39 protein-coding genes and 1 tRNA gene (2 of these 40 running past the window's edge) are annotated in these 57,671 nt (G+C 43.5%); 23 read left to right on the plus strand and 17 right to left on the minus strand.

Annotation, left to right across the window (positions count from 1 at the left end; translation table 11 throughout):
* The 5 genes from DW182_RS00435 to DW182_RS00455 form a co-directional block, all read right to left on the minus strand.
* Positions 1–955 carry the start of an efflux RND transporter permease subunit gene (locus DW182_RS00435; protein WP_007664422.1) on the minus strand. Its footprint begins 2,078 nt before the window's first position, so 955 of the gene's 3,033 nt are visible here — the first part of the coding sequence; it begins with the start codon at positions 953–955; the stop codon falls past the left edge of the window.
* Positions 956–999: 44 nt separating this feature from the next.
* Positions 1,000–2,052 carry an efflux RND transporter periplasmic adaptor subunit gene (locus tag DW182_RS00440; RefSeq protein ID WP_021968255.1) on the minus strand — a complete coding sequence of 351 codons (1,053 nt, stop codon included), beginning with the start codon at positions 2,050–2,052 and terminating at the stop codon, positions 1,000–1,002.
* Between the two features lie 103 nt (positions 2,053–2,155).
* Entirely contained in the window at positions 2,156–4,468 is a 2,313-nt protein-coding gene (locus tag DW182_RS00445) for a family 65 glycosyl hydrolase domain-containing protein (protein ID WP_021968256.1), read from the minus strand.
* A 218-nt stretch (positions 4,469–4,686) separates the two neighbouring features.
* On the minus strand, positions 4,687–6,063 hold the full coding sequence (locus DW182_RS00450) for an MFS transporter (RefSeq protein ID WP_007664419.1): 1,377 nt from the start codon (positions 6,061–6,063) through the stop codon (positions 4,687–4,689).
* Positions 6,064–6,176: 113 nt separating this feature from the next.
* Positions 6,177–7,184 carry a LacI family DNA-binding transcriptional regulator gene (locus DW182_RS00455; protein WP_021968257.1) on the minus strand — a complete coding sequence of 336 codons (1,008 nt, stop codon included), beginning with the start codon at positions 7,182–7,184 and terminating at the stop codon, positions 6,177–6,179.
* A 558-nt stretch (positions 7,185–7,742) separates the two neighbouring features.
* Here DW182_RS00455 and DW182_RS00460 point away from each other — a divergent pair.
* Both DW182_RS00460 and DW182_RS00465 read left to right on the plus strand, forming a co-directional pair.
* Complete coding sequence (locus DW182_RS00460) at positions 7,743–9,503, plus strand: AAA family ATPase (RefSeq protein WP_021968259.1); 1,761 nt, start codon at positions 7,743–7,745, stop codon at positions 9,501–9,503.
* A 26-nt stretch (positions 9,504–9,529) separates the two neighbouring features.
* Positions 9,530–13,510 carry a two-component regulator propeller domain-containing protein gene (locus DW182_RS00465; RefSeq protein ID WP_118294308.1) on the plus strand — a complete coding sequence of 1,327 codons (3,981 nt, stop codon included), beginning with the start codon at positions 9,530–9,532 and terminating at the stop codon, positions 13,508–13,510.
* A gap of 92 nt (positions 13,511–13,602) precedes the next feature.
* Here DW182_RS00465 and DW182_RS00470 read toward each other — a convergent pair whose 3' ends face one another.
* Together DW182_RS00470 and DW182_RS00475 are read right to left on the minus strand one after the other, a co-directional pair.
* Complete coding sequence (locus tag DW182_RS00470; RefSeq protein WP_118294309.1) at positions 13,603–14,091, minus strand: PepSY-like domain-containing protein; 489 nt, start codon at positions 14,089–14,091, stop codon at positions 13,603–13,605.
* Positions 14,092–14,147: 56 nt separating this feature from the next.
* Positions 14,148–16,262, minus strand: coding sequence for a HAMP domain-containing sensor histidine kinase (locus DW182_RS00475; protein ID WP_118294310.1), 2,115 nt, complete (start codon positions 16,260–16,262; stop codon positions 14,148–14,150).
* Positions 16,263–16,502: 240 nt separating this feature from the next.
* On the opposite strand from DW182_RS00475, the gene DW182_RS00480 reads away from it, so the two are divergent.
* The 9 genes from DW182_RS00480 (at position 16,503) to DW182_RS00525 (ending at position 36,829) form a co-directional block, all read left to right on the plus strand.
* A complete protein-coding gene (locus DW182_RS00480) occupies positions 16,503–19,070 on the plus strand; it encodes a hypothetical protein (protein WP_118294311.1) in 2,568 nt (855 codons plus the stop codon).
* A 47-nt stretch (positions 19,071–19,117) separates the two neighbouring features.
* Positions 19,118–20,302, plus strand: a complete 1,185-nt coding sequence (locus DW182_RS00485; RefSeq protein WP_115501891.1) for a glycosyl hydrolase 53 family protein — start codon at positions 19,118–19,120, stop codon at positions 20,300–20,302.
* A gap of 25 nt (positions 20,303–20,327) precedes the next feature.
* Positions 20,328–22,805 (plus strand): glycoside hydrolase family 2 TIM barrel-domain containing protein, encoded by a 2,478-nt coding sequence (locus tag DW182_RS00490; protein WP_118294312.1) that lies wholly within the window; start codon positions 20,328–20,330, stop codon positions 22,803–22,805.
* Between the two features lie 873 nt (positions 22,806–23,678).
* A complete protein-coding gene (locus DW182_RS00495) occupies positions 23,679–26,774 on the plus strand; it encodes a TonB-dependent receptor (RefSeq protein WP_118216443.1) in 3,096 nt (1,031 codons plus the stop codon).
* Between the two features lie 21 nt (positions 26,775–26,795).
* Positions 26,796–28,421 (plus strand): RagB/SusD family nutrient uptake outer membrane protein, encoded by a 1,626-nt coding sequence (locus tag DW182_RS00500; protein WP_118216444.1) that lies wholly within the window; start codon positions 26,796–26,798, stop codon positions 28,419–28,421.
* 22 nt (positions 28,422–28,443) lie between these two features.
* Positions 28,444–29,628, plus strand: coding sequence for a SusE domain-containing protein (locus DW182_RS00505; protein WP_115501892.1), 1,185 nt, complete (start codon positions 28,444–28,446; stop codon positions 29,626–29,628).
* 28 nt (positions 29,629–29,656) lie between these two features.
* A complete protein-coding gene (locus DW182_RS00510; protein ID WP_118294313.1) occupies positions 29,657–31,072 on the plus strand; it encodes a DUF5115 domain-containing protein in 1,416 nt (471 codons plus the stop codon).
* Positions 31,073–31,601: 529 nt separating this feature from the next.
* Positions 31,602–34,436 (plus strand): alpha-amylase family glycosyl hydrolase, encoded by a 2,835-nt coding sequence (locus tag DW182_RS00520; protein WP_118294315.1) that lies wholly within the window; start codon positions 31,602–31,604, stop codon positions 34,434–34,436.
* Positions 34,437–34,471: 35 nt separating this feature from the next.
* The gene (locus DW182_RS00525; protein ID WP_118294316.1) at positions 34,472–36,829 is read left to right on the plus strand and encodes an amylo-alpha-1,6-glucosidase; all 2,358 of its coding nucleotides are present in this window, start codon (positions 34,472–34,474) and stop codon (positions 36,827–36,829) included.
* A 2-nt stretch (positions 36,830–36,831) separates the two neighbouring features.
* Here the strand turns inward: DW182_RS00525 and DW182_RS00530 are convergent, their stop codons facing one another.
* Positions 36,832–37,815: a GNAT family N-acetyltransferase gene (locus DW182_RS00530; protein ID WP_118294317.1), complete on the minus strand. Its 984-nt coding sequence runs from the start codon at positions 37,813–37,815 to the stop codon at positions 36,832–36,834.
* 183 nt (positions 37,816–37,998) lie between these two features.
* Here DW182_RS00530 and DW182_RS00535 point away from each other — a divergent pair, with 183 nt between their 5' ends.
* From DW182_RS00535 to DW182_RS00555, 5 genes are all read left to right on the plus strand, one after another.
* Positions 37,999–38,535 carry a nitroreductase family protein gene (locus DW182_RS00535; RefSeq protein WP_118294318.1) on the plus strand — a complete coding sequence of 179 codons (537 nt, stop codon included), beginning with the start codon at positions 37,999–38,001 and terminating at the stop codon, positions 38,533–38,535.
* A 2-nt stretch (positions 38,536–38,537) separates the two neighbouring features.
* Positions 38,538–38,873, plus strand: coding sequence for a hypothetical protein (locus DW182_RS00540; RefSeq protein WP_044263311.1), 336 nt, complete (start codon positions 38,538–38,540; stop codon positions 38,871–38,873).
* A complete protein-coding gene (locus DW182_RS00545) occupies positions 38,870–39,664 on the plus strand; it encodes a Rossmann-like and DUF2520 domain-containing protein (protein ID WP_115501577.1) in 795 nt (264 codons plus the stop codon). Before DW182_RS00540 ends, DW182_RS00545 begins: the two co-directional genes overlap by 4 nt.
* A 106-nt stretch (positions 39,665–39,770) precedes the next feature.
* Positions 39,771–40,298 (plus strand): HAD family hydrolase, encoded by a 528-nt coding sequence (locus DW182_RS00550; RefSeq protein WP_118294319.1) that lies wholly within the window; start codon positions 39,771–39,773, stop codon positions 40,296–40,298.
* Between the two features lie 45 nt (positions 40,299–40,343).
* Positions 40,344–40,925 carry a Maf-like protein gene (locus DW182_RS00555; protein WP_007664386.1) on the plus strand — a complete coding sequence of 194 codons (582 nt, stop codon included), beginning with the start codon at positions 40,344–40,346 and terminating at the stop codon, positions 40,923–40,925.
* Between the two features lie 24 nt (positions 40,926–40,949).
* Here DW182_RS00555 and DW182_RS00560 read toward each other — a convergent pair whose 3' ends face one another.
* From DW182_RS00560 to DW182_RS00595, 8 genes are all read right to left on the minus strand, one after another.
* Entirely contained in the window at positions 40,950–43,139 is a 2,190-nt protein-coding gene (locus tag DW182_RS00560; RefSeq protein WP_117691464.1) for a tetratricopeptide repeat protein, read from the minus strand.
* Positions 43,140–43,205: 66 nt separating this feature from the next.
* Positions 43,206–44,120, minus strand: coding sequence for a glutaminase (locus DW182_RS00565; protein ID WP_118294320.1), 915 nt, complete (start codon positions 44,118–44,120; stop codon positions 43,206–43,208).
* Between the two features lie 18 nt (positions 44,121–44,138).
* A complete protein-coding gene (locus DW182_RS00570) occupies positions 44,139–45,161 on the minus strand; it encodes a porin (RefSeq protein ID WP_007664382.1) in 1,023 nt (340 codons plus the stop codon).
* A gap of 114 nt (positions 45,162–45,275) precedes the next feature.
* A complete protein-coding gene (pgk, locus tag DW182_RS00575) occupies positions 45,276–46,535 on the minus strand; it encodes a phosphoglycerate kinase (RefSeq protein ID WP_085930026.1) in 1,260 nt (419 codons plus the stop codon).
* 87 nt (positions 46,536–46,622) lie between these two features.
* Positions 46,623–47,297 carry an endonuclease III gene (gene nth, locus DW182_RS00580; protein ID WP_007664380.1) on the minus strand — a complete coding sequence of 225 codons (675 nt, stop codon included), beginning with the start codon at positions 47,295–47,297 and terminating at the stop codon, positions 46,623–46,625.
* Positions 47,294–48,490 carry an MFS transporter gene (locus DW182_RS00585; protein WP_118294321.1) on the minus strand — a complete coding sequence of 399 codons (1,197 nt, stop codon included), beginning with the start codon at positions 48,488–48,490 and terminating at the stop codon, positions 47,294–47,296. Before DW182_RS00585 ends, nth begins: the two co-directional genes overlap by 4 nt.
* Before the next feature lie 133 nt (positions 48,491–48,623).
* Positions 48,624–49,643 carry a phenylalanine--tRNA ligase subunit alpha gene (pheS, locus tag DW182_RS00590; RefSeq protein ID WP_117691491.1) on the minus strand — a complete coding sequence of 340 codons (1,020 nt, stop codon included), beginning with the start codon at positions 49,641–49,643 and terminating at the stop codon, positions 48,624–48,626.
* Positions 49,644–49,953: 310 nt separating this feature from the next.
* Positions 49,954–50,184, minus strand: coding sequence for a hypothetical protein (locus DW182_RS00595; protein ID WP_007664376.1), 231 nt, complete (start codon positions 50,182–50,184; stop codon positions 49,954–49,956).
* Positions 50,185–50,448: 264 nt separating this feature from the next.
* Between DW182_RS00595 and DW182_RS00600 the strand changes: the two genes are divergently transcribed.
* Entirely contained in the window at positions 50,449–51,135 is a 687-nt protein-coding gene (locus tag DW182_RS00600; protein ID WP_117691466.1) for an energy transducer TonB, read from the plus strand.
* A 56-nt stretch (positions 51,136–51,191) separates the two neighbouring features.
* On the opposite strand, the gene DW182_RS00605 is transcribed toward DW182_RS00600, so the two are convergent.
* A tRNA-Ala gene (locus DW182_RS00605) sits at positions 51,192–51,265 on the minus strand.
* Between the two features lie 113 nt (positions 51,266–51,378).
* On the opposite strand from DW182_RS00605, the gene DW182_RS00610 reads away from it, so the two are divergent.
* The 6 genes from DW182_RS00610 to DW182_RS00635 form a co-directional block, all read left to right on the plus strand.
* Entirely contained in the window at positions 51,379–51,684 is a 306-nt protein-coding gene (locus DW182_RS00610; RefSeq protein ID WP_115501584.1) for a DUF4286 family protein, read from the plus strand.
* Positions 51,681–52,250: a crossover junction endodeoxyribonuclease RuvC gene (gene ruvC / locus DW182_RS00615; RefSeq protein WP_115501585.1), complete on the plus strand. Its 570-nt coding sequence runs from the start codon at positions 51,681–51,683 to the stop codon at positions 52,248–52,250. Before DW182_RS00610 ends, ruvC begins: the two co-directional genes overlap by 4 nt.
* A 36-nt stretch (positions 52,251–52,286) precedes the next feature.
* Positions 52,287–54,284 (plus strand): type I pullulanase, encoded by a 1,998-nt coding sequence (gene pulA / locus DW182_RS00620; protein WP_118294322.1) that lies wholly within the window; start codon positions 52,287–52,289, stop codon positions 54,282–54,284.
* Between the two features lie 24 nt (positions 54,285–54,308).
* Positions 54,309–55,760: an ATP-binding cassette domain-containing protein gene (locus tag DW182_RS00625; protein WP_167507434.1), complete on the plus strand. Its 1,452-nt coding sequence runs from the start codon at positions 54,309–54,311 to the stop codon at positions 55,758–55,760.
* Positions 55,761–55,772: 12 nt separating this feature from the next.
* Positions 55,773–57,098, plus strand: coding sequence for a lipopolysaccharide assembly protein LapB (locus tag DW182_RS00630; RefSeq protein ID WP_021968281.1), 1,326 nt, complete (start codon positions 55,773–55,775; stop codon positions 57,096–57,098).
* A gap of 158 nt (positions 57,099–57,256) precedes the next feature.
* A protein-coding gene (locus DW182_RS00635) for a 6-bladed beta-propeller (RefSeq protein ID WP_118294323.1) crosses the window boundary here: on the plus strand, positions 57,257–57,671 show its 5' end (the start). 794 nt of this gene lie beyond the right edge of the window; the window shows 415 of its 1,209 coding nt (coding positions 1–415); the start codon lies at positions 57,257–57,259; its stop codon lies off the right edge, out of view.

Below are 57,671 nucleotides of genomic sequence, written 5' to 3' on the forward strand. Positions count from 1 at the left end.
CCAGCTCCAACCCTACCGGAATAAGGGGAAGAAGTTCAGCCAGTTTCTGATCTACCAGTTCTCCGGTCTTTACTACATCCTTTGTCGGGTCGGTGGAAACGCCGATACCTATGGCACGCTTCCCATTGACATGCATGATGTTGCCGGGTGGGTCCATATATCCTTTTTCGATAATGGCTATATCACCCAATTTTACTTGCCCTCCCGAAGTTGTAATCACTTGGTTCCGGATGTCATTGACGGTGGTGTAAGTTCCGTTGGCTACAATACGCAATTGTTGTTCACCGGCGTTGATTTCACCCGTGTTGATAATCTGGTTTTGCGATTGCAACAGGCTTGCCACTTGCTTCGGGTCTATCCCCATACCGGCCAGTTTATTGACGGATATAAAGATATTCACCACTTCGGTTTGCGTGCCGAACAGGGCTACTTTCATTACCCCGTCAGCAGTGATAACCTGAGTTTTGATACGCTCTGCCCAGTTGCGCATTTCTTCGTAAGAGAAACCGTCATCGCCTACCAGACCGTAATAGATGCCGAATACATCACCGAAATCGTCCGATACCGTGGGAACGGAAGCACCGGCGGGTAGTTGCGGTTGTATGTTGAGCACCTTGCGGCGAAGTTCATCCCATTTCTGCGGAATAGACTCTGCGGAAAGGGAAGGTTGAAGCTCGAATGTTATCTTGGATAGTCCGTACATGGACTCCGATTTAATTTTATATGCACCACTCATCGACTGTATCTCGCGGGAGATCGGTTCGGTGATCAGTCGTTCTACTTCTGCCGGTTCTGCCCCCGGATAGCGAGTCATAATGACCGCTGACTTGATGACGAAGGGTGCATCCTCTTTCTTTCCCAACCGGCCGAATGATAGTATACCGCCGATTAGCAACACAGCCAGGAAGAAATAAACAATCTTGGTGTTGTCTAATGCATATTTAGCTAAATTCATATGATTTATATTTGGGCGACCTCAAGGTCGCAGTAGTTGGTAGTCTAATTGATAACTTTCACCGTTTGTCCGTCCACCAGTTGGTGCACTCCGGCAATTACAATAGTTTCTCCCGGTTGTATACCAGCAGAGATAAGAGCATTGGCTTCTCCAGTGGGAGAGTATACGGTTACTTCCCGCTTGCTTACCTTATTATCTTTTACTACCCACACATAAGTTTTCTGGTTTTCGCTTTCACCGAATATGGCACTGAGCGGAATATTCACAAGCTTTTCTTCCAGGAAGGGAGCTACGTCCGATGCCAGCTTGATTTTACACGTAAATCCCGGTTTCACATCGTATAAGGAACGATTAAAAGCAGGATCTTCAATCGTAATAGTTACCGGGATACCTGTTCCGGCTGTAGAAATGTCCAGATATTCTTCCAATTGTGCGTTGAACACCATGTCCGGATAGGTGTCGAAAACCACTTTGAATGTTACATCTTTTGCACGAAGCAGATACAGATAATCATCCGGCACGGTGAATTTGATGCGGAGCTTTTGTGTATTCACCAATTGTACAATGCCTTCTCCGGAATTCACGCGCTGATAGTTTTCCACCAGACGCTTTTCGATGGAACCGTCGAAGGGAGCAGTCAGTTTGGTATCCCGCATATTATTGCTGGACAATTCATAAGCGGACTTTGCCTTTTGGTAATTGGCAACGCTGATTTCATATTCCTGCACGGAGATAGCCTGGCGTCCCAACAGGCGCTTGTTACGTTCCACCTGTGCTGCGGCAGTCTCATAAGCGGCTTTGTCGGCGGCGTATTGCAGGGAAATGTCGCGTGGATCAATGGCGGCGATCAATTGTCCTTTCTTTACCCGCTGACCTTCTACCACAGGCAGATTTATAACCTGTCCGCTGACACGGAAGGCTAGTTTCACGTATTCTACGGCTTCTACAATACCGGAGAAGTCTTTCCGGATGACCGATTGGGAGCTGGCACTAGCTGTCTTAACAGGTCGAATCAGGGTGGCATCGCCCTCTTTCTTGTGTCCGCATGATGTGACAAGCAGCATCACGCCGATGGTGAACAAATAGATTCTTTTCATACTAATATATAGTTGTTCGTTTAGATATAGAAACATAAAACCGGAAAAACAGATAATTGTTCTCCCGGTTTATTTTGTTACGCGTTGTTAATGATAAAGGCTTCTACTCCTCTATTCTGAGCAACAAATCGGTGCCCAGTTTGAGCTTATAAACGTTTTTATATACTTGTATGTTCAGTTCTTCTCCGGTAATAAGTGAAATATTTATTTCTTTGCCTACGCGCATCTGAAGTGTACGTCCCTGATAATTTATCTGGAAGGAATAACTGCTCCATTTTTCGGGAATGACTGGGAAGAAAGAGAGTATGCCCTCCAGGATCTGCATTCCGGCGAAGCCTCGTACAATGGCAAGCCAGCTGCCCGGCATACTGGTGATATGCAGTCCTTGGTGAGTTTCGTTGTTGTAGTCATCCAGGTCAAGACGGGTGGCATGCAGAAAGAGTTGGTAAGCCTTTTCCACTTCGCCAATGCGGGCGGCAAGAATGGAGTGGATGTGCGGGGAAAGTGAAGATTCATGTACCGTCATTGTTTCATAGAAATCAAAGTTACGGCGGACAGTTTCCTTGTCGAAATTGAAGTAATACAGATATAATCCCAGTAACACATCACTTTGTTTGATGTAGCACGAACGAAGAATACGATCCCAGGACCAATGCTGATTGATGGGGCGTTCTTCGGGTGGAATGGCATCGGTACTGTTCAGTTCCTTATCCAGGAAACCGTCATTTTGTACAAAGATCCCCAGTTCTTTGTCTTCCGGTAGATACATACGGTTGATGATGTCGCGCCAGCGTTCAGCCTCTTCTTGTTGGCGGAGGTTGGTGACACGGCGTACACGCGCATATTCGTCGGGGTATTCTCCGGCAATGATTTCAAGATAGTTAAGTGTCATCTGCAGGCACTGCACACACGAGTAATTGGTGTACCAGTTATTATCCACATTGTTTTCGTACTCATCCGGTCCGGTTACCCCCAGTATGACATATTTCTGTTTTGGTTTTGAGAAAGATACACGTTGGCTCCAGAAGCGGGAGACGGCAATCATTACTTCCAGTCCGTATTTGGCTATATAATCTTTGCTGCCTGTGATTGCGGCATGTTGTGCAATGGCATAGACGATGATATTGTTGCGGTGTATTTCTTCAAAAGTAATTTCCCATTCGCTGTGGCATTCCTCACCACTGTAAGTGACTTGCGGAAAGAGAGCAGCCCCCTCTTTGAATCCCAGTTTACGGGCATTCTCTATAGCTTTCGGTAGTTGGTTATAACGGTATATCAACAGATTTTTTACAATCTCCCTCGGAGTAGAAAGCAGGAAGAACGGTACACAACAAAGTTCCGTGTTCCAGTATGTGTTTCCACCGTATTTTTCACCAGTGAATCCTTTCGGGCCGATATTCAGACGCGGATCATCACCGCGGTACGTCTGGCATAGTTGGAAGATGTTGTACCGGATACCCTGTTGTGCTTCCGGGTCCCCTTCGATAACCACATCCATTTCCTTCCATATATTAGCCCAGGCTTGTTGATGATTGTTTTCCAACTTATCCCAGCCGTCTATTTTAGTCTGACGGGCTTTGGTGATGGAATGTTCTATCAATTCCTGGCGTTCATCATAGAGCGACGAACTTATAACGGTATATTTGATGAGCATTACATTGTCTCCCGGTTTCACATCTGCCCCGATGCTGAATCCGGTTTGTTTCTCTTTTTCAATGCGTATCGGGTTCGAGGAGGCTTCTTTGCCGTTCTTGAAGAACTGATAGGTCATGGCGTAGCACACTTGCGCATCTTCCCGCCGGGTTTGCGTCCATAGATAAGCACAATCCTTTGTGACGCCGGAACGGAGGATATTCCATATCTTCTCGTTCGGATCATCATCCTTATTGACTATGATTGCATCCAGAGAGGGAATCAGTGATATTCTTCCTGTATAATTGATGGAGGTGACGCTGTATTTTATTAGGCATAAATCGGGGTGGGCCATATTGTTGATATGCTCCACATGTACCCGTATTTGATGTCCTCTGGGAGATGTGATTTCGAAATCCCGGTAGGAGATACCTGCTTTCATATCAAGTCTGCGGCTGAAGCTGTTTACGTCCCATTGTGCCAGGTCCAGTTCTTCATCGATGAGACGCAGGCTGACACGACTCCAGTCCGCTGCATTGGGAATACGCGTGTAAAAAGCAGGAAAGCCGTTCTTCCACCAACCTACACGCGTTTTATCCAGAAAAGTGATACCGGCTACAAATGAACCGCGATAGGAATCGCTTGAATAAGGCTCTTCAAAATTTCCCCGTTGTCCAAAGCGTCCGTTCCCCAAGCTGAATATACTTTCGGACATTCTCAGGTTGTCGGCGTGAAAGTTATCTTCAATAATATTCCATTCATCGGTTCTAAGGTATCTTTTCATGGCGTGTATCTCAATGGTGATTATGGCGGTAAAGATAAACAAATAAACGGATAAACGGCAAGAAAGTATGACAAAAGTAGATGAAAGAGGAGTGATAAGGTGATAAAGTGGTAAGGTGATAGAGTGATAAAGTAGCTGCGTTATATATCACAGAGTGTTGTTCCACTATCACTTTGCCACTTCATCACTTTATCACTTTATCACTCTTTTTATAAGGATTATGCTTTTGTTTGTTCTCCTTTGGTCTCTTTGATTAAATATACACAAACTGCGCCGATAATCAGCATGACACCTGCCATGACCAGCATATTGATTTCGGGAGGCAACATACCTTTGGGAGTGAACAGGGCAAGAATGCTCCCGCCGAGTGAAGCCGCCACAATCTGCGGAATACAGATTGTTCCGTTGAACAAGCCCAGATAAGTTCCCATGTGTCCGCCGCTCAGTGCGTTGGTCAGGATGGTGAAAGGCAACGCCAGCATAGCAGCCCATGCGCAACCTATCAGTAGGAAGGAGATGAACAATACATATTGATTATGAACAAAATAAGTAGAGATGAAACCCAATCCACCCAGCACCAGACTGAGAGAATAGATCAGTTTGCGATCCTTGAACAACGGGATGCAGACAGCCCATAGTACAGAACCGATAGCCTGTACGGCAAACAACACGCCTACCCAGTCGGCAGCATCCTGATATTGAATACTCTTGGTGTCCAGCATAACTTTGCTGACTCCGTTCACTGCGGTTTCCACTGTAGGAGCATCGAATACATTGGCGGCTACACTACCATTGGTATACGTCCACATAAACATGAAAGCAAACCAGCAGAAGAACTGAACCAAACCTACCGTCCAGAAAGCTTTCGGCGCTTTTATCAGCAGTTTCACCATATTGATTTTTTCTTTTTCTTCCTCTTCGGTGATGCCGTGGTATTCAGCGTATTCGGCGGGTGGCATCTCCTTTACTTTCACTGTGGTATAGATTACACAAAGTATCAGGATGGCGGCTCCGATATAGAAAGAATAAATCACCGAGTCGGGTACTACGCCTTGCGGGGCTATGTTGCTGATACCGATCCATGTAAAGATGAACGGGAACAGGAAACCTACGAGGCTGCCCGCATTACACAGGAAACTCTGGATGGAGTAGGCGAGGCCTTTTTGCTTTTCGTTCACCATGTCGCCTACCATCATCTTGAATGGCTGCATCGCCATATTGATGGAGGTATCCAGGAACATCAATGATACTAATCCGAATATCATTGCCGTGCTGACTGCCATACCGAAACTACCGGCATTCGGCAGCAGGCACATTACCAATACGGCTACCAGTGAACCGACAAACAGATAAGGAATACGGCGTCCGAAGCGCGTCCACGTCTTGTCGCTTGCAGCGCCCACGATGGGTTGCACGATGATGCCTGCCAATGGTGGTAATATCCAGAAATAACTTAAACTATGCGGGTCTGCACCCAGTGTTGCAAAAATACGACTGATGTTTGCACTCTGCAAGGCGTAGGCAATCTGTACGCCAAAAAATCCGAAGCTGATGTTCCACAACTTCCAAAAGCTCAAATCGGGTTTTACTTTCATTCTTAATAAATTATTAGTTACGAGCTACGAGCTACAAGCTACGAGTTCCTTTCGGCATACTGGCAATTCCGCGTAGCCTACTCGTCACTCGTAGCTCGTAGCTTGTCACTCATTTATTTCGTTGTTCCCCTCACTACAAGATTCGTTCTCACAATCTTGTTACTACTCTTGTCATCGCCCCCTTCCAGCTTGCCTATCAGAATGCTGAAAGCACTTCTTCCGACTTCTTCTCCATGTTGTTCCACGGTGGTCAGTTTGGGATCTGTGCTTTGGGCAATGGCTCCGTCGGTAAATCCACAGATCGATACTTCATCGGGCACTTTCTTTCCAACCAGTTTACAGGCATACAGAATGCCCGAAGCTGTTTCGTCATTGATGGCGAAGAAACCATCGGGATGACCGGGACCTTCCAGTATGTCAGGGGTGATGGATATGGCGCGTTCCCTTGTATCACACAGCATAATCATGCTGTCGTCCACGGGAATTTTGTATTTCTTCATGGCATCCAGATAGCCATTCCGACGATTCTTGGTGATTTCCAGATGCGGGGCTGCTCCATAAAACAGGATACGCTTGCAACCTGTCTGTATCATATACTCCACGGCGGCAAAAGAACCGGCATAGTCGTCCACTACCACCCGTTCTGTTTTCAATCCGGTGCAGATGCGATCGTAGAACACAATGGGGATATTATTATTCAGCAGGTCCTGATAATGATCGTATTGAGAGGTATCCTTTGCCAGAGAGGCAATCACACCACAGACGCGGGCGGCAAGGAATGAGTGTACGATTTTCACTTCCTGTTCATAAGATTCATTGCTCTGGGCTACCAAAATATTGTATCCTGCTTCGGCAGCAGCCTTTTCAATGCCACTCAGCACGCACGAGAAAAAATGATGTACCAGTTGCGGGACAATTACACCGATTGTATTCGAACGGCTGGCACGAAGGTTCACTGCAAGTACGTTAGGCTTGTAATTATGCTCCCGGGCATACGCATGTATAAGGTCACGGGTCTCCTGGCTGATATCCGGATTGTCTTTCAGCGCCCTCGACACAGTGGATGGTGAGACGTTCAACGCCCGGGCAATATCCTTGATGGTTATCTGCGGTTTATTCATGGTATTTTCTAAATATTCCCAAAGATAATGCAAACCGAAAGCAGTACAAAATAAGCTTGCTTATTTTTATTGCTGAGGTGCAGCTTATCTTAATCAAAGGTTATTCAAATGAGGATAGCTGCCAAACTAAAAAAATGTAAGCCAACTATTCCGATTGCAAAAATAGCGGAATAGATGAGAATAAGCTTCTTCGTTGAGAATTATCGGATTATAGAATAGCGCAAACGTTTGCAGACATCCATTGACTTTGCATCTGAATGGGCGTTGCACGTTGCTTTCTTGCGAGACGCTTTGTTTCCAGATGAAACTGTCGGGACTGCATGGATTCTCGGAAGTAAATATAAAACGGTTGACTAAGCTTTCAGTCATTATAAATAATAACTGCGATATACCCCTTCTATAAGAACTTTTGTTGTCTTTAGATAAGATAAGCTGCATTTCGGCATAACTTTTTCATGCAAGCATGAAAGTTCTGCACTCAATTTGCATTATCTTTGTGTCGTTATCCCGTCATAAAGCGACGGATTAAATATCCCAAAAACAGCAGGAGGACATTATATGGACCCATTAGAATACTTAGTACCCGGCAGAAAGAGACTTCCCTACGGCATGATGAACTTCGCGGTCATCCGCCGTGAAGACTATTATTACGTGGACAAAACCCGCTTCATCCCCATGATAGAGCAGGCGGACCGCTTTTTCTTCTTCATCCGTCCGCGCCGTTTCGGGAAGAGCCTGACGCTGAACGTGCTGCAACATTACTACGATGTGCGTACCCGCGACAAGTTCGACGACCTCTTTGGCGACCTCTACATCGGGCAGCATCCCACACCGAGTCGTAACACTTATCTTGTGCTCTATCTCAATTTCTCCGGCATCACCGGTGCACTGAACGACTATCGCAAAGGGCTGGATGAGCACTGCCAAATCCGCTTCGACTTTTTCTGCGAAGTCTATGCCGACCTTCTGCCGGAAGGCATCAGGGATCGGCTGGACGAGAAGGACGGAGCCGTCAACCAATTAGACTATCTGATTTCGGAATGCGAACGTGCCGGACAGAAGGTGTACCTCTTTATCGACGAGTACGACCACTTCACCAACGCCATTCTCTCCGACCCCGAAAGCCTGCACCGCTATACCAACGAAACGCATGGCGAAGGTTATCTGCGCGCCTTCTTCAACAAAGTGAAAGCAGGAACCTATTCCAGCATCGAGCGCTGTTTCATTACCGGTGTAAGCCCCGTGACGATGGATGACCTCACCAGCGGCTTCAACATCGGAACCAACTATTCCCTCTCACCGGACTTCAACCAAATGATGGGTTTCACAGAAGAAGAAGTGCGCGAAATGCTGACCTACTATTCTACCACCAGCCCCTTCAATCATACCATTGACGAACTGATAGAGATAATGAAGCCGTGGTATGATAACTATTGCTTCGCGCAGGAATGTTACGGCGAAACCACGATGTATAACTCCAACATGGTGCTTTATTTCGTCAAGAACTACATCTCGCGTGGCAAAGCACCGCTAAGCATGGTGGAAGAGAACATCCGCATCGACTACGAGAAACTACGCATGCTCATCCGTAAGGACAAGGAGTTTGCCCACGACGCCTCAGTCATTCAAACCCTCGTGAGCCAGGGCTTCATCACCGGCGAACTGAAGAGTGGCTTCCCTGCCTCCGGTATCACTAATCCCGATAATTTCGTGAGCTTGCTCTACTATTTCGGCATGCTCACCATCAACGGCATGCACGAAGGAAAAACTAAACTGACCATCCCTAACCTGGTGGTTCAGGAACAACTTTATACCTATCTGCTGAGTACGTACAACGATGCAGACCTCAGTTTCAGTAGTTACGAAAAGAGCGAACTCTCCAGTCGCCTTGCTTACCGAGGCGATTGGAAAGCCTACTTCGACTACATTGCCGACTGCCTGAAGACCTACGCCTCGCAGCGCGACAAGCAGAAGGGCGAGTTCTTCGTGCATGGCTTCACCCTTGCCATGACCGCACAGAACCGTTTCTACCGCCCCATCTCCGAACAGGACACGCAGGCGGGCTATGTCGATATTTTCCTATGTCCGATGCTGGACATCTACTCCGACATGACGCACAGCTACATTGTAGAGTTGAAGTATGCCAAGTACAAAGACCCCGAAACCCGTGTGGAGGAACTGCGTCAGGAGGCTATCGCACAAGCCAACCGCTACGCTGATACCGATACGGTGAAGCGTGCCATCGGCAGCACCCAGCTACATAAGATTGTGGTGGTGTATAAAGGCATGGAAATGCGGGTGTGCGAAGAAATACAGTAGTCCGGACCTTTAACGTAACCCGGCGTATGCACAGACCAGTTCTTTTTCTTTTCATTCTGTTACAGATATGGCTTCCTTGCACTCTGGTGGGGCAGAAGTCCGATTACAGGCTGTTTGATAATATCAGTCTGGGGACGGAAGCATCCGTCATCAGTTGCTTCCTGCAAGACACGCAAGGACTGATATGGATAGGTTCCAACAAAGGACTGTTCAGTTACGACGGCTATTCCTCACAACCGCATTTCACTTTCGGCGAGCGCAGCAATACGCGCATTTATTGCGGTACGGTGGTGGACAGCACCTATCTTTATATAGGTGCGGACAATGGCTTACTGATTTATAACTACCGAACAGACACTTACCAAGAACCGGAAGCGGACTTCCCGACCGACATCCGCACACTGGCATTGCGTGACGGCGTGCTGTGGCTGGGGACACTAAACGGCCTCTATACCTACTCACCGGAAACCCGGCAACTCTCCGCCATCACCGAAGGACTTCCGCACCAGACCATTTATTCCATTATCCGCGCCTCGGACGATAACCTCTACATTGGTACGTACAACGGCTGTTGCCGCTACATCCCCGCCACCGGACGCTTTGAAACCATAGACCTGCCCGTCACCCGTGGCCGAAGCAATCAGTTTGTCAATTCACTCCTGGAAGATACCGCGCGTGGTTGCATCTGGATAGGCACAGAAGGATGTCTTTTCAAATACACCCCTGCCGACGGGCATACGCAGCGGATAGATGCTTTCCATGATAACTCCGTCAAGTCTCTGGCACTGGACGGGAACGGTCAATTGCTGGTAGGCACCGATAATGGTCTGTACGTCTATCAGGAGGACGAGCCCCTGTTGCACGTTGTTCATGACTCCCGAAACCTCCAGTCCCTTTCTAACAATATCATCTGGACCATCTTTGCCGACCGCGAGCATAACGTCTGGCTGGGTACGGATTACGGTATCTCCATGTTCCGCCATAACAGTGTGTTGCGTCATATCCCTATCTCGCAGATTACCGGAACAGGGGAGGGCAACCAGTTCTATTCCATGCTGCGCGATACGCACGGAACTTATTGGTTTGGCGGCACCAACGGCCTCATTCGCTTCACCGCTCTTATGGATGGGGAACAGGACGTTGCCTGGTACAAGATGGGAGACCGGAAATATCCTTTGTCCCACAACCGGGTACGCCATCTTTACGAAGACCGTGAACAACAACTTTGGGTGGCTACGGATGGCAGCATCAGTCGTTACGACCCGGCGAAACGCCAGTTTATACATTATAACATAGTGGACAGCACCCGCCGCTACAACGCCAATTGGACGTATAGCCTTTTTGAAGACCGTGACGGACAACTTTGGATAGCCACCTGTCTCGGCGGTATTTTCGTTGTAGATAAGGAAAACCTCATACGTTCTTCCGGCGGACTCTACATGGCGGAGAAGACTTATTCCATCCACAACGGCCTGTCCGGCATGTTCATCAATCAGATGATTCCCGACCGGGAAGGGAATGTATGGGCATTGCTCTATAACAGTCACAACAGCATCGAAAAGATAAATCCCCGTACCGGCGAAGTCACCCATATTGCCGCCGATGAACTGAAAGGCGAGCGTACTCCCAACTTTATCCTTTGTGCCGAAGACGGCTACATCTGGATAGGTTTCCCCGGCGGAGTGATGCGCGTGACTCCCGAAAACGACAGTATCCGCATGTTGCCCTTTGATGCCTATAATCATTACGAAGTGCTTTCCATGGCCGAAGCCGACGGCCGCATCTGGATCTCTACCACAGATGGTTTCTGGGTAGCCGACCAACAGACTCTGGAAGTCCGCCGACTGAATATCACCGACAAGCGTTTCACCAGCATGTTCTTTGATAAGACAAGCGGAGAACTCTATCTGGGCACCGCAGACGGTTTTGCCATCTCCTCACCCGAGGCCTTGCTGGCGGAACACCTTGAACAGCCTTTGATATTGACCGCCCTTTATGTCAACAACCAACTTTACCAGTCTGGGGCGGGGCAGGCGCTTGATGCAGTGCAATCCGCACAAAGCATCCGTTACTCACAGCGTATAAATCTGGACTACGACCAGAACAATCTTGCTTTTGAACTTTCCGACCTGCCTTATTCCCTTGAAGAGAAAAGCAAACTGTTGTATCGCCTGGAAGGTGTGGACCGTGAATGGAACTTGTTGAAACCGAATACGAACCGGATTACTTACAACAATCTGAACTACGGTGACTACCGCCTGATAGTGAGTAAGCTGGATGCGCATGGCAAGCCGTCCGAAAAGACGTATGCATTGGACATCCACATCATTCCGCCCTGGTACTACACCCCGTGGGCAAAGGTCGTTTATGTCTTGCTGTGCCTTGTCCTGATACTCTGGACTATCAACTTCTTCCGCGTGAAGAACCGTCTGAAACTGGAGCGTCTGGAGAAAGAGAAAATCCTGGAGCAGTCTCAGGCTAAGATGGAGTTCTTTACGAATCTCTCCCACGACTTGAAAACTCCGTTGAGCATGATTATCGCGCCTATCAGCAAGTTGCTGCCCGGCATCAAGGATCAGCAGGAGAAGAAACAACTGGAACAGGTGCATCGCAATGCCATGAAGTTGAATTCGCTTATCCATCAGGGGCTGGACTTCAACCGGGTGGATAGTGGAAACAATACATTACTGATACTTTCTCAAATCGAACTGGTGTCTTTTGCGCGTGGCTTATTCACCTTGTATGCAGAGGAGAAGGCGAAAGAGAAGAAGCTGACTTTCCATTTCCATGCCGACCGTGAAAAGATATACATACAGATGGATGCCATAAAACTGGAATCTATCTTGGATAACCTTTTATCCAATGCCGTGAAGTATACTCCGGAAGAGGGTGAGATAACGCTTTGTTTGCAGGCTTCTGATAAAGAAGTGCATATCTCTGTATCCGATACTGGTATCGGTGTTCCCCGTCAGGATCAACCGTATGTTTTTCAGCGCTTCTTCCAGTCTCCCAAGACGGCAGGCACGAAGGAGGGAACGGGTATCGGCCTGTATTTGGTAAAGACTTATACGGAACTGCATGGTGGTAAAGTTCAGCTTTCTTCAGAAGAGAATAAAGGTACTGCCATTACGCTGACCCTTCCGGTGATTGCTATGGAACAGCCTGTCGTAGAGGTTTCTCCGGAAATTGTATCTTCTGATATCGAACCTGTCGCTGCCGGAGTTACAGTTGTGGTTCCAGATACAGATACGCCCGCTCCGGATGCTCCATTGCTTCTGATTGTGGATGATACTCCGGAGGTTTCAGAGTTTATTTATCAGATACTGCATACTAAATATCGTTGCTGTTTGGCGGAAAATGGTAAGATAGGTATGGAACTTACCCTGGAATTAATGCCCGATCTGATTATTGCTGATGTCATGATGCCCGTGATGGATGGTCTTGAAATGGTGCGTCATATCAAGAAGCATACTCCCACATCCACTATTCCCATTATCTTGCTGACGGCGAAAAGTGATAAGGAAACGGAGCTTGAAAGTATTCAGCTGCATATAGATGCTTTCATTCCAAAACCCTTTGAACCGGATATTTTGCTTTCGCGTGTGGAGCAATTATTACATAGCCGGGAGACGCATGAGGCGAAAGCCCGTATGGAAGTTCTTTCCACCCCGAAAGAGATAGAGGCGGTTTCTTATGATGAGAAGTTCCTGGCAAATGTAATTCATCTGATTGAAGAACACATCTCAGACTCCGAACTGAATGTGAATGCCCTTTGCGAATGGACCGATATCAATAACAAGCAGATGTATCGCAAGATAAAGCAACTGACGGGCATGACACCTGTGGAATACATTAAGTCTATCCGCATGAAAAAGGCGGCTATGCTGCTGAAACAGCAGAAGTTTACTGTGGCCGAAGTGATGTATATGGTTGGTTTCTCCAATCATTCCTATTTTTCTAAATGCTTTCAGGCTGAGTTTGGGATGACGCCGAAGCAATACGTTTAGTTCAGCCTTATAATTCTTTGCCACCTTATTGGCAAAACCTTGCCAATAAGATGACAACAGTTTGCCAGTAAGGTGGCAAGGAATTGGCACAATTAAGTGTTCAGGAATACTTCTGCTCCTAATAGATTATTAAAGTAAGTGGCATTCCGTTCATCCTCAAGTCCTCCGTCGAGGGTGAACAGTAGTTGGTATCTGGTTTGTGTATTCGCCATTCCCACAACTACGGAAATTACTGATTGTTTTTCGGGAAATTGAACCAATGTGACTCCCTGCACCATTCCATCGGAATATTCGCTTGCTGCAAAAGCATTGTACACGGCATTGGGCACTTCGTCCATTGTTCCCCAATCAATCTGTCTCATTTCCCATTGTGCTTCAGAGTTGAACCAGACTTTTGTGTCGAACCCATTCTGTATAAAGTCCGCTACATAGTAAGTCTCATCCCGTGACCAGGCAACATCCTTGGCGGCGGGATACATTTTTTTTAGTGCTGTCTGTACATTGACAGGCGCATAATCGGCCAGAGCCGGAACTGATGTCAGGAGCATCAGAAGCAGGAAAGAATACGTCAACTTTTTCATTGTTCCTTCATTAGATTGTTATCGTTCCGAAGAGAACAACGGGTAGGGAGTTTTGTTTAGTTATCAGGGACACTATCCAGTGGAAGTATAAACAGGAAACGTGCTCCTTTGGTGTAACTCTTATCCAGTTTCACTTCACCTTTCAGGCGCGCGGCAATGATGGAACAGATATTCAGTCCGAGTCCTGTGCCCTGTTTAAATTCATCCAGTTTGCTGAACCGGTCGAAAACATAATCTGCCTGGTCTGCCGGAACTCCCGGACCGGTATCTGTAACGGAGAAGGTTATCTTTCCCGGATTCTCTGTGAGAGAGCAGTGGAGGTGAATTTCCCCCCGTACCGTGTGTTTCTCCGCATTGGTCAGGAAATTGATAAGTACCTGTTGCAGCCGTTCTTTATCCGTCACAAACAAGAAGTCATTCGGTGCATCGGAAGTGAAATAGGACTTCACTTCTTTCGGATTACGATGCACAACAGAAGCCATTGCTATCTGGCATAACTCATTACAACGATGAGGCGCCAGATGCATGGTGTATTTACCACTTTCCAAACTGGCAAGGTCGAGGACATCATTAATTAGCGTAGTCAGTAACTCGGAATTCTGCTGGATAAGCATGCTGAACTCTGCTTTCTCTTCCTCGTCCACCTCCATATCCGGAGTGGATAAAACTTGTGAGAATCCGACTATGGCATTGAGCGGTGTACGTATCTCGTGGCTCATATTCTGTATAAAGAAGCTTTTCATCCGGTCCGATTCCTCAGCATGGTCGCGTGCAACGGTGAGCTCTTCATTTTTCTCCTGTAGGATAGCCATTGTTCTACGGCGTCTATACAGGTAGAATATCAAGAAGCAGGTGAAAAGAAACAAGAACGAGAGTACGAGACTGAGAGTTACGATGTAATGTTGAGAAGCACTTTGCTGCTCTTTTAAGATGGCTTTCTGTTTTTCCGCTTCTACATTGAGACGTGCCAGTTCCAGGTTCCGGTTCTTCAATACCAATTTGCTGTTCTCAGCATTTATCTTTTCCAGTTCAGATTGTGACTTAGTCCGCTCCAGTTCCAATTGGGTATTCCTTAAGTTGAGTGCTGCATTCTTATATTCCAAGGCCTTGGCATCCAATTTTATGCGTTCGTTGCCTATCTGTGCATTCAGTTCAGCGATGTCTGTAGATTGTACCAGACGGTTGATTGAATCTTGGTGCTTGTGAATCAACTTATTATATGTATAAGCCTTTTCATAGTCTCCTGATTTCAGATATAATACATGGAGTATCTGGTAAACCTGCAACGGGCTTCCTATCGAATCAGCTGCTATATACGCCTGATCATATTTTTTATCCAGAATAAGCTTACAGATACGTAAACGCAACAAAGCTGATTTGCGGATAACACCATATTGTTCGACTAGTTGCAGGCATTCTTCATAGCAAGTGTTAAAGTCATCGATCAGGTCCATGCTATACAGAGTCTGGCATTTATCCATTAGGGAAGCTACACGACTCTCATTGGTTTTAGCTGTTTTCACGGCTTTCTCATTGTATTCCAATGCAATTTCACCTTCGTCTTTCTTTCGGTAATACTCAGCAAGGTTCATATAAAGGTATGACGGATCTTGTTCGGGCAAATGCTTCAGCATGTATTCCAAAGCATTTTTGTAGTACTCGACTGCTACCTCACTATTCTGACGCATATAGTAGATGTGTCCCAAGGTACGAATACACGAAAAGATTCCGTAGTTGTGCTGGTCTTTGAAAGCCTGTTCTTTCATTTCTTCTGCTTTGTGCAGGGCACGCAGTGAATGTCCGTTGTTAAGGAGCCAATTTATTTCGCTCGTGCATGCGGAATAATAATATTGCAAATAATTGTTTTTGCGTGCTTCTTCTTTTAATCTGCTTGCTGACTGTTCCAGTTTCTCATAATTACCGGAACTATAGTAGAAACTTACCGGAATGGTAAGTGCTAAACATTGTGCTTTTTTGTCTTTCTTTTTGGTTGCTTCTGCGTAAAGAGTGTCAGCGATAAGCAATCCTTGGGGAGAAGTACGCAATTTGGTGGCACGTTGAAAAAAAGGGTATAATGAGTCGTCTATCTTATAGGGGTTGTTTTGTGCTCCGGCAGGAATAAAAAGTCCTGTGAGAAGTAGTAAAACTAGTATGTTAGTGTATCTTTTCATCTTATCTTTTACAAGGGAATGTGACAAAGATACTTTTTATGCTTAATAATTACAAGAAAATGGAGAAAAAGTAGTAGTCTTTTGATTGAGAATTCCTAATTATTATTTATAACTACTATACATATATTGCTGATAATCAGTTAATGTCCTTTTTGTTTCCTTTTATGTCCGATATCTGCTTTGATGAATAACTCCACTCCGTTACTTTTGTCAACAGAAAAACAACTTGAATTTGATGACATGCAGAGACACATTTTTATCTTGATTACTTGTTTGCTGGCAGTAGTTGCTCCGGCACAGAACAAAGTACCCAAAAGCGTTCCTACTATTTATGTAGATGCCGGCGGCGTCATGCGTTGGTCGGATACGAAGAAAGAAGCTTCTTTCTTTGGTGTGAACTATACCTTACCCTTTGCACATGCTTACCGGGCGATGGGTTATCTGGGAGTGGATCGTAAAGCTGCCATCGACCGTGATGTCTATCACATGGCACGCTTGGGATTGAATGCTTACCGTATTCACATCTGGGACGTAGAGATTTCTGATGCAGAAGGTAACTTGCTGGAAAATGAACACCTGGAATTATTGGACTACCTTATCCATAAATTACAGGAACGCGGTATCCGTACCATTATCACGGCACAGACAAATTTTGGTAACGGTTATCCGGAACGTAATCAGCCTACCAGTGGTTTCTCTTTAAATTATGATAAATGTGCCGTTCATAGTGATGCAGATGCTATTGTTGCACAGGAAAAGTATATTGCTGCTCTTGTACGCCACGTGAATCCTTATACAGGTTATGCTTACAAAGACGATCCTTATATCGTAGGCTTTGAAATAAACAACGAGCCTTGCCATCCCGGCACTGTTGCTGAGACGCGTAATTATATAAATAAGATGCTGTCCGCCCTGAAGCGTGCAGGCAACCGCAAACCGGTGTTTTACAATGTCAGTCATAACCAGCATGTGGTAGAGGCTTACTATTCTACAGCCATACAAGGTACTACCTATCAATGGTATCCTATTGGTCTTGTATCCGGACATACCCGCAAGGGAAACTTCCTGCCTTCCGTAGACCGCTACGATATTCCTTTCTCCAATCTGAAAGGTTTCAATAAGAAGGCTCGTATGGTTTATGAATTTGATCCCGCTGATATTCTTTATTCCTATATGTATCCGGCAACTGTACGCACTTTCCGCACAGCCGGTTTCCAGTGGATTACTCAGTTTGCCTATGATCCTATCGACATGGCGGCTTACAATACCGAGTACCAGACTCATTACCTGAATGTAGCATACACTCCGAATAAAGCTATCGGATTGATGATTGCCGCAGAAGTGGCACAGAAAGTGGGCAGGGGAGAGAGCTTTGGCAGTTATCCGGCAGATACATTATTCAATGATTTCCGTGTCAGCTACGTGCAGGATTTAAGCGAACTGAATGACGGAGAGAAATTCTACTATTCCAATACGACCCAAACTCGTCCGAAAGATATTTCTCAGCTTCGCGCAATAGCCGGTTGTGGCAAATCTCCGGTGGTGAATTATGAAGGTACGGGAGTTTATTGGCTGGATCGTCTGGAAGAGGGTGTTTGGCGCTTGGAAGTAATGCCCGATGCCGTACAGGTTAGTGACCCGTTTACAAGGCCTTCTTTGGATAAAGAAGTAATGCGCATTGTTTCCGGTGCATGGGATATGACTCTGAATTTACCTGATTTAGGTAAGCAATTCCGGGTGAACGGTTTGAATAATGGAAATACGTTCAGTTCACAGGCTGCGAATGGCAAGATTTCTACCCTTCGTCCGGGTGTTTATCTGTTACAGCGTGAAGGTATATCGGCTTCCGGTAAATGGACTACTGATGCTCATTGGCAGAATATTACTCTTGGTGAATATGTATGTCCATCCATTTCTGATGATAAAGGTTTTACTGTTACTCATTCTCCTGCCAAGACAGTAGATGCCGGTAAAGATTTACAGATAGAGGCCATTGTAGCGGGTAATGAAATGCCCGATTCCGTTATTATCTACACAGATAAGATATCTTTCTGGAATGAAAAGAATCCTTATCTGAAAATGAATCATACAGGTGGTTACGTTTATCGTGCTACCGTACCTGCTACAGAAATAAAAGAGGGTTGTTTTAGGTATAACATCGTCGTTTGTCAAGGCGATAAGCGACAAACGTTTCCTTCGGGAGTAGCCAGGAGTCCGTTGGATTGGGACTATACTTCGGCTACCCTGTGGGAAACCAACGTAGTTGCTCCTGAAAAACCATTGTCTCTGCTGGAAATAGTGGATGCTGATAGTAAATTGGAAACATATACTATGCCCGGATGGAGCCGCACGAACCGCCAGTTGATGCAAAATGCACCGACAGAGAAGCCGACCTTGCGCATCACCTTTGAGTCTAAAGATAAGGCGCCTGTCTTCGTTCTTCGTCGTTACATTAAGGAGGATATCGATGGACGCCCTGAGCGACTCGCTTCCTGCCGCACTTTGTGTATCCATGCAAAGAAGATTCCCGAAGGACTAAAAGCCGGCTTCATTACTTCTGACGGATATACCTATCTTGCTTCGTGTGCCGCTGCAACTGATGGTATCATTCGTGTACCCTTGCAGGATTTGAAGCAAACAAATACAGCTTTACTTCCCCACGTCTATCCGGTCTTCCTTGATAATTATTTCCGTCCGCAGACTGAAATACCTTTCAAGGTAGAGGGGAGTGAAACTCTCGAACTCTCTTTTGATGGAGTTGCTGAAAAGGCTATGGAAATAGAGATAGGGAGTATCTGGCTTGAATGATTACGCTTTTATTACTTATATTTGTATCATTGATAACTATATTTGCCATGAAACACATGAAATTTTTGTCTTTCTTTTTGGGTATTGCTTTTGCTATAATAGCGTGTAGCAGTAATAACGAAACAATTCCTGCGCCGGAGGTCGATCCCGACGGTGACGATGGAACTACAGAGGTGGAATTTGCCAAAGGTGCTGACATAGGGTGGGTCACCGAATACGAATCCAAAGGCTACAACTTCTATAATGCCAAAGGTGAGCAGCGTGAGTGTACGGCTCTGATGAAGGAACTGGGGCTTGATGCCATTCGTATTCGCGTATGGGTAGATCCGAGTAAACATGGCAATTGGTGTAACACTGCCGATGTGGTGGAGAAGGCCAAAAGAGCCAAAGAGTTGGGGATGGATGTAATGATAGACTTTCATTACAGTGATTGGTGGGCCGATCCCGCCCAGCAAAACAAACCCGCGTCATGGGTAGGAAAGAATCTGGCAAACTTGAAAAGTGCCATTAAAGACCATACGGTGAGTGTGCTTCAGGCCTTGAAGGGGATAGGGGTCATTCCTAAATGGGTGCAAGTGGGGAATGAAATTCGTCCGGGCATGTTGTGGGATGAAGACGTGGCTTTGAGCGGCGCATCTTATAATGTGACGGAGAAGGATTTGAAAGATGCACCGGCAAGTGCTACCGACAAAGTGGTATATCCCATGAATTGGGCCAATCTTGGTGCTTTCGTCACTACCGGATACGATGCTGTGAAGTCGGTTTTTCCCGATGCTATTGTGATTGTTCACTTGGACAATGGATGGGACAGCGGTTTGTTCACTTGGTTCTTCGATGAATTGAAGAAGAACGGCGGCAAGTGGGATATGATAGGTATGTCGCTTTATCCTTATTGGTCGCGTGATGCCAAAGAAGGCTATTCATCTGCCGATGCTGTCATTACGGATTGCATCAGCAACATCAAAGCTTTGAGTACCAAGTACAATTGTGATGTAATGGTGGTAGAAACCGGTATGGAGTGCGCTGATGACAATGGTAAGTTGGCAAGTACCTCTGTTTTGAACGAGGGAAAGAGGCAACTTGCCCGTATCTTGAAAGAGTGCAAGGAAAATACCAACGGTCGTTGTAAAGGAGTGTTCTATTGGGAACCGGAGTGCAGGCCGAGTCAATATAGGTTGGGAGCATTTACAGAAGGCGGTTATCCTACTGTTATAATGGATGCTTTTAAATAACATTAATTAAATACTTTGATTGAAAATGAAGAAGATACTATTCATCTCTTTCTCCTGCTGTATTCTTTTCTCTTTGATAGCAAAAGCTCAGCGTATAGAAACACTGTTGGAGAAGAACTGGAAGTTTACGAAAGGTGAAGTAGCGGAAGCCATGAAGCCTGAATTTGATGATCGTAAATGGGAAACCGTAACCGTACCTCATGACTGGGCCATCTTCGGTCCTTTCGATCGCAGCAATGACTTGCAGGAAGTAGCAGTAACGCAGAACTTCGAAAAGAAGGCTTCTGTCAAGACCGGACGTACAGGTGGACTCCCTTACGTAGGAATAGGTTGGTATCGTACTACGTTCGATGCTCCTGCTAATCAGCAGACGACACTTGTCTTTGATGGTGCAATGAGTGAAGCCCGTGTATACGTCAATGGGCAAGAAGCATGTTTCTGGCCATTCGGATATAATTCTTTCCATTGCGATGTCACCGGATTTTTGAATAAAGACGGTAAGAACAATACCCTTGCCGTGCGTTTGGAGAATAAACCGCAATCTTCCCGTTGGTATCCCGGTGCAGGGCTTTATCGTAATGTGCGTGTAGTGAGCACTGATAAAGTGCATGTTCCAGTATGGGGTACTCAGCTGACTACTCCTCATGTTGCTGATGAGTATGCCTCAGTACGTCTGCTGACGACTATTGCTAATGATGAAGGAAAAGATATCCGTATCGTAACAGAGATTATCTCTCCCGATGGGAAAGTTGTTGCGACGAAGGATAATACCCGTAAGATTAATCATGGTCAACCTTTTGAACAAAACTTCCTGGTGAATGCTCCTTGCTTGTGGTCGCCGGAGACACCTTATCTATATAAGGCTGTTTCCAAAGTTTATGCCGATGGCAAGCAAACGGACGAATATACTACTCGTTTCGGTATCCGTAGTATAGAAATCATTGCTGACAAAGGATTCTTCCTGAATGGCAAGCACCGTAAGTTCCAGGGAGTATGTAATCATCACGATCTCGGTCCGTTGGGGGCTGCCATCAATGTTGCTGCACTACGTCGCCAACTCACACTGTTGAAAGATATGGGTTGCGATGCCATTCGTACCGCTCACAATATGCCTGCGCCGGAGTTAGTGCAACTCTGTGATGAAATGGGTTTCATGATGATGGTGGAACCTTTCGACGAATGGGACATTGCCAAATGTGAGAATGGCTATCACCGCTATTTCAACGAGTGGGCAGAACGTGATATGATAAATATGCTGCATCAGTTCCGCAACAATCCTTGTGTAGTGATGTGGAGCATCGGTAATGAAGTTCCTACCCAATGTAGTTCTGTAGGCTATAAAGTTGCTTCTTTCTTGCAGGATATCTGTCATCGTGAAGATCCGACACGTCCTGTTACTTGCGGGATGGATCAGGTTTCTTGTGTTTTGAAGAATGGTTTTGCAGCAATGATTGATGTACCCGGTTTTAATTATCGTGCACACCGTTATCTGGAAGCTTATGAACTGCTACCGCAGAATATAGTGCTTGGTTCCGAAACTTCTTCTACCGTTAGTTCCCGTGGCGTATATAAATTCCCTGTAGAGAAACGCGGGGATGCGAAATACGATGATCACCAGTCTTCCGGATATGACTTGGAGCATTGTGCCTGGTCTAATGTTCCCGATGAGGATTTTGCTTTAGCAGATGATTATGACTGGACTATCGGTCAATTTGTTTGGACAGGATTCGACTATCTGGGTGAGCCTTCTCCTTATGATACGGATGCATGGCCGAGTCATAGTTCGCTGTTTGGTATCATCGACCTTGCCAGTCTCCCTAAAGACCGTTACTATCTGTACCGTAGTCTTTGGAATAAGAATGTGAATACACTCCATGTACTTCCTCACTGGACATGGCCGGGTAGGGAAGGAGAGAATACTCCTGTTTTCGTTTACACAAACTATCCGACTGCCGAACTTTTCGTCAATGGGAAAAGTTACGGTAAACAGCATAAACTGACAGCCGAAGAAAGTAAAGCTATTCAAGACAAAGATGCGCTTGCTCTCCAACGTCGCTACCGCTTGATGTGGATGGATGTTCCTTATGAGCCGGGTGAAGTGAAAGTCGTAGCTTATGATGCTTCAGGTAAAATAGCAGAGGAGAAAGTGGTCCGTACTGCTGGTAAACCTCATCATCTGGAAGTGGTCGCTGATCGTTTGCAACTTACTGCCGATGGCAAAGACTTAGCCTATATCACAGTTCGCGTGGTTGATAAAGATGGAAACCTTTGTCCTTCGGACAGTCGTCTTGTTAACTTTACGGTGAAAGGTGCGGGTCATTATCGTGCTGCTGCTAATGGAGATGCTACTTCACTCGATTTGTTTCACTTGCCGAAGATGCCTGCTTTCAGCGGTCAGTTGACGGCAATTGTTCAGACTGTCGAGCAAGCCGGTGAGATAGTATTTGAAGCTAAAGCCAAAGGGGTAAAGTCCGGTAAACTTACACTCTATTCTTCAAAATAATAAGGTATTGATTTAAGAAGATTTTCCATTCCTGTCCTCCCGTTTGTAATTATAACAAATGTGTGACAGGGATGGGATATATACGACCCATAATGGCGCTTTATATAGAAGGCTGAATGAGTGAGGACAAGGATATAGCTAATTGTCATTGTGACAAATTGTATTTTAGGTTAGCTGAGAGTGCGTTATTTCTGGCCGTAGACCTATAGAGTTGGAAATATGACAATGAAAAGAAACAAATATCAGATTAATAGTTGAATAGCGAAATGTTTACATTTGTTTTAGAATGAAATATTCATGGAAAATAGTTCTTATAGGTGAGAGACGTGATGCAAATAAGTGCATTGCTTGTAAGTAGTAACCCTCTTGCTTGTAAGTAGTAACTCTTTTACCTGTAAGTAGTAACCTTATCACCTGTAAGTAGTAACCCTTTTCTGTATAAATAGCGATCAAAACTGGAATAATATGCATTTTAGTGCATTCTTATTCCTTATTTATTCGGAGAATGTGCTGGTTTGCGGATTTACAAAATGAGGTATGTTATGAGAATAGGGAATAGGCTAGCATTATGGATATAAAAGAAGTGTTTCTATTGTTGTTTTGACATTTTGTAATTCTTTGTTTCTTGAAAATGATTATGTATTTGTCCATCTCAAAGACTAATCCTTTTCTAATGTAATGGCGCAACTTCCTGCAATCGTTTGCACTGTTGCAATTGCATATTTCTCATATTTCTTATATTTTAATATTTTAAGAAAGCATATTTTTGTTGCGTCGTGTTATAGATACCTTATAAAAGAAAAAGCAGTCGAAAGATAATTTCGAATATATAATATAGGTAATTAATATTGTTAACTTTAATTTTTTAAATGCATGAAGCAAGTTAATCTTAGAATCTATCGAATGATTCTTCCCCTATTGATGGGGTTATTCTTGTCTGTTGGCGTTTATGCACAGAACATCACCGTGAAAGGGCATGTAAAGGATGCTATGGGTGAGGTGATTGGCGCTAATGTCGTGGAAAAAGGTAATACCTCAAATGGTACAATCACCGACCTTGACGGTAATTTTACGCTGAGTGTTCCCAAAGGGGCAACGCTGGTGGTTTCTTTCATTGGATATCAGACTCAGGAAGTAGCTGCGGCTCCTTCGGTAATTATTACCTTGAAGGATGATGCCGAGTTGTTGAGTGAAGTTGTCGTAATTGGTTATGGTCGCGCTAAGAAAAACGATTTGACCGGATCGGTGACAGCTATCAAACCTGATGAAATGAACAAAGGTTTGCAGGTTAGTGCGCAAGACATGATTACTGGTAAGATTGCTGGTGTTAATGTTCAGAACAGTGGTGGTGAACCAGGTGGCGGAGCTTCAATTCGTATTCGTGGTGGTTCATCATTGAATGCCAGCAATGATCCGTTGATTGTAATCGATGGTCTGGCTATGGATAATTACGGTATGCAGGGTATGTCCAACCCTTTAAACCTTGTAAATCCTAATGATATTGAAAGCTTTACGGTGTTGAAAGACGCATCTGCTACAGCAATCTATGGTAGCCGTGCTTCTAATGGTGTTATTATTATTACCACTAAGAAAGGACGCAAAAATATGAAGCCGACTATTTCTTATAATGGAAATGTATCGGTAAGTACTGTGACTAATAAGTTGGATGTGCTGAGCGCTAATGAATTCATGAATTTTATAAAGAACAAGAGTGGATTGGAAGGTGCTGATTGGGAAGCCAGTGACTATTATAAAAATATGGGTTACTGGAGTGCATATAATGCTGACGGAACACCAGCTGATGGAGCTCAACACCTTTTTGCTGACACAGATTGGCAAGATGAAATTTACCGCACAGCTATTGCTACCGACCATAACATCACGTTGACTGGTGCTTATAAGAATCTTCCTTATCGTGTTTCTTTGGGTTATACAAAACAGCAAGGTATTCTTAAAACCTCAGACTTTGAGCGTTATACAGCTAGTGTGAGTTTGAATCCTACTTTCTTGAACGATCATTTGACTGTGAATTTTAATGCCAAAGGAATGTATTCTAATACAACGTATGCTAACACCAGTGCTATTGGTGCGGCCAGTGAAATGGATCCAACAAAACCTGTTATGATTGACAGTGAATTCTACAACAAAAACTTTGGTGGCTATTTTCAATACAGTTCGCCTGTAGATCGTGGTGATGATGAATGGAAATATTCTATCAACTCTCTGTCTACGCGTAATCCTATGGCTTATTTGAATACAACTTCAGATAAGGGTAAAGGTAAGGAGCTGACTGGAAATATTGAGTTGGATTATAAAATTCATGGTCTTGAAGATCTCCATTTGCATGTGAATGCTGGTATGGACTTGAAGAGTGGTAAGAGTGACAAATATTATAGCCGTTATAATTATGACAATTATTATTATGGCAGTCAGGGTTGGAATACTCAGGATACTTATAATCTCTCACTGAATATGTATGCCCAATACACTAAGGATTTCGGTAAGAATCATCATTTAGATGTAATGGGTGGTTATGAATGGCAGCATTTCCATAAAGAAACCGATTATTACTATTACGGTACTTATCCTGATACCAACAAGGAGCATCCAGGTGAAATAAAAGATCCGTCAGAAAATACTCTCTACAAGACTGAGAATTATTTGGTATCTTTCTTTGGTCGTTTGAACTATTCGTTGCTGGATCGTTACTTGCTGACTGTTACGCTACGTAATGACGGTTCTTCACGTTTCCATAAAGACAATCGTTGGGGATTGTTCCCTTCTGTTGCAGCTGCATGGAAAATCAATGAAGAAGCTTTCCTCAAAGATTCTAAAGTCGTTTCTGATTTGAAACTTCGTTTAGGTTGGGGTAAAACTGGTCAGCAGGAAGGTATTGGCGATTACACTTATTTTGCTTCTTATACGACTAATGGTTTGGGTGCATATTATCCAATTGTAGGCAATGGTATGACTTACCGTCCTGATGCTTATAATGCCGCCTTGACTTGGGAAAAGACTACTACCTACAATGCTGGTATTGATTTGAGTCTTTTAAATGATCGTTTTACTGTAAATTTGGATTATTATTACAGAAAGACTACTGACCTTATCAATACAGTGGCTGTTGCTGCAGGTTCTAACTTTAAGAATAAGGTTACAAGTAATATTGGTGAGTTACATAATCAGGGTGTCGAACTGTCGTTCACTTATCGGCCTATCCAAACGAAAGATTGGCGTTGGGAATTGGGTTATAATATAACTTATAATGATAATAAAATTGATAAACTGTTAGCAAGCGATGATGCTGATTATAAAATCCTGCATGGAGGTCTTGCAGTAGGTGATTCTGGTTCAGATGGTATTAAAGCTTGGGCTGTGGGACATCCGGTATCAGCTTTCTATACTTATCAACAGGTTTATGACCAGAATGGCCAACCTATTGAGGGGCAGTTTGTAGATCGTAATGGAGATGGTACTATCAACTCGGCAGACCGTTATTTCTATAAAAAGGCTGATGCTGATGTGATAATGGGTATGACGTCTAAATTGATTTACAAGAATTGGGACTTCGGCTTTTCTCTTCGTGCAAGTCTTGGCAATTATGCTTATAACGCTGTAGAAGCCGGGCGCTCGAATATTTCTGTAGAACGTTTATTTAATGGCAATACATGGCACAATGTAACTAATATGACTATGGCCAAAGATTGGAGTTATATTTCTACTGAAGATGCTTTGTCTGACTACTTCATTCAGAACGCTTCATTCTTGAAGTGCGATAATATCACTTTGGGATATAGCTTCGAAAAGTTGTTCGGAATGAAAATTAGTGGTCGTGCTTATCTTACAGCTCAGAATGTCTTTACAATCTCTAAATACAAAGGTATTGATCCGGAAATCAATGGTGGCTATGATGGTAATATTTACCCCCGTCCATTCACTGGTGTATTTGGTGTAAGTCTTAATTTCTAAACCATATTATAGAAAAATAACATGAAAACAAAAATACTGAAATCAATAATACCTGCTGCGGCACTTGCGCTAACATTGAACTTAAGTTCTTGTATAGGCGACTTGGATGTCACTCCAATCAATCCGCAGCAAACGATGGAATTCGATAATGACGCCGTCTTCAACAAAATCTATGCTAGTTTTAGTCTGACAGGGCAATCAGGACCTAATGGCAATGGTGACATTGATGATGTTGATGAAGGACGTTCAGGTATGTTCCGTTCTCAGTGGTATCTCAACGAATTTACTGCTGATGAAGCACATTGGGTATGGGCAACAGATGCTGGTATACCGGAATTGCTTCACAACTCATGGGGGGAAAGTTGTGTATTTTCGGCAGCTCTTTATTATCGTCTATATTTTACAATTACACTTTGTAACTTTTATTTAAGTCAAGAGGGTAATGCGGCAGACCAAGAGATGCGTAATGCAGAAGTACGTTTTATACGTGCTTATAACTATGCACTTGTTATGGACTTGTATGGAAATGCGGCCTTTACTGAAGCTGTGTCTGCTGAAATGGCTGTAGGTTATACAAGAAGCCAGTTCTTTGAATATGTTGAGAAAGAATTAAAAGAATGTGCTGATTTGATGGCGGAACCTGGTAAAAATACTTACGGTCGCGCTGACCGTGTAGCTGCTTGGAACCTATTGGCACGTATTTATTTGAATGCAGAAGTCTATACAAGTACACCTCGCTGGGATGATGCCATGACTTATGCTGAAAAGGTTATTAATAATGGATATTATCATCTTAATACAACGGGAGCTACTAATCCGGTAACTGGTGAGAAATATACAGGTTATCAAATGTTGTTCTTGGCCGATAATAATCGTAATGGAGCACAATATGAGAACTTATTGGTAGGCCTTACTGATGGTGAAACTACCAAAAGTTATGAAGGAACCAATTTCCTTATTCAAGCTTCTTACTCTAATAAAGTGCCGACAGATAATTATGCTCCTTCAGGTGCTGATAACAATTGGGGTAAATGTATTCGTCTGCGTAAGCAACTTATTGATAAGTTTTTTGCTACTAAGCCTGCTGAAGCAGCAACATTGCAAGATATGATTACTGCTGCAAATGACGACCGTGCATTGTTTTTCAATAAAGGAATGGACATTTCTGTTTCAGATGAAGGCACTGATGAAAATTTGGGGTATAGCTGTGTGAAGTTCCGCAATGTTAATTCTGATGGAAGTAACAATGCTGTTATTGAGTTTGTCAATACGGACTTACCTGTTATGCGTATAGCTGAGGCATATTTGACTTATGCGGAAGCTTCAGTTCGTAAAAATGGCGCTACTGGTAATAGTAATGCTAAAGCAAAAATAGATGAACTGCGTACACGTGCACATGCTCCTGTAAAGAGTACTTATACATTGGATGATATCTGTGATGAATGGAGCCGTGAGTTTTGGCTTGAAGGACGTCGGCGTGTCGATCTTATTCGCTTTGGTAAATTTGCCGGACAATCTAGCTATAAGTGGGAATGGATGGGAGGTGTTTATGAGGGTAATCAATTCCCCTCTTATATGAGTATTTTCCCTTTACCGGTAAATGAGATCTCGAATAATAAAAATCTGAAACAGAATACTGGTTATTAATCTCTAAATGAAAATAAGGAATATGAAAAAATATATTATTGCATCTTTGTTGGTAGGTGTTGCTCTTATGGGCTTTACATCGTGTGAAGATGACAGAGACTCCAATCCTACCTTGACGGTACCTGATAGTTTTGTGCTGAATACACCTGCATTAGCTGGTAATGTGTATGATTTAGCTAATTGTGAGGGGATTGAACTGTCATGTAAACAACCGGATTTTGGTTATACAGCTGCTGTAAGCTATTATCCTCAACTTTCATTAACTGATGAATGGGAAAATGTGCTTGATGAGAACGGTGAAATAGTAGGCAATCCCAAATTTGTACAATTGGAAAGTTATAGTACGAAGGCTAAATTTGACGTTGTGGCTAAAGATTTCAATAGAGCCATTATGAAGATAGGTGGATATACGGCAGAAGAGCAAATACCGGATAATTTGGATGTATATGTACGTCTTAATGGTGTTCTGAATTCAGGCCAAAATACTTATTCAAATAGTATAACAATGAAAGTTAAACCTTTCTTCCAGGCATTGGTTGCTGCGGATACTGAATTGTGGTATCTTATCGGTGCTTGTGTAGGAGATGGTGCATGGGGATCGGAAATCGGTGTTTCTGTTTATCCGATGTCTCCAGTAGAAGGTGGTAAGTTTGATGAGGCAACGGGTAAAGGTCCTCTTACTTATACAGGTTATTTCACACCTGAGCTTGGCTTCAAGATTATTCGTGTTCCCGGTGAGTGGGCCGATCAATGGGGGGGTGTTGATGGAGATATTAACCAACCTCGTCTGAAAGATGATACTGGTGAAGGTGCGGATTTTAAAGTTCCTTCGGCAGGCTACTATCGAATAGATCTTGATTGTTATACAAACACTTTGACATTTACTGCTCTTGATAAGGACCCGGCAGAGTACCAGCAGATGATGATTGCAGGTGACTTTACGAATTGGGGGGATGGAGCTGTGCACATGTCTCCGGTAGATACTTATGCAGGCGCCCGTCCACATGTATGGATGTATGATATGAGTATAACTGAAAATACAGGAATGAAGTTCCTCGTTGATAGCAGCTGGAATCCTAATTGGGGCGGTGATAAGTTCCCGTTTGGTTGGGGTGTTGGCGGCGGTGCTAATATTCCTGTAGAGGCTGGCGATTATCGAGTCATCTTTAATGATATTACCGGTTACTATCATTTTTACAATAAATAATAATGAATAAATAAATAATTTGATTAGTATGAGAAAATCATTCATATATAGTATAGTTCTTACAACCGCGTTTTTTAGCGGTTGTAAGGGTGATTATGATGACTGGGCAGCTCCTCAAGGTTTTGATGCGGAGGAAGCTAAAAATATAAGCGTGAATATTACGCCTGCTGCGGCCATTGAAATGGAGAATGTTACCACTGAAACTATTCAGCTTTTTACAGCGTCGGTAGATGCTCCGGAAGGTATGGAAGTTACTGCTTATGAAGCTGTACTGAGCAAAATAGATGAGAATGGAGTCGCACAGGGAAAAACTATCTTGGCAGCTGATGCTTCAGGAAATGTATCTACTAAAGAAGTCGTGAGTGCAGTGGAAAGCTATTATGGCAAGAATCCGATTGCACGTAAATTGGCTGTAACTGTAATGGCATACATAAAACAAGCTGAACAAGCTTTTTGTGTAAGTTCCAATCAGGTAGAAGTGCAAGTAACACTTATTAAGCCTGATATCTCAGAATCGTATTATCTTGTTGGTGATATGGTTGGATGGGATGAGGCGAGTATGATAAAATTCGCCCATAGTGATGTGAATGTTTATGATGATCCAGTGTTTACCATCTCCATAACTACAACAGCTGATGATCAATATTGGAAAATTATTCCTCAAAAGAATATTGACGCAGGTGACTTCTGGGCAAATCCTGGAGTTGTAGGCCCTAAAGTTGATGGAGATGATGCTATGAGCGGTCAACTCGTGAATGAGGGTGCCGGTGCAGGTAAGATTGCGAAAGCCGGTAAGTATAATATGATCATTAATATGATGGATTATACTTATGAAATCACGGAAGCTCCTACGGAACTTTATATGACGGGTAGTGAGTACTCTTGGGGTGGTGTATGGAAACAACTTACTCCAGTAAATGGTACAGGCACTGATTATTGGACGATTGTATATTTGAGTGTTGGCGAAAAGATTAAGTTCGCTCCGCAGGCCGATTGGGGAAATGATTTCGGTGGTCAGGCAACGGTGAATGATGAAGCCGGTGCAGGTTTGGCCGCTGATACTGATAATAATTTGGAAACCAAGAATGCCGGTTGGTATCTGCTTCATGTTGTTAATGGTGCGGAACGCATTGTTAATGTGTTGGCTCCGAACGTTTATTTGATAGGGGATACGGCTCCTGCAGGATGGAATGTTGATGAAACGGGAAAATTTGTTATTCCGGAAACAAAAGATGGGGAATTTGTGTCTCCTGCATTCGTGGCAAGTAAAGAAGTGCGTATGTGCGTCAATTTTGGTGGCTACGATTGGTGGAAGGTGGAATTTATTGTTCTTGATGGAAAGATTGTTTATCGTGGCAATGGTGGCGATCAAGAACGGGTAAGTGTTTCAGAAGGCCAGAAAGCCTATTTGAATTTCACTGACGGTACAGGAGTTTTTAAGTGATCCAATTTTAGAATTTAAACCAAGCCCTCTTCCTCATTTTTCTAATATGGGGAAGAGGGCTTCGCTTATCTTCATACATTATAAAAAACAAATGTGTTTTTCTTGGCTCGTCTGCAGTTCTAATGGGATGCAGTGAGTTATTCCTATATATTTATAAAGCAATAGTTAGCTAAACATTCAATTATTATATGAATGAATAGAACTAAAAACAGAGAACTTTGGGAGCTGTTGCCGTAACAACTTGCAAATTTGCAAGTTTTGCAGAGCTCTGTTTTTTTCCCACTTGGGAAAAAATATTTCTCCAACTGGGAAAAAATATTTTTCCAATAAGTCCGGTGAAACACACCAAATCCCATAAGTTGATTTCCGGTCCGTTATATCTTTGCCGATAGAAACCAATTGATCGGGAATATATGCTTTGATTCATGCAACCGTTTGCACTACTTCTTTTCCTGCTTCTGTCTCAAGTGCTTGATAATCCGGGATAACTGGTGTACTTTTGAACCATTAACCAATAAATTGATACCGAATGAGAAGACTTTACTCCTTATTTATTTGTTTGCTGGCAGTGGTTGCCATGCAAGCGCAAATAGTAACCACTACTCCGGCTTTCCCGACGGAGAATGATGAAGTCACCATTATTTTTGATGCAACGAAAGGTACGGCTGGGCTGAAAGGTTTTACCGGTGATGTGTATGCACATACAGGAGTGATAACGGATAAAAGCAAAGATGGTGATGATTGGAAGCATGCCCCAACATGGGGAGATAACTCTGTGAAATATAAAATGACTTCTTTAGGAAATGATAAGTGGCAACTTAAAATAACTCCTAATATTCGTGAATATTATAGTGTTGAGCAGGGGGAAAATGTAAAACAATTAGCTTTCGTATTTCGTAGTGCAGATAAATCGAAAGAAGGAAAAGAAACGGGCGGAAAAAATATCTACGTTGATATACATGCCGCTGGCTTAACCGTTCGCTTCGACAAACCTGCTGAAAAAGAAAATATACTTATCGGTACGCCCTTTACAATTGAAGCTTCTGCCTCTGCGGCTTCCGATTTGAAACTTTATGTAAATGCGGACGAAATAGCTACTGCAACTAATACTACTACTATTTCCCAACCTTATACATTCTCAACAGCCGGAAGCTATACGTTGAAAGTAGAGGCTACTGCTAATGGTAAAACAGAATCCGCTACACAGGAAGTAACAGTACTGAATGGAACAAGTACTTCGGAAACGATGCCTAAGGGAGTACGTCCCGGTATTAACTATGTCAGTGATACGGAAGTAACTTTGGTGTTGCAGGCTCCGGGTAAAAAGTATGTGTATGTGGTAGGTGACTTTAATGATTGGACGCCTAAAGCAGACTATCAACTGAAACAAGACGGTGAATATTTCTGGGTAACTCTTTCAGGACTGACTAAAGGAGAAGAATATGCTTTCCAATATTTGGTAGATGGTTCTGTTTATGTGGCAGACCCATATACAGATAAGGTTTTGGATCCTTGGAATGATCAGTATATTGAAAGTACGACATATCCGAATCTGAAAGCCTATCCGACCGGAAAAGCGGAAGGTATTGTTTCCGTCCTGCAAACAGGACAGACTGCTTATAACTGGAAAGTGAAGAACTTTGAGCGCCCTGCTTCTGAAAAGTTGGTTATTTACGAAATGCTGATTCGTGATTTTACTGAGGAACATACTTTTAATGCTGCGAAAGAGAAACTGGAATACTTGAAGAATCTGGGAGTAAATGCAATCGAACTGATGCCTATTAATGAGTTCGAAGGAAACACGAGCTGGGGGTATAATCCTTCATTCTATTTTGCCGTAGATAAGTATTACGGTACAAAAAATGATTTAAGAGCTTTTGTAGATGAATGTCACAGTCAAGGGATGGCTGTTATTATTGACCTTGTGCTGAATCATAGCTTTGACCAGTCTCCTTTCTATCTTTTGTATAAGGATGCGGATGGAAGACCCTCTGCTGATAATCCGTGGTATAATCAAGATTCAAATATAAAGAACCCAAGTCTTTCGTGGGGACGTGATTTTAATCACGAGAGTGAATATACCCGTGCTTTGGTAGATAGCGTAGCCGGCTTTTGGATGTCGGAATATAAAATTGATGGTTTCCGTTATGATTTTACAAAAGGGTTCTCTAATACTCCTTATGGAACAAATGATTGGGCAAACGGACCGGATAATGCACGTATCGCCAACTTGAAACGTATGGCGGCTGCCGTACAAAAGCGGCAACCGGGCGCTTACGTTATTTTTGAACATTTAGCAGCTAATAGTGAAGAGAAACAATTGGCGGAAGCTGGTATTTTATTATGGCGCAATATGAATCATTCATATTGCCAGACAGCAATGGGATGGACTACGGAAAATGATTTCAGTGGTTTATATGCGGGAACAAGTATGCCTGCTGGTAGTTTAGTGGGGTATATGGAGAGTCATGATGAAGAACGTACAGGATTTAAAGCCTGGAAATGGGGAAATACCGGAGTAATAGCATCAACTACGAGTACAAATACTGGAATGAGCCCTGCAACAGGAAGTAATATTAATCTCTCTACCCGCACCAAACGTTTAGCCACTAATGCCGCCTTCTTCCTTACCGTACCTGGCCCAAAGATGATCTGGCAATTTGGTGAGTTAGGATATGATTTCTCTATAAATAACAATAGTGATGGTTCTAAATATGACGATCAGGGTGGCTATCGTACGGATCCTAAACCTATACGTTGGGACTATTTTGAAGATGCTGACCGAAAAGGATTGTATGAAACGTATGCTGCCCTTTTAGATTTTCGTCATTCATATCCTGAACTATTTGCTTCGAATACTACATTTAGCTGGAAAGTAGGTACTGCAAACTGGGACAATGGACGTACCTTGTCAGCTACTTCTACCGACGGCAAGTCTCTTGTAGTGGTTGGAAACTTTACTTTGGCAGATAAGAACCTTCCTGTAACTTTCCCGGAAACAGGTACATGGTATGAAATCCTGAAGGATAATGAGCCATTGAGTGTGTCAGGTACCACACAGACTATTGTTGTTCCTGCTCATGAATTCCGTCTCTTTACTAACTTTAAACCGACTTTGACAGGGATTGAAACCACTACTCCTGATGCGGAAGTACCTTTGATATACTATAATAAGGCGATAGATACTTTGGTGTTACCTGTTGGAGAGGCTAAACGTGTAGAAGTATATTCTGTAAACGGAATGCTGGTGATGACGCAGGAAAAGTGTACTTCTGTAGGCTTGTCAGCCTTACCTGTTGGCTACTATATGGCACGGGTTTATATGGAAGATGGCAGAGTGCAAGTTTGCAAAATAATGAAATAGATTAGGTACGATAAAATAGATTAGTTGCTGTAAATATGATCAACAACAAAGTAAATTTATGCTTTTCGAAGAAAGCTGCGGGTATATTACTCGCAGCTACTTCTTTCTTAGTGATGGCTTGTAGTGAAAATGTAAAAGAGTTGTCTCCGTTAAGTACGCACGAATTAGGCATTGCCATACCTGACGGTCAGTCACGTGAATATTCTTATACAGACAAAAACGGAGGTTTCTATTATGGAATGACCTCTACGGATGATTGGGGAGATTGGTTTGCTGGCTGGAATATTTATGCCAAACGTATCTTTGCCGATTACCGCTTGTATGTGGATGGAGAAAGATTGCTTCGGGAAAATGCCCGTACGTCGGTGTATCCTGACAAATTAGTTCGCAGTTATGAAGAAGCTGTGGAAACATTCTGTCTGGTGGATGAACCGAAGCTGCTGTGTGTTCGTATGGATAGTGTACAAGGGAAGCAGATCTCATTCATGCTGATGGGAGGAAATGTGGTGGATGCACGGAAGGATGGAAATTCTGTACTCTATACAACGAAAGAGTCACCGGAGAATGTAATACGTATAGCATCCGTAGCGGAGGCAGGAATTGAATTTGCAGATAATCTGATAACTGTTCCGGTTGCTGCTGATGGTTTCCTGATTGCTTTTGGTACGGAAGAAGATAGCCGGCAAGCAATAGCCGGTTTCCGTAAAGAAGGAGAGATGTGGTTGTCTGCACGTAGTCAGCGTATTCAATCCTTATTGGACCATAATCCTTTAAAGACCAATCTGGATTCTTTGGATCATGCCCTTGCCTGGATTATGCTTACCAATGATCAGTTGATCACTCATCAGCACGGTGGTTATGGTATGTATGCCGGTTTACCCTGGTTCACGGACTTCTGGGGGCGGGATATGTTTATTTCTATGCCGGGTGCAGTGCTTTGTACAGGGCAGTTTGATACGGCACGTGATATTCTTGCGTCATTTGCACGTTATCAGGATACCATTTCCACATCTCCTACTTACGGACGTGTACCTAATCGTTTGAATCTGGAAGGTATTCTTTATAATACCACTGACGGAACCCCTCGTTTCGTTATGCAGGTGCACGATTATCTGAAATATACGGGTGACACCGCCTTCGTGAAAGAAATTTATCCTTCAGTGAAGATTGCTACGGATGCTTCTCTTCGCCTGTATACGGACGAGAAAGGGTATCTTACCCATGCGGATGCGGACACTTGGATGGATGCCAAACGTCAAAGCAAGTATCCCTGTTCACCACGTGGCAATCGTGCTGTGGATGTGCAGGCATTGTGGTATACCCAATTGATGAATGCCTCGGATCTTGCCCGCTACATGAACCGTGAAGAAGATGCCCAGCGTTGGAATCTTGCCGCGGAGCATCTTCGTTCAAACTTTGAACAAGACTTTATTGATACTGCTACTACGTTTATTTATGATCATTTGAATACAGATGGAAGTGGGGATGCGCAATTCCGTCCCAATGCTATCTATGCGTTGGATCTGGTTTCTGATCCTGACTTGAAGATGCATGAGACAAGAGATGTTTGGGAACGCCTGGTATATCCGTGGGGAGTATCTTCACTCGACCAGTATGACGAACAGTTTCATCCTTACCATGAGCAATGGTATCGTTATCATAAAGATGATGCTTATCATAATGGTACGATATGGCTTTGGAATAATGGTATGGCCATGCAGCGGATGATAGAAAACGGACAAGCTGACATTGCGTATACTTTGTTCAAGAATATGAACCGTCAGGCACTTGCCGAAGGTGCTGTCGGCAGTTTATCAGAGAATGCGGATGCATGGCCACGTGCCGGGCAGACGTGGGTACGTCGAAGTGGAACTTTCCTGCAAGCGTGGAGTAATAGTGAGCATATCCGTGTATGGAATCAATACTTCCTGGGAATCCGTCCTGATATGCTCAATCATTCCATAACCATTGCTCCGCAGCTTCCTTCTGAATTGAAGGCAGTGGATAGTCGGGTAAATATAGGAGATGGTACATTACGTATGATTATTTCTAAAAACGATGCTAACGGAACTTACCATTATGAATGGACCGGTACGCCCGTAACTCTTAAACTGGATATCGATTCTTATCAGACATTGGATGTTCCGGTCCCGACAGACCACTCGGTAAGGATCAGGACAGAGGGAGTACGTATGACAGTGGATGTCTCTGATGCCTCTGGTAAAAAGGCAGCCAATTACGTAGCAGAACTGGATACACTCAAGCAGGAACAGAAGAAACAGCAAGATGATTATTTCACGAATACTCATTTTGCAAAGCCTTCTTACAGAGAAAATATGAAGAGCATGTCCCGTTACTTTGATCCGCCGTTGACGTATCAGAGTGTGGAATGAATTTATTCGTAAATCTTATTCAGCAATTTGTTCAGCCATTCCCAACGGAAACGAAACCAGCGGCGAGTACTGCTTTGCTTGCCGCCGAAGCGTAAGACAAATTCGCGGTAACCGTGCTTACGGAAGGGGAGACCGACATCCATAAATTCAAGGTGACGGTATCCCCGCTGCTTGGCATCGAACAGAGCATACCATACGGCAAGTATACCCGGGTATTGAAGGGCATACGTCTTGCGCATACCACCAGAGAACCAAAGGTAAGCACTGTCTTCGGAATAGATGCAGGCACTGCCACCTATGATTTTATCTTTGTAAGTGACAATGAATATTTTGCTTTGTTCCCCTTTCATCATTTCTTCTTCCATGCGTTGGAAGAACACTCTGCTGGGGAAGTGGCGGCGTATTTTTGAGGAATAAACATGGTGTAGCATCTGTGAGAAAGCACGTACTTCCTCAGGAGTATGAGCTTCACGCACTTCTGCACCATTTTTTAATCCTTTTTTTATCTGACGGATACGTGAGGGGCTGAAACGGCTTTCTACATGTTCGATGCTATGTAGCGAATTGCGTACCCGTAGCCAATTGATGGCGAAGTAACGGTTCTTACGAAAAGATTTATACCCAAACAGTGAATTTTCCAGATTGCGGAACTCAATAAGAAATGCTTCCCGCAATGCCTCGGCAGTTAACCGTTGGAGGATTTCGCCAAAGACAAATTCTTTATCGACTGTTTCATCGAAATATTCTCCTGTGCCATAGATTTCACATCTCTTGATGATAGAGGGTGGAAACAAACGAACACTCTTTCGTACTGCTGCCAATAGCTTGGCAACGGGTCTTCCTGCCTCTGATGCAACAATGAGAAGGGGCGTATAACCCGGGGTTGCTTCGTAGATATGAAACAACTCGATGGAGTGAAATGTATTATTGCCCGGCAGTTCCGGGATGTCACTCCCGTGGTAATATGTCGTCAGTTTCAAAGGCATTGACTGCAAATTTAGAAAATAATCTTGTATCTTTGCGTTCTTAAATGGTAATTTAGCGCAATGCGCTAAATTAAGTTACAAGTTACAAGCTACCAGCTACGAGCTACGAGTGCCATTCGGTATAATAGCGCAGCTACTTGTAGCTCGTAGCTTGTAACTCGTAACTTAATAATATTATGATATATGGAAAATTTCAGTGAATTGCTAAAAGTTCGCCGCAGCATGCGGAAGTTTACGGATGAAGAGTTGACGCAGGAAGAGGTGGTTACTTTGATGAAAGCTGCGCTGATGTCACCCACTTCCAAGCGGACAAATGCATGGCAGTTTATTATGGTGGATGATAAAGAGTTGCTTGAAAAACTATCACATTGCAAGGCGCAGGCGTCGCAATTTATTGCTGATGCACCGCTGGCAATTGTGGTGACGGCCGATCCGTTAGCGAGTGATGTGTGGATTGAAGATGCTTCCATTGCTTCGATTATTATACAATTACAGGCAGAAGATATGGGCTTAGGCAGTTGCTGGGTGCAGGTACGCGAACGTTTCACCGCTTCCGGTATGCCGTCCGATGAATATGTGCGCGAAGTGCTTGATATTCCCTTGCAACTGCAAGTACTCAGTGTCGTTGTTATCGGACACAAAGGCATGGAACGTAAGCCTTTCAGTGAAGAACATCTGCAATGGGAAAAAGTTCATATCAATAAATACGGAGGAAAGTAACGGTGGGTGCAGCAAAAGCAAACAATAATCGCGATACTTACAGGGCTACGGCGGTTACGTTGATTGTTTTCGGTATACTTTATCTGGTGGACAAATTGATACACTTCTCAAGTATCGGTCTGCCGTGGGTGATGAATAAGGACAATTTCCTCCTTTATACGGCGGTGATATTTCTCATCTTCAAGCGTGATAAGTCTGTAGGGCTGGTGTTGATCGGTTTATGGTTAATACTGAACTTCGGATTGATTACAGCATTACTCGGTACGATGTCTGCTTATCTGTTACCTGTGGCGCTGTTAGTTCTCGGAATTATTTTATATTGGCTGGCTACAAGATGAAAAGAAGTGTACAAGATACGCCAATAGTCTTTATCGGTGCCGGAAACCTCGCGACTAATCTGGCTAAGGCTTTATATCAGAATGGCTTTCGTATAGTACAGGTCTATAGCCGTACAAAAGAAGCTGCATGTGCATTGGCGCAGGCAGTGGAAGCTGGATATACAACTGAACTTTCTGAAGTATCTAAGGATGCCCGGCTATATATTGTCTCTTTAAAGGATGATGCTTTCGTGACATTATTACCTGAAATTGTTGCCGGAAAGGAAGATGCTTTATTGGTACATACAGCCGGAAGTATTCCTATGAATGTCTGGGAAGGTAAAACATCACGTTATGGAGTGTTTTATCCTATGCAGACTTTCAGTAAGCAGCGCGAAGTTGATTTTCGCGTAGTACCTTTTTTTATAGAGAGTAATTCGTCTGAAGATACAGAGTTGCTAAAAGCAATTGCTTCTGTTCTTTCGGAGAAAGTATACGAGGCAACTTCCGAGCAACGGAGGAGCCTGCATCTGGCTGCTGTGTTTACTTGTAATTTTACGAATCACATGTATGCCCTGGCATCTGAATTGCTGAAAAAGTATGATCTTCCGTTTAATGCCATGTTGCCTTTGATTGATGAGACAGCCCGTAAAGTGCATGAATTGGAACCGAAACAAGCGCAGACGGGGCCGGCTGTACGTTATGATGAGAATGTGATCAATAAACATCTGGAGATGCTTGCGGGTGAGCCGGAGATGCAGGAATTATATCGATTGGTTAGCGAGAGCATACATCGTTTGCATAACAAGTAATGTTCCGGTGTATAACAAGCAATGTTTTGAGGCATAACAAGTATTGTTTTACCACATAACAAGCATTATTGTTTTTGATAAATAACCCAACTAAAAACCGAATATAGTGAGTACTATCAATTACGATTTAAAGAAGATAAAGGCCCTTGTCTTTGATGTTGACGGCGTTTTAAGTGCTAACGTTATCCCGATGAGTCAGGATGGCGAGCCTATGCGTACCGTGAACATTAAGGATGGATATGCCTTGCATCTTGCCGGTAAACAGGGGCTGCTATTGGGCATCATAACCGGTGGGCGATCTGAGGCTGTTCGCAAACGTTTCGTGGCTTTGGGAATTCCTTCTGTGGATATTTATATGTCTTCTTCCGTGAAAATCCATGATTATCATGATTTCCGTGATCGTCATAGTCTTAAAGATGAAGAGATTCTTTATGTGGGAGATGATATTCCCGATATTGAGGTGATGCGTGAATGTGGATTGCCATGTTGCCCTAAAGATGCATCAGCGGAAGTGAAGGCTGTTTCCCGCTATATATCTTATGCTAATGGTGGCTATGGTTGTGGTCGGGATGTCGTGGAACAAGTCCTGAAAGTTCAGGGATTTTGGATGGATGATAAAGCATTCGGATGGTAGGATGATGAGCAAATTAATAATTAATAATTAAAAATTGAAGAGGCGGTGTTGGACAATTTGAAAAAGTATAAGGTGATACTTGCCAGTAATTCTCCGCGAAGGAAGGAATTGCTTGCAGGTTTAGGTGTGGACTATGAAGTGCGGACTTTGCCCGATGTGGATGAATCATATCCTGAGACTTTGCAGGGTGCGGATATACCTTTGTATATCGCTAAAGAAAAGGCGGACGCTTACGTTGCCATGATGCAACCCGGTGAATTGATGATTACTGCCGATACAATTGTATGGCTGGATGGCAAAGTGCTGGGTAAACCCCGGGATAGGGAAGATGCTTTGCAGATGTTGCGCACTATGTCCGGGCGTACCCATGAGGTTTTCACCGGCGTATGCATAACCACTACCGATTGGCAGCGTAGTTTTACTGCACAAACTGAGGTGCGTTTTGCCACTTTAAGTGAAGAGGAAATAGCCTACTATGTAGATAATTTCCAACCGATGGACAAAGCCGGTGCCTATGGAGTGCAGGAGTGGATCGGTTTTATCGGAGTGGAAAATATCTCGGGTAGTTACTATAATATCATGGGACTCCCTGTACAGAAATTGTACAGGGAATTACTGAAAGTATAGTTCAATACTAAGACTACAATGTCTTTACTCAATCATATCCAGCATTAATGGAATCTCTTCTCCTGCAATACCTTGTTTGAGAAGGCTGTTCCGGTCTCTGTCGAATATTTCAAGGAAAGCATCTTTACTTCCGCTTTCTGCCATGGCCTTGCCATATAGTCCGACTGCTTTTTCTATGTTTCCCAGTACCCAGGCCACGTGTCCGGCATTGAGATAGTCCGTAGCAAGTGGCTTGGCGGCAAGGAGTTTATCGTAATACTTCATAGCCTGTTCATGCTTACCACTGACAAATGAACACCAGCCAATGCCGCGCCATGCCTTCATACAGTCGTTTTCCAGGAAGTCTAACTTGAAGAAATATTGCAGGGCATCGTCATACCTTTTTTGTTCTGCCAGGCAACTACCGGTATAGAACAATACATTGCGATTTTCCGGTTGAATAGTTTCTACGCGATGATAGTATTCCAAAGCTGCATCGAAATTCTTCATCTGGCGGTAACAAGTAGCCAGGTGGCGAAGTGTCCACAGGTGATCGGGCTTCAGCATATCAGCTTTCTGATAAGCGTCCACAGCTTCCTGATAGCGTTTCTCCTTTTGCAGGCAGAAACCTGTCTTTTGGAAAATGTCCGCATTGGCCTGTTTTCGATCTATTAATATCCGGTAGAGCTCCAAAGCTTCTGCTGGATGCTCCTTGCTGAAGTGGAAGTCGGCAACCGCTACTAATAATTCGGGAGCACTTAACAGTTCTTTCAGTACCGGATTGCGGTGCAATGCAATCTCTTCCTGGAAGATATTATGAAACTCGAATCTGCGTTGGCTAAGTTTGAAGAAACGGTATAAATCGTGAATGTACTGGTTACTGATAACATCAGGCCGTTCAGCAAATTGTTTCAGGCTGGCATTGTTCTTTTCTTCCATAAAGTCGCTTTGATCCTGAGGGGTCATCTGACTTAGCATCATGTCACGTTGTCCCTGTGGGAGTTGTGCAATGGTGAAACAAAATGAATACTTATCACTGTTGCAGAAGAATCCCGATTGCAGGATGATGGAAAGGACAGAACTCTCACCGCTCTGGTTCAAACCTACCTGATGGATAATGCTGGAATGCATCCGGTCGAAAGGGTAGAACCAGTTATGTGGTTCGCGGAAAAAAGGATACCCTTTGAGTTGTGCGAATGTGCTCATATAGACATCTGCTCCTTCCAGTTGCAGATCGTTCATCTCGCGTATTTTATCTCCCAAACCCGATTGCTCGAAAGCTTGTTCCCAGTCGGGATTGCGGTCGTTTTCATCTGTTTCTTCAAAACCGAACTTCATGTTGCGCATGATATTCACGTTCTTCATCATTTCGGGAATGATTTCTTCCCGCATCTTTCTGTCAATCTTCTCCGTTTCCTGACTACGAAGTAGCTGGATATAAATACGGTTCACCTGTTTGCTGAAGTTTGGGTCTTCTCTGAAAAGAGAAATACGTGCTTCCAATTCTGGATAAAGTGCAATGCGTGAAGGATAGAGATGCAAGGTAATAACAAGTCCTACCAATGCTCTCTGATTGATTTGCGGATTGGTATGGCGAAGCCCGTCGAGCAACCAATTTACTTTGCGCTCATCGAAACACTCCATTAAACTGAGTGTGACAGCACTGACAAACAGGCATAAGTCATTGGTTGGCAATGTCTCCGAACGAAGCATATCTTCTGCCTGGGCAAATTCTTCCAAAGTCCAACTGCTGTTGCTCCAGGTAGTAAGAAACATTACCTGGTGTGTCTCTTCATGTCGTCTCAGGATAGCGTCCAAGCCCTGGTAGTTTGCTAACTGTGATACAGCCATTTCATCTGCAAAGCCTTCCAGTATCTTTTGCAGGGTAGAAATGCCATAAGCTTTCGGAAGCTGCTTGGGATTCCTGCGCAGGGAGTGGTAATAGTGGGTGGATATTTCATCTAATAATGCAATACGTGTCTGGTCGGCAATCTCCCATGTATCAGCCAATAGCTGGCGATACAGTTTCTGCCGTTCAGGGTCTTTCATACCCAGTTTCATATATTGCAACATATATTGATAGGAAGTCTGGATTTGTTCCAGTCGGTTACGCAGACTCCAGTCGTTACCATTATATAAGAAAGCATCCAGTTGAACAAGAGCTTCTTTCAGCCGTTTATCTTCCAATAAATTGACTATTTGGTTATATTGTTTTTGGATGGATTGTTCATTCATATTCAGTCCTTTCTTTAATACTTTATTAATATAAGGTACAAAAATGATGCCAAAAAGTTCGGGGACTTAGAAAATACTGATAGCTGTTTTGGTAGTCAGTAATTCAAGGGCTTTCATCCCCATTACAGAGTTACCTTTAGGGTTAAGTCGCGGACTCCATACTGCTACCGCATACTTACGTGGGCAGACAGCTGCAATACCGCCACCAACACCGCTTTTCCCGGGTAACCCCACCAGATAAGAGAATTCCCCAGCTTCATCATAGAAACCGCAAGTCTGCATAATGGCATTGATACGTTTTACTTGTGAAGTCGTCAGTTCGATTCCATCAAAACTGAACGGTCTTGTATGATCAGCGAAAGGAAGGAAAGAACGTGCCAGTTCCCGGCAACTCATACCTATGGAACATTGAAGGAAATAAAAGTGAAGTACCCGCTCAATATCGTTTTCTATATTTCCATGATATTTCAGTATATTGGTAATGGCTGCATTCAGATAGCCATATTCACGTTCGGAAGTTGCCATACCTTCATTATATTGAATCTGGTTGTTGCCGCAGAGTTTTCGTACGAAAGCGAGATAATCCTTTTCCGGATCATCGAGTACTGAAAGCAGGATGTCTGCCATTACTAATGCTCCCGCATTGATGAGAGGATTGCGGGGAATCCCTTTCTCCATTTCCAGCTGGAAAATGGAGTTAAATGCATTACCGGATGGTTCTACACCTATACGTTTCCAGAGTTCATTGCCCATCCGGCTGAAACTTATCGCAAGAGAGAATACTTTTGAAATACTTTGTACGGCGAAACGCTCGTCACTGTCTCCCTGGGCATATTCTTTTCCTTCAATAGTACGCAGACAAATACCATAGCGATCAGGATTGACTTTCAGCAACTCAGGAATATAGCTTGCCGGTTTACCCATTTGGGCGTATGGCTGTATCTCCTCGTATATTTCTTTCAGAATTTCGGTGTAGTCCATGGTATATAAGGTTTTTCTTTAGAAACGCACCTGCAATTGAGCTTGCAGCAGATTACTATTATCTCCGATATGGCGGTTGCAGTATGTATACTGTGCCTGTACCCTGCATTTAGGATAGAACCAATATTGTAAACCTACTACATAATTACTTTGCTTATCATCAAGTACTTTACTCTTATTAAGATAATCATAAGATGCTATTACATCTACTTTCGGGAATACATGTGCAGATGCTGTTACATAATAACCGTCACTTTTGATACGTCCGTCTTTTCCGGCCAAGTATTCCGTGCGTACATCCACCGGTTTAGTTTTAATGACTGCACCTGCCGACCAACGGTTACGGGTATAGTTTTCGCCTACCTGTATATCGGGATTGAGGCTGGATACGGCCACAGCACATCCTTTCCCTTTTACAAAAGAACCGCCTACAGACAGCCAGTCGAGTGGATGAACCATCAGGCTGCCTACAATATCCTTCTGGTTGTTTTTATCTTTCAGGTTGATACCTTGCCCATTCATTACCGCAAGATTATAGTTCACCAGTTTTCCAAACAGATCACCATAGATCAGGAGTCCCATATCACGTCCGCTACTGGAACCATACAAAGGATCACTGCCATTGATGCCAGCCAGATAATTGACAGATTGCGAGTAGCAATTAATCAGTTCCACATAGCAAGGAGACATTGGGTTTTCAATGGTATACATGGTTTTGAATTGTCCGATGCGGGCAGTCAGTTGCGGGAGGAATTTATATTCGGTATATGCTTCAAGGATTTTTCCAGTATTGGCAAAGCTGTACATGAAGTAGCACAACCAACGGTCGGTAATTTTACCTTGTGCCATGAAGATAACCCGCTTGATGTCGAACGTATTACTGCTGCCATCAGCATCATCGTAAGTATAACCCACCTGTGCATAACCGGAGAGGCTGATACGATCTTTGAGCGTATTTACTACGTCGTTCAAACATGCATCTTGTGCTGTTGCTATCAGTGCGGAAAGTAGGAAAGCAAAGGATAACAAAGTTCGTTTCATTTCTATGATAAATGTGTTAGGAAAGATAAATGATCGTTTACTATAAAAATATAAGATTAAAAAAGGCAACCCTTCTTTTCAAAGAGCTGCCTTTTGGTATGATAATGTTTATTCTTATTCGTTGATAGCAGCGATACCCGGAAGAACTTTTCCTTCGATTGCTTCAAGCAATGCACCACCACCTGTTGAAACGTAAGAAACACCGCTTGCCAAGCCAAACTTGTTAACGCAAGCTACAGAGTCACCACCACCTACAAGTGAGAATGCACCGTTCTTAGTAGCCTCTACGATAGCCTCGCCTACTGCACGTGAGCCATGAGTGAAGTTTTCGAATTCGAATACACCTGTCGGACCATTCCACAAGATAGTCTTAGAGTTTTTGATAACGTCTGTGAAGATTTTCTCAGTTTCAGGACCGATATCCAGACCTTCCCAACCATCAGGAATTTGGTCAACCGGACAGAACTTAGTGTTAGCATCGTTAGAGAAAGCGTCAGCAATCTTTGCATCAACAGCCAATACCAAGTTTACACCTTTTGCTTTTGCCTTTTCTATCAGTTCAAGGGCCAGATCCAGTTTGTCATCTTCGCAGATAGAGATACCGATCTTACCACCCATAGCCTTGGTGAAAGTATAAGTCATACCACCGGCAATGATCAGGTTGTCAACCTTGCTCAGCAGATTTTCGATAATTTCAATTTTAGAAGAAACTTTAGAACCACCCATGATAGCAGTGAACGGACGTTTGATGTCATTCAATACTTTATCAACAGCCTTCACTTCTTTCTCCATCAGGTAACCGAACATTTTGCTGTCTTTGTCGAAATATTTAGCGATCAAAGCTGTAGAAGCGTGTGCACGGTGAGCTGTACCGAAAGCGTCGTTTACATAGCAGTCAGCGTAAGAAGCCAATTTCTTGGTGAATTCTTTCTGGCTTTCTTTAACGGCTTTCTTAGCAGCAGCTTTTTCTTCGTCTGTAGCGTCTTCAGCCAAACCACGGGGTTTGCCTTCTTCTTCAGCGTAGAAACGAAGGTTCTCGAGCAACAATACTTCACCCGGTTGCAGAGCAGCAGCCTTAACAGCAGCTTCTTCGCCCATACAGTCGTTAGCGAATTGTACGTCAACACCCAACAACTCTGAAAGATGGTTCAGAATGTGTTTCAATGAGAATTTGTCAGCCGGACCTTTCGGACGACCGAGGTGAGAACCAATAATTATACTACCACCGTCAGCCAGAATTTTCTTTAACGTAGGAAGAGCAGCACGCATACGGTTATCATCTGTAATGTTGAAGTTTTCGTCCAGAGGCACATTGAAGTCTACACGAACGAATGCCTTTTTACCGGCAAAGTTGAATTGATCAATTGTCATAATACTCTATTTTATTTAAAAGTGTTATTAATTCGTTTTCGTGAGCGCAAAGTTAGCATTTATTTCTTTCTTTTGCTATGAAACCGTCATTTATTCTTTATCTTTCGGTTTCTCTTTGCTAACTTTATACTTCTCGCAATAATATTTGCACATCAATTGCAAACCGCACTTATCACATTGCGGTGTACGTGCCTGGCAGACGTATCTTCCATGTAAGATAAGCCAGTGATGCGCAATGGGAATATCCGCTTCCGGGATATTTTTCACCAGTTCTTTCTCTACACTGAACGGTGTGGTACATGCATCCGAAACCAGTCCGAGGCGGTGGCTTACACGGAACACATGAGTATCTACTGCCATTGCAGCTTTGTTAAATACAACGGATTGGATGACGTTCGCCGTCTTGCGTCCTACACCGGGTAGTTTTACAAGCTCTTCCAGTGTATCGGGCACTTCACTGTTGAAGTCTTTCACCAGCATTTGTGCCATACCCACCAGGTGTTTTGCTTTGTTATTGGGATAAGATACGCTACGGATATATTCGTATATCACTTCCGGTGTACTGGCAGCAAGAACTTCCGGGGTAGGGAAATCGCGATACAACGGTGGAACAATCATATTCACCCGCTTGTCTGTACATTGGGCGGAGAGGATGACTGCTATCAGCAGTTGGAACGGAGTTTCATAATGCAGTTCCGTTTCGGCTACAGGACGATTCTCCCGAAACCAGGCAAGAATTTTTTCGTAACGTTCTTTTTTTCTCATCGCAATTTATTTTTATGGTAATGAGGAGCCACTTTCCCATTGAAGTAGAGCATAGAGACAATGGTGAGGCAAGCCCCGAACAAATAAGCTTTATCGAAAGTGCTGACCTCCGCAATATATCCTCCTGTCAGCATACCGATACCGATGCCTACATCCCAGGATGTCAGATAGGTAGAAGTGGCAGTACCACGTTGGCTATTGGGTGCGAGGTTGACAAAAAGGGTATTGTAAGCCGGAAACATAATACCAAAACCTACTCCCAGCAACAGGGCTACGGCAAAGAAAACAACAGTACATAGCATGTCGTTCCAGTTGATAAGATACACACACGCTGAAAGGAGGAAGAAACTGAATACTACGAGATACAGTCCGGCTGAAATGACCTGTGTTATCTTACCCCTGTCCACTATCTTTCCGGAGAAGATGCGCGATATAGCCATACCTATTGCCATGAAAGTGAAGAAGAAGCCTGTAGTGGCATTGATGCCGATCTGCTTGGCGTACATAGCCACATAGTTTGTTGTCATTCCGTATGGAATCGAAAGCAGCAACAAACTGATGCCTGCCGGAATACCTTTCAATAATATAAAGCGGTCAAGGGAAATCGGTTCTCTCTTCACAGGCGGTTTATAGGGTGTTTTGACAAGAGAGGCACAAACGAAGCCTGCTATACATGAGCCCAGTGAGCAACAGAATATAGTTGTGAAACTCATTCCTGCATCATGCAGGAACAATCCGGACATCGGACCTACCGCCATCGCAATATTATTCGAAAGTCCATAGTATCCTAATCCTTCTCCGCGTCGTGAAGAAGGCATGATGTCGATGACCACTGTATTACCGCCTACGGTCACCATTCCGAACGATACGCCCTGTATGATACGGAACAGGATGAATAACGTAAGCGAACCGGCAATGATATATCCGGCAAACATTGTCATAAAGATAAAATATGCCATCAGATACAGAGGCTTACGTGCAAAGCTGTCCAAAAAGTAACCGGAAAAGGGGCGGATACATAAAGCTGCTACTGTATAACAAGAAAGAATAATGCCGATTGTTGAATTTCCGGCACTGAATACTTCAGACAGGTAGAATGGAAGTACCGGTATCAGCAACCAGAAGCCGAAGTACAGCAGGAAGTTGGCTGCAAGAATAAAACAATAGCTGGGAGTGACAAGTCTATCTTTCATAATGGGCAGCTTGAGTAAGAACTAAGAAAATATATCCGGGCGAATGATTATGTATCGCCTACTTGTTTTATGATATCCGGAATGGTATATCATTGTAGGAGCGGATAATCATTCGCCCGGTATATGTTGGTTGTTAATAAGCGGCTTCGAATTCCTTCAGGAATCTCGTGTCGTTTTCAGAGAACATACGAAGATCCTTTACCTGGTATTTCAGGTTTGTAATACGCTCAATACCCATACCGAGGGCATATCCGCTATATACTTTACTATCGATTCCGTTGCTTTCCAATACATTCGGATCTACCATACCGCAACCGAGGATTTCAACCCAGCCGGTATGCTTGCAGAACGGACAACCTTTTCCACCGCAAATATTACAGCTGATATCCATTTCCGCACTGGGTTCCGTGAACGGGAAATAAGACGGACGCAAACGGATTTTAGTATCTTCACCAAACATCTCTTTGGCAAAGAGTAACAAAACCTGTTTCAGGTCGGTGAAAGATACATCTTTGTCTACATACAAAGCCTCAACCTGATGGAAGAAACAGTGTGCACGGTAGCTGATAGCTTCATTGCGATATACACGTCCCGGACAAATGATACGGATAGGAGGTTGTGAAACTTCCATTACGCGGGTTTGTACGGATGAGGTGTGTGTACGCAATACAATATCAGGATGAGTTTCGATGAAGAAAGTATCCTGCATATCGCGTGCAGGGTGATCTTCGGCGAAATTCAATGCAGAGAACACATGCCAGTCATCCTCGATTTCCGGACCTTCGGCAATGCTGAATCCCAAACGGGCAAATATATCGATGATTTCGTTCTTTACGATGGTGAGCGGGTGGCGCGTACCCAATTCTACCGGATAAGCGGAACGTGTAAGGTCAATATCATCACAGCCCGTATCCTGACTTTCGAACTGTTCTTTCAAGGCAGTAATTTTTTCCTGTGCCTTGTTCTTCAGTTCATTCAGTCTCATGCCGACTTCTTTCTTCTGTTCGGCAGCCACGTTACGGAAATCCGCCATCAAGTCATTGATTGCACCTTTTTTACTAAGGAATTTGATGCGGAGCGCTTCCAGTTCCTCGGCATTGGCAGCTTTCAGTGCTTCCACTTCTTGCAGAAGCTGGTTGATTTTATCTATCATATCGTCGTTATTATTTATTTCCGAAATACATAAAGCGGTGCAAAGATACAACTTTATCATGATTCCGGTTGCAATCTTTTTATAAAATTAATCGGATACAAGGAAAAAGCCTATATGTGATATGGAAATGAATTTATTCCCGGAGGTTTTGCATGCTTGACTCTTACCTATTCCCTGTCTACTCCGTACATAGTCCGTGTCTAAGAACAAGGAGAAGGTATGGAGTTGGTACGGACTTGACACGGAGTTGGTATGTCTCAGGTATTTTCCGGCTTTTTTATATGCTTCGTTATACTGACGGTGGCGGAGGTTAGTTTGCCTCTTCTTTATGCTTCTTTAGTGCTTCCTGATAAAGTTCTTCTTGCAATACACAGAATTCTGCTACCAGCTCAATAGAAACACATCCCTCATTTTCATCTTTTGCATTATTCATCAGTTGCTCGATTTCCTTAGAGAGAGAAAGATAGCGTTGCACCTTGGAATCATAAGGGCTTAGTGTATTCAGTATGATTTCACTTTTCCCTGATTTTGTTTGTTTCATCTTTAGAATTAATTAGTCCGGCAAAGATAACTGTTTTTTTACTATTCTTAAGCATTCTGCCGTAAATAATCTTTTTGCTAAGCAATTTTGTCAAACAGATATTAAAAAAGCATATTTATGAATCTCTCCGATAACAACTTAACAGTTATTCAACTACCTTTAATACTGAAAATAGTGGCCACAAGTGTTTTCGTATTACTAACAACATCTGTATAATGTTCAATTTAAACAAATAAACATTATGCGGTAACTAATTTGTAAACTATGGAAACCAAAAAAACACCCAAAGCAAACCTGGAAAGCAAGAGGCCAACGTGGCTGCTTGTCGGTTATGTAACTGTACTTGCCTTCATGTTCGTTGCATTCGAATGGACTCGTGACATCAGGGTTGATACGAGTGGTCGTATCAACGAGAATGTATTTGAACAGGACATGGAGATCCCTCTTACAAGGCAGCCTGAACTAACTCCTCCGCCACCACCTCAGGTAACTCCTATTAATGATGTTTTGACGATAATAGATGATGACGCTACTGCGGAAGAAACAAATTTTGCCTCTTTGGAGGAAACAGGTGAAGATGTAGTGATTAAGCACATACCGGTTACGGTGGATGAAGAAGTGGTGGTGGAAGATGATATTTTTGTGGTTGTGGAAGAAAACCCGCAATTTCCTAATGGGGGCACAGCCGGTCTTTTACAGTACTTGGGCAAGAATATCAAATATCCTACTATTCCACAAGAGAATGGAACTCAGGGTCGTGTAACGGTGCAGTTCGTTGTTAATAAAGACGGCAGTATTGTAGATGTGAAAGTGATAAGAGGTGTCGATCCTTATTTGGACAAAGAAGCTGTCCGCGTAATTTCTACTATGCCGAAATGGATACCTGGTAAACAACGTGGTGTGCCTGTACGCTGTAAGTTTACAGTACCTGTGACGTTTAAACTACAGTGAAACAGTGATATAAAAATAAAAGCTGCATTCGGTCTTGAATGCAGCTTTTATTTTTGTGGAGAGTATCGGACTCGAACCGATCACCTCGACACTGCCAGTGTCGCGCTCTAGCCAGATGAGCTAACCCCCCTCTTTCTTGTCTTTCGCTAACGTTTGCGAGTTTTCTCTCTTTTTGGTGGCGCAAATATAATGCATTATTCTGAAATAATTGCTATGTTTGCGAAACAAATTGAAAGAAAAAATATGCTGATCTATAATACAACCTATCAAGTGGAAGAAGGACAGGAAGATAACTTCCTGATTTGGATAAAGGAATTCTATTTACCTGAAGTAGAGAAAACCGGTGCATTGCATACACCGCGTATTGTCCGTGTACTGAGCCATCGTGAAGAGGGTAGCACATGCTATTCCCTTCAGTTTGAAGTGGAAAACTCTGGTATTCTGCACCGCTGGCACATGGAGCAAGGGGTGAAGTTGAACGATGAGCTGGTTAAAATATTCCAGGATAAGGTGGTTGGCTTTCCTACATTGATGGAGGTAATAGAGTGATACATCCGGTTAAAGAAAAGATTATTTTAGGTATCGACCCCGGTACTACCATTATGGGATATGGAGTGCTGCGTGTGGTGGGGACAAAGCCTGAAATGATTGCTATGGGTATTATTGACCTGCGCAAGTTTGGTGACCATTACCTTAAACTACGCCATATACACGAACGGGTGTTGAGCATCATTGAGAGTTATTTGCCTGATGAACTTGCTATTGAAGCTCCCTTTTTCGGTAAGAATGTACAATCTATGTTGAAGCTGGGGCGTGCTCAGGGAGTTGCTATGGCTGCTGCCCTCAGCCGTGATATCCCTATTACGGAATATGCCCCTCTTAAGATAAAAATGGCTATTACTGGAAATGGCCAGGCTTCCAAGGAGCAGGTAGCAGATATGTTGCAACGTATGCTTCACTTTGCAAAGGAAGATATGCCTACATTTATGGATGCTACGGACGGGCTGGCTGCTGCTTATTGCCATTTTTTGCAAATGGGGCGTCCCACAGTAGAGAAAGGGTATCACGGATGGAAAGACTTTATAGCCAAAAACCCGGATAAAGTGAAGAAATAAGATCTGATATTAATACTAAAACTTAAAATAACCACCATGAAACTGAATGAACTTGCCTTGATTGGAGTAGCCACAGCGACAGTTGCCAGCTGTGCTCCAACGAAGAATGAGTACGCGTCTTATGAGTTGTATCCCGTTCGTTCGGGCAGCCTGACGGAAATGGAGTATACTCCCGAAGTTACGAATTTTACATTGTGGGCGCCGACTGCCGATGAAGTACGCCTCATGCTGTTTGATGCGGGTGATGGCGGTCATGCTTATGAGACTGTTTCTATGGTATCTGATAAGGAAGGAACCTGGACGGCAAAGGTGGAAAAAGACCTGATAGGGAAATTTTATACATTTAATGTGAAGATCAAGGATAAATGGCTGGGAGATACTCCGGGCATCAATGCGAAAGCGGTAGGGGTGAATGGAAAACGTGCTGCTATCATTGATATGAAAGCTACTGATCCTGAAGGTTGGGCACAAGATAAGCGACCTGCTTTGGCTTCTCCGGCCGATGCTGTTATTTATGAAATGCATCACCGTGACTTCTCTATCGATCCTTCGTCGGGTATTCAGCATAAAGGTAAGTTCCTGGCACTGACGGAAGAAGGTACACTTAGCCCTGAGAAGCTGGCAACAGGCATCGATCATTTGAAAGAACTGGGTGTGACACATGTTCACATTCTGCCGTCTTATGACTACGCTTCGGTAGATGAGACGAAATTGGATGAAAATAAATATAATTGGGGATATGACCCACAGAACTATAATGTACCTGACGGTTCGTATTCTACCGATCCTTATAATCCTTCTATTCGTATTAAGGAATTCAAGCAAATGGTGCAGGCTTTACATAAGGCTGGCATCCGGGTAGTGCTGGATGTAGTGTATAATCATACATTTAATACCGCTGAGAGTAATTTTGAACGTACGGTACCAGGGTATTTCTATCGCCAGATGCCGGACGGTAGCTTTGCTGATGGGTCTGCCTGTGGTAATGAAACGGCGAGTAACCGTCCTATGATGCGGAAATATATGGTAGAGTCTGTGTTGCATTGGCTTAATGAATATCATCTTGATGGATTCCGCTTTGACTTGATGGGAATTCATGATATTACAACAATGAATGAAATCCGCAAGGCTGCTACGGCGGTTGATCCGAGTATCATTATTTATGGTGAAGGTTGGGCAGCTAAGGCTCCCCAAATGCCGGAAGACTCTTTGGCAATGAAGATGAACACTTATCGGATGCCCGGTATTGCCGCTTTCTCCGATGAAATGCGTGATGCTCTGCGGGGGCCGTTCAATGATAACCACAAAGGTGCTTTCCTTGCCGGACTTCCTGGTGGGGAGGAGAGTATTAAGTTTGGTATTGTAGGTGCCATCAAGCACCCGCAGGTGGACAATGATTCAGTGAATTACAGTAAGGCTTCATGGGCTGAACAGCCGACGCAAATGATCAGCTATGTATCTTGTCATGATGATATGTGTCTGGTAGACAGACTTAATGCAAGCATTCTAGGCATTACACCGCAGGAACTTGCCAAGTTGGATAAACTGGCACAGACGGCTGTATTTACTTCACAAGGCATACCGTTTATCTATGCGGGCGAAGAAGTGATGCGTGATAAGAAAGGGGTACATAACAGTTATCAGAGTCCTGATTCTATCAATGCGATTGATTGGAGACGCAAAGCTGAATATGCTGATGTATTTGCTTATTATAAAGGTTTGATACAGTTGCGTAAAAATCATCCGGCTTTCCGCATGGGAGATGCGGAATTGGTGCGCAAGCATCTTGAGTTCCTTCCGGTAGAGGGCGGTAATCTGGTTGCATATCGCTTGAAGGAAAATGCAAATGGTGATGCTTGGGAAGATATTATCGTGGCATTGAATTCTCGTAAAGAGCCGGCAAAGCTGGTTGTGCCTGAAGGTAAATACACGGTGGTGTGCAAGGATGGATTTATAAATGAAAAAGGATTGGGTACACTTTATGGTTCGGAAGTGTTGGTTCCGGCACAATCTGCACTTATTATTTATAAGTAAGAATAAGTATCTATGTCTCCAATGATGCAATCATATACTATATCTTTGAATGGAGGGGTGGCCCGTAATCCGCTTGTGCGATTGGCTGCACCAGCTTCCGTATCTTTTCCTGCAGATGAACACATTGCTATTGTAGGGCCTAACGGTTCAGGAAAGAGTCTTTTGGTAGATATGCTTATCGGGAAGTATCCGCTGAAGGAAGGGACACTTGCTTATGATTTTTCTCCTTCCGCATCACAAACAGTCTATGACAATATCAAGTATATTGCTTTCCGTGATACATACGGTTCGGCGGATACTAATTATTATTATCAACAACGTTGGAATACTCATGATCATGATGATGTGCCATTAGTTAAGGATATGTTAGGAGTGGTTAAGGATGAGGTCTTAAGAAAAGAACTTTTTGAATTATTTCGCATTGAGCCTATGCTGGATAAGCCGATGATTCTTCTTTCCAGCGGTGAGTTGCGCAAATTTCAGTTAGTGAAGGCACTGCTTACTGCTCCTCGTGTGCTTATTATGGATAATCCCTTCATCGGATTGGATGCACAGACTCGTGAGTTGCTGAATACTTTGTTGGAGGGATTGGCTAAGCGGTCTGCAGTGCAACTTATCCTGATACTTTCTATGATGGATGATATTCCCTCATATATTAATAAAGTGCTGCCGGTAGCAAATCGTACAGTAGGGCAAATGATGTCACGTGATCAGTACCTTACTATATTCCGGAATGCAGATATACCTGTACCCGAAGATTTACAACAACGCATTATCGACTTACCATATGATAATACCAATTATGTTTCCGACGAAGTGGTAAAGCTGAATAAAGTCAGTATCCGCTATGGCGACCGCACCATTTTGAAAGAACTGGACTGGACGGTGATGCGTGGACAAAAATGGGCGTTGAGTGGAGAAAACGGGGCCGGAAAATCTACTTTATTGAGTCTTGTATGCGCCGATAATCCCCAATCATATGCTTGTGATATCAGTCTGTTCGGGAGAAAACGGGGAACAGGTGAAAGTATTTGGGAAATAAAAAAGCACATCGGGTATGTCAGCCCTGAAATGCACCGCGCTTATTTGAAGAATCTACCGGCGATTGAAATAGTTGCCTCCGGCCTGCACGACAGTATCGGACTATACAAGCGCCCGAAAGCGGAACAGATGTCTGTTTGTGAATGGTGGATGGATATTTTTGGTATTGCTGCCCTTAAAGATAAACCTTTCTTGCAATTATCCAGTGGTGAGCAACGCCTGGCACTGCTGGCACGAGCTTTTGTAAAAGATCCGGAATTGCTGATATTGGATGAACCTTTGCATGGTCTGGATACTTATAACCGTCGCCGGGTGAAGAAGATAATCGAGGCTTTTTGCCGTCGGCAGGATAAAACGATGATTATGGTTACACACTATGAGAAGGAGTTGCCTGCTACTATTTCAGATCGCATATTCCTGAAGCGCAATAAGTAATCGCTCCATATTATGAAGAAACTGCTACTCCTGCTTTTGATCTTAATTGTCCTTCTTTCTTGCGGGAGAGGGGGAAAAGCATTGGATAGTGTTCCTTCACGGATAGTGCCTGATTCTTTTGCAATTGGCCTGAATTTGTTTAATAAAGCAAGAACTGCCTCTCATAACTCCGCCAATATGGATAGTGTATTGTTCTACATGCAATTGGCTGAAAACTTTTTTAAACGTGAGGGGGATAAAGCGCAGGTGAATCGTTTCATTGCTTTTATTTATTCGTCAAGAGGGATGTTAGATGAGGCTATGCCCTATTTTTTGAAAGCCAGTCGTATGGCAAATGAATGGCAATATAGCTCTATTTGCCAGGAAGTGGCTAAAGCTTATGCTACTGCCGGACGTTTTCGGGAAGGAGTGTTAGTATTGGACTTAATACGGAAGAATATGAATGATAGGACAGTTGTACCCTACTATCATTTGGCAAAAGGAAATCTTTGGGCAGGTGTCAATGAATACGATTCGGCTGTTACATATTACCGTACAGCATCTATATCATTAAATCGATGGGTTGCTGCAGAGGCGTCCAGACGATTGAAAATGCTGTATTTTTCACAGGGAAAAGATAGCTGCTCTTTCTATGCGGCACTTGCTGCCAATGAGCATCTTGTGAATGAGCTGAGGAGAGAAGAAAGTTTTGAGAATCGGACACAATATGAGAAGGCTAAGCTCGAAAATGAACTGAATCGTCTGAAAATAGACAAGCAGAGGCGTGAAATCGGGCTTTTGAGCTTAGGGCTTTGTTTTGTAGTAGCATTTGCGGTAGGTTATATTGTTTGGCAGCGTCGCAAACGCCAGATGTATAAGCAGCTTTGGCGTGAGCAATCTCTGCGTTTGAGCCAGACGGAGCAATTATTGCAGCAATCAGAGGAGTTGAATATGCTACGTGAAAAAGAGAGTATGCTTCGCGAATCACTTTTCCGGCGAATGAAGTCATTTCATAAAATCCCTTCTTTAGAGAAAGAAGAAGAGGCTTCCGACGAAGAAAGTGACAGTCAAAATAGGCGTATAGCCTTATCTGATGAAGAGTGGGAAGATATACGTCAAACGGTGGATGGAAGTTATGATCGGTTTTCTGTGAGGTTGTTAGAAGCGTTCCCGGGATTAAGTATGAAGGATGTGTATTTCTGTTGCCTGGTGAAAATAAATGTTAGTATCAAGGATTTATCTGATATCTATTGTATTAGTCGTACTTCGATTAGCCGTAAGAAACAACGTATGAGACGGGATAAGTTGGGGCTGACGGAAAACAATGAAACTTTGGATGATTTTTTGCGCCGTTTCTGAACTTTTGTCTATACTGATTTTAAGTGTAAAAGATTTATTTCTTTTAAAATCAATGCTTTATCTATTCAGTAATCTGTCAGTTTTGTCTATAAGATAATTTGCTTCTCCTCCCCAAGGCAGCTATCTTTGTCTCATTGTTTCACATAAAAAATAAGAATATGAAAAACAAGCAATGGAAAAGTGCTGGATGGCTGGCAAGCCTGATGTTTATTGGGGGATTGAGTTCCTGTTCAAATGGAGGTCAAAGTCAGAAAAACTCAGCATTGGATACACAGCCGATAGCTGGTTCGGTGGAGGTTATAAATGGAGATTCCATATGGGTTTGTAATCTGTCGGCATTGAAAGATACTGTGGTACTTCCGTTGAGTTATTTTGCAGATGAATTGCAGATTGTGAAGTTGGACAATCGGGATGAAGCATTGGTGCCTGTACGAAATGTGATTGTTTCCGACAATTATATATTAGTGTGGGGTAAGGATCAGACTCCTTTTAAGCTTTTTGATAAATCAGGGAAATTTCTTGCTAATGTGGGATCTTTCGGCCAAGGTCCCGGTGAGTATCAGCTGATTTATG

This window comes from Bacteroides sp. AM16-24, from assembly GCF_003471885.1.
GTDB lineage: Bacteria > Bacteroidota > Bacteroidia > Bacteroidales > Bacteroidaceae > Bacteroides.

Excerpts from the sequence above, each read along its gene's own strand:
- DW182_RS00440 (WP_021968255.1), bottom strand. The coding sequence starts at position 2,052 with ATGAAAAGAATCTATTTGTTCACCATCGGCGTGATGCTGCTTGTCACA.
- DW182_RS00445 (WP_021968256.1), bottom strand. The coding sequence starts at position 4,468 with ATGAAAAGATACCTTAGAACCGATGAATGGAATATTATTGAAGATAAC.
- DW182_RS00450 (WP_007664419.1), bottom strand. The coding sequence starts at position 6,063 with ATGAAAGTAAAACCCGATTTGAGCTTTTGGAAGTTGTGGAACATCAGC.
- DW182_RS00455 (WP_021968257.1), bottom strand. The coding sequence starts at position 7,184 with ATGAATAAACCGCAGATAACCATCAAGGATATTGCCCGGGCGTTGAAC.
- DW182_RS00460 (WP_021968259.1), top strand. The coding sequence starts at position 7,743 with ATGGACCCATTAGAATACTTAGTACCCGGCAGAAAGAGACTTCCCTAC.
- DW182_RS00465 (WP_118294308.1), top strand. The coding sequence starts at position 9,530 with ATGCACAGACCAGTTCTTTTTCTTTTCATTCTGTTACAGATATGGCTT.
- DW182_RS00470 (WP_118294309.1), bottom strand. The coding sequence starts at position 14,091 with ATGAAAAAGTTGACGTATTCTTTCCTGCTTCTGATGCTCCTGACATCA.
- DW182_RS00475 (WP_118294310.1), bottom strand. The coding sequence starts at position 16,262 with ATGAAAAGATACACTAACATACTAGTTTTACTACTTCTCACAGGACTT.
- DW182_RS00480 (WP_118294311.1), top strand. The coding sequence starts at position 16,503 with ATGCAGAGACACATTTTTATCTTGATTACTTGTTTGCTGGCAGTAGTT.
- DW182_RS00485 (WP_115501891.1), top strand. The coding sequence starts at position 19,118 with ATGAAACACATGAAATTTTTGTCTTTCTTTTTGGGTATTGCTTTTGCT.
- DW182_RS00490 (WP_118294312.1), top strand. The coding sequence starts at position 20,328 with ATGAAGAAGATACTATTCATCTCTTTCTCCTGCTGTATTCTTTTCTCT.
- DW182_RS00495 (WP_118216443.1), top strand. The coding sequence starts at position 23,679 with ATGAAGCAAGTTAATCTTAGAATCTATCGAATGATTCTTCCCCTATTG.
- DW182_RS00500 (WP_118216444.1), top strand. The coding sequence starts at position 26,796 with ATGAAAACAAAAATACTGAAATCAATAATACCTGCTGCGGCACTTGCG.
- DW182_RS00505 (WP_115501892.1), top strand. The coding sequence starts at position 28,444 with ATGAAAAAATATATTATTGCATCTTTGTTGGTAGGTGTTGCTCTTATG.
- DW182_RS00510 (WP_118294313.1), top strand. The coding sequence starts at position 29,657 with ATGAGAAAATCATTCATATATAGTATAGTTCTTACAACCGCGTTTTTT.
- DW182_RS00520 (WP_118294315.1), top strand. The coding sequence starts at position 31,602 with ATGAGAAGACTTTACTCCTTATTTATTTGTTTGCTGGCAGTGGTTGCC.
- DW182_RS00525 (WP_118294316.1), top strand. The coding sequence starts at position 34,472 with ATGATCAACAACAAAGTAAATTTATGCTTTTCGAAGAAAGCTGCGGGT.
- DW182_RS00530 (WP_118294317.1), bottom strand. The coding sequence starts at position 37,815 with ATGCCTTTGAAACTGACGACATATTACCACGGGAGTGACATCCCGGAA.
- DW182_RS00535 (WP_118294318.1), top strand. The coding sequence starts at position 37,999 with ATGGAAAATTTCAGTGAATTGCTAAAAGTTCGCCGCAGCATGCGGAAG.
- DW182_RS00545 (WP_115501577.1), top strand. The coding sequence starts at position 38,870 with ATGAAAAGAAGTGTACAAGATACGCCAATAGTCTTTATCGGTGCCGGA.
- DW182_RS00560 (WP_117691464.1), bottom strand. The coding sequence starts at position 43,139 with ATGAATGAACAATCCATCCAAAAACAATATAACCAAATAGTCAATTTA.
- DW182_RS00565 (WP_118294320.1), bottom strand. The coding sequence starts at position 44,120 with ATGGACTACACCGAAATTCTGAAAGAAATATACGAGGAGATACAGCCA.
- DW182_RS00570 (WP_007664382.1), bottom strand. The coding sequence starts at position 45,161 with ATGAAACGAACTTTGTTATCCTTTGCTTTCCTACTTTCCGCACTGATA.
- nth (WP_007664380.1), bottom strand. The coding sequence starts at position 47,297 with ATGAGAAAAAAAGAACGTTACGAAAAAATTCTTGCCTGGTTTCGGGAG.
- DW182_RS00585 (WP_118294321.1), bottom strand. The coding sequence starts at position 48,490 with ATGAAAGATAGACTTGTCACTCCCAGCTATTGTTTTATTCTTGCAGCC.
- pheS (WP_117691491.1), bottom strand. The coding sequence starts at position 49,643 with ATGATAGATAAAATCAACCAGCTTCTGCAAGAAGTGGAAGCACTGAAA.
- DW182_RS00595 (WP_007664376.1), bottom strand. The coding sequence starts at position 50,184 with ATGAAACAAACAAAATCAGGGAAAAGTGAAATCATACTGAATACACTA.
- DW182_RS00600 (WP_117691466.1), top strand. The coding sequence starts at position 50,449 with ATGGAAACCAAAAAAACACCCAAAGCAAACCTGGAAAGCAAGAGGCCA.
- DW182_RS00610 (WP_115501584.1), top strand. The coding sequence starts at position 51,379 with ATGCTGATCTATAATACAACCTATCAAGTGGAAGAAGGACAGGAAGAT.
- pulA (WP_118294322.1), top strand. The coding sequence starts at position 52,287 with ATGAAACTGAATGAACTTGCCTTGATTGGAGTAGCCACAGCGACAGTT.
- DW182_RS00625 (WP_167507434.1), top strand. The coding sequence starts at position 54,309 with ATGCAATCATATACTATATCTTTGAATGGAGGGGTGGCCCGTAATCCG.
- DW182_RS00630 (WP_021968281.1), top strand. The coding sequence starts at position 55,773 with ATGAAGAAACTGCTACTCCTGCTTTTGATCTTAATTGTCCTTCTTTCT.